Source organism: Bacillus sp. SRB_8, assembly GCF_003264205.1.
In the GTDB taxonomy this organism is placed as follows: Bacteria; Bacillota; Bacilli; order Bacillales; family Bacillaceae_G; genus Bacillus_A; species Bacillus_A mycoides.
In genome coordinates this window covers 115,343-173,013 of record NZ_NADT01000006.1, presented here as the reverse complement: position 1 = coordinate 173,013, position 57,671 = coordinate 115,343, and the positions used below count along the sequence as shown (strand labels likewise).

Sequence of the window (57,671 nt, the reverse complement as noted above, 5' to 3'; positions counted from 1 at the left end):
GCTGCTTTTGAAACATTTGAATAGTTTAGAGTTAAAAGAAACCCTATACATAAAATTATGCATACCATAAGAACAAACCAAAAACGTGTCAGTGATATAATTCGCATTGTCATCCCTCTTTCATGTCTTTGTCTTCACTATTCATCATACAAAAAGAGGATTAAGCTAGAGTAAATTTGAAGTAAAGAAACGTAAAGAAGGAGCACTTATCCTCCAAAATAAGTGCTCCTTTTTATTAAAAGAAAGATTTAACATACAATCAAAATAATACAAATTACTATAAATCAAACATTCTTGGTCGTTCAAAAATAAAATGAAAACTAAAATTAGTAAATTCGGAAGACTGATAGTGTAGCTGTTGTGTCACCAGTGTTAGGGATGGAAATAGTATTTACTGTAGGTTGTACAGAGATTGTTGTACCAACTGTTAAAGTAACAATTGTGGAGAAAGAAACCGCACTACCGATAACGTTAGTTGAAAAATTACGAGTAGGTGGTTGACCGTTGAATGAAATACCGAATCCAAATGGTGAAGAACCCGGGAAGGTTGTAGATGCTGAGAAACTAATATCGTATACTCCTGTTTCTAAAATAGTTAAAGTATCTGAAGTGTCATTAAAAATGAGATTATTTAGTTCGAAAACTTGATTAAATTGGATATTCGTTCCAGGTGATATAGTTTGTGGATTAGAATTTCCTATTGCTGCTATAGTTACAGGGAGTGGTGTGCCCGACGGTCCAGTAGCGCCAGTAGCACCAGCCGGACCTTGAGTACCTTGAGCACCCTTGAGCGCCAGTAGCACCAGCCGGACGAGCACCTTGAGCGCCAGTAGCACCAGCCGGACCTTGAGCACCTTGAGCACCAGTAGCACCAGCCGGACCTTGAGCGCCTTGAGCACCTTGAGCACCTTGAGCGCCAGTAGCACCAGCCGGTCCTTGAATACCTTGTGGTCCTTGAAGTCCAGTAGCACCTTGAGCACCAGCAGGTCCCTGAGTCCCTTGAATACCTTGAGGTCCTTGAGGTCCAGTAGCACCCCGAGCGCCAGCCGGTCCTTGAGGTCCAGTAGGTCCAGTAGGTCCTATTGTTCCTCCACCAAGGCAACCTGATCCATATTGAACTAGGATAGCTTGAATTTCTGTAATGAGCTTAACTAGTTTATCGATAGTACAGCAATCGATTTTGAATAACTTAGTAATATACAATAAATAATTAAGCAAACTATGTAGTTCAACGTACAATGCTCCGCATGAGAAAGGTGAGGACTTTAGGATAGTTAATAAGTTAGCAATAATAGAACTACCAATTTTTTCTTGTGCAGGTGATAAATCTAAGCAACTGAGGAATTTTTGAAGATTATTGAGGAGAGCAATTAGTTTATCGATGTTATCTTGAGCAGGGTTTTGAAATACAGCTTGAATACTTTGACCAAGAGCTTGAAGAAGTCTAGCATACTCTTTTAGTTCTGCCTTAGAGATATTAATATAACTGCAAGCTCTTACTTCGCAACAATCATTACCATAAAACACTTTCCCTTTATTTTTGTTGGACATTTGTTCATTCCTTTCTTTTATAGAATAAATAGTCGTTACTATATAATAAAATGAAAACTAAACTGAATTCGTGAGGGACAAACTACTATTTCTAAAAAAATAAGAAGTTTACCTATCTTGTGAAAACAAAGAACAATTAAGAGATAGAGAAAGATTTATATGAGTTAAAAAAGAATAGGTTAGAATAAAAAAACTGCACGCAAATTGTTAGATTATATCTAACAATTTGCGTGCAGTTCGTGGAACAGCCCAACCTTTTTAATGATTAATTCGTTCATAGTTCGCTTTAGGTAAAATTGGAATAGAAATAGTGAAAGTTGTACCGTTTTGATTACTAGACATTTTTAATGTACCGTTATGATTTTGAATAATTTTCTTCGTTACTGACAAGCCCAGTCCTGTTCCTGAATCTTTTGTTGAGAAGAATGGATCAAAGATATATTCTTGAATAGCTGGAGGAACCCCAGTTCCGTTATCTGTGAAAGTAATCCGAACAAAGTTATCTAGGCGATAACTAGAGATTTGAATGGAAAGAGGTCTTTCGCCTCGAGCATCGATAGCATTTTGAAATAAATTTAAAAAAACTTGCACAAGTTCATGACGATCGATATTGACAAGTACACCATCTAATTCCGTAGAAAATTCATAGTCAATAGAAATGTTGTGTAAAAAAACTTCACTAGCAAGTAGTTGTTGAATATATTCGCGTAAAAACGTATTGATGGGAAAAGGTTCTCTAGTAAATTCACGTGTTTTTGAAATGGCTAAAAATTTTGTGATAATACTATTTGCACGATCTAGTTCAGGAATGAGTAGACTTTTAAACAATTCTTTATTGGATGGAGAAACGTTATCTTGTAGAAATTGCAAGTATCCACGTACCGTTGTAAGGGGATTTCGTACTTCATGAGCAATCCCAGCTGCGATTCGTCCTGCTAATGAAAATTTTTCTGCATCACGTTCTGTGTTTAAATAATGGAAGACACTAATAACTCTAAAAATCTCTCCGTTATAATCCCGAATAATTCGATTGTTTAAAATACCATAGTTTTTGTCTAACACTTCTTCATTATATATTTCTGTTCCTGTTCTTAATGTTTCAATCGCTTTAATTTGTTCTTCTGGCAAGTTTAGTAATTGTTGAATTGGCTTTCCAATTATATCATTTCGTACTACATCAAAATCATCTGCTGCAGCTTGATTACATAAAGTTATATTTCCTTTACTATCAACAAAGGTGACATGATGTGAAAAAGCATCAAAAATATGAACAAAGTATGTTTCAAGTTGTTCAAATAAAAATAATGAATCGCAAGTAAGTTGAAAATCAGCCTTTTTATTCTCTTTTTGTATGTTTTGAATGGAATGAGTCGTTCTCGTTTTCTTTATTTGTAAACCAATATGTGGATTCTTGTATGTGAAATGATGTGGTAATTGATTCACAAGCTCTTCATATAACCGCACTTTATTTTCTAGTTCTTCTATTCGTTTTTCATGAGATACAATATCATCGTTTGGAAGCATAAATAAATAACCCCTCAATTTAAAAATTCTTCCATTTAGTATATCATATTTTTATACGGATACTCTTAAAGAAGGGGCTACTTAATGAAATTGATTAGCTGAAATGTCCGGGAAGTGAGTAGAATGGATAGAAGGTGAAGTTAAAAAGGGAGGGATATATTTGCTTTTCATTGGAGTGACAGGGTGGGGAGATCATGATTCTTTATATATAAATCCCTATGAAAATAGAAATAAATTGCGAACTTATAGTGAACATTTTCCCATTGTGGAAGTAGATAGTTCATTTTATGCGATACAACCTGCGCGGAATTATACAAAATGGGCGATGGAAACGCCGAAAGATTTTTCTTTTATAGTAAAAGCCTATCAAGGAATGACAGGACATATGAAAGGGGAAATCCCTTTTTCTACGTTCGATGAGATGTTTGATGTGTATAAACAATCCATTCTTCCTTTAATAGAAGCAAATAAATTAAAAATGATTTTATTTCAATATCCACCATGGTTTGATTGTAAAGTGAAAAATGTAGATTTACTTCGATACACGAAAGAAAAAATGGAAGATTTACCATGTGCAATAGAATTTCGAAATCAAACATGGTTTTATCCAGAAATGAGAGATAAGACGTTACAGTTTTTAGAAAAAGAAAACTGGATTCATACAATTTGCGATGAGCCTCAGGCTGGAATAGGATCAGTACCGCTTATATTAGAGGCAACAAACTCGGACATGGCGTTAATACGTTTTCATGGCCGAAATGTTCATGGTTGGCTGGATAAAGGAGAAAATTGGAGAGCGGTTCGCTGTTTGTATCGTTATAATAGTAAAGAATTGGCGGAATGGGTAGAACGATTAGAGCGATTGAAAAAGAAGACGAAGGATATATTTGTATTGTTTAATAATAATTCGGGCGGAGATGCAGCGGATAATGCGAAACAGCTTATGAAAATGATGAACATTACATATGGTGAGCCGAAGCCTGAGCAATTAAATTTGTTTGAATGATGATAAACAAGAAAGGCACTGTACAAACAGGGGGAATGTACAGTGCCTTTCTATATGAAAAAGAGGGGTAACAATGTTACTGAGCGTTTGGTTGATTCATCAATTGTTGGCTTCGTAATAAATGATAATGGTTATCATTATCATTGTCAATGGTTTTTCGGAAAATAAGTAAAAAACTTTTTATCCCGCTATTTGCGGCAGTAAAACTCCTACCTCAAAATTCGGCTGGAGCAAAGAAGTTAGGTGGGAGCCCTGCTGCCCGTAAACGCCCGATTGGTGAAGGCTAATAATCAGTGGGGGATGAACAAAACCCCCACTGATTAAAGTTTCACTTTATATTTTAAATAGTAATAAAAAAAGAACAGCAATTACTGCTGTTCTTTTCCATTGATGATTTGTTGTAAATCAAAAGGAGTTATCGCTTGGATAAATTCCTTTGAGATAAGTGTTTGAACGAGAGTGCTTTCAGAAATTGTAGCACCTGTTTTCTTTTCATAAGATTTCTTTAATAAATCAAGTTTTTCAGCCGTTTCTTTCGGTAATTCAATTGTTAATGTGTTCATAATTTCTCCCCCTTACTATTAGAGTACCACTACAGTATAGGAGAGACAAGACAAGAAAAGAGAATATGAAACATAAAAAAGGTTACCAAATTTACAAATGGTAACCTTTTTATGTATAAGAGTTATTAAGCAATACCGATATACTTTAAAGTTTTGGATGGAGTACTGTGATCAAAGAAGTGTTGTAAAAATGCAATATCAACACCTGATTTGTATGCACAATAGCCCCAAGTTTTTCGAAGTGTATGTGAGCTAATCCCTTCTAATCCAACTTCTTTTGCAGCTTTGTTTAAAATGTACCATGCATGTTGTCTCGTAATAGACTTTGTTCCTTTTTGAGACTTTAATAATGGTTCATTACGTTTCCAAGTTTTACGTTCTTTCATGTAGTCTTCGATTGCGTGCTGTAAGTCTTCATTTACAGCAAACCATTTATGTTTCTTTACTTTTTCATTGTAAAATAAAATGGAATGGCGAACATTTTCGTCTTCATCGATTACATCACTAACTTTTAATTGTAAGATTTCACTTACTTTTAAGCCAGAATTTACAGCTAATACGAATAATAAGCCATCACGTTTCGAAGATTGTAAAAGTATATTTTTGATAGTTTCTAATTGTTTTTCATTTTGAATAGGTTGTCCTGCTTGTTTCATTTCACGCACTCTCCTCTTTTATATGTGTAAAGGAAAGGATTAACTTGTTTCTTACTATAAAGGGAGAGTGTGAATTTCATGTGAACTCCTAGTGAAATTAAGACAAATTATTTGACTTCTTTTACTTTTTGTAAATTAAAATAAAATACAACGCTATTAGTGGTATTATACACGCCGTATTCAGCGTGATGGAGATCTAAAATGTTTTTCACAATGGATAACCCAAGGCCAGTACCTCCAGTATGACGGCTACGAGAAGCGTCTAAACGGTAGAAGCGATCCCAAATTTTTTCAAGGCTTTCTTCTGGAATAGGATTACCTGTGTTTTCAATTTTGATTTTCACTGTATCTTCCGTTTCTATAACAGAGACGTGTATTTTTTCACCATCTGGAGTATATCGAATTGCATTGCTAAGTAAGTTTACAACGACTTGCTCAATACGGCTACGATTTGCTTTAACAAATAGAGAAGAGTCAGCATGGATGTCCACTTGTAAATGTTTTTCCTCCATGCTAAATAATAATTTTGTATAGACTTGTTGAATTAATTCACCGATCGAGAATGTCGACATTTCTAGTTTGTACGTACCTGATTCTAGTTTTGCTAATTCTAACATTTCAACAATGAGCCTGTTCATATTATCTGTCTCTTCCAAAATAACATTTGTATAATATGTCGTATCTTTACTTACGCCATCTTGAATACCTTCAGCGAAGCTACGAATAACACTAAGTGGTGTTTTTAATTCATGAGATACACCAGAAATGAATTCTTTTCTCGTTTTTTCCAATTGACGTTCGCGTTCAATATCTTGTTGTAATTTTGTATTGGCAACATTTAATCGGTCGATTCGATCTTTTAAATTTACAGAGAGTGTATTAATACCACTTGATAACCCGCCAATTTCATCGTCTGCCGTAACAGGTAACTTCTCGCTAAAATCAAAGTTGGCCATTTTTTTTGTAACACGATTTATCTTAATTAATGGTTTAACAATGATTTTTGAGTAGTAGAAGGATAACAAAATAATAACGAGAAACACGATAATTAAGGCATAGACATAATAATCTTTTAAAACGAGCATCGCTTCATTAACAGGTTGTAAAGATGCTATCACAAAAGCGTAATCCTTAATTTTTCCGTTTTCCATAATAGGCTTTACAAAGACACTGTTTTTTATATTTTCCCCACTATCTAAAATATACGTGTTTAATTGATTTGAATTAGAAGTACCTTGTCTAATAGTGCTTGCAAAATATTCAACAGCTTGTAATGTTTCAAAATCATTTGCAAGGCGAACCTCAGATTTGGAAGGGATATGTAATTTAGATATCACACCGGTAAAACTGATCTGAGACGTAGTTTTATATCGATTTGTGAGTCTATTTTTAGAGGGGTTACCACTAATTGATTGAAAATCCGAATTGCCATTTTCATTTCGCCATCGATTATAATTAGTCGTCAGTTCTAGTGGCGTTATTATATTATCTTGTAAAAATCCCTCTACGTGAATCATGCCCTCTTTTTTTAAGCCTAAATTTTCGAATTTATTATATTCTTCAGGTGTTAAAAGATTATTAAGTGGGATGGAATAGGTTTTATTGTTATTAGGGTTAATTACCTCAATGTAGTAATTGTTTTCACTTTTAATAATGCCGTTAGAATCTAAAAATTGCATTTCAGCATTCGTTTTATCGTGAAATTCTTGTTTTAGCTTTCTGATTTCCTCAAAACTTTTGTCGCTTTTTTCATAATTATCTACGAATTTTTCAAAAGCCGTTTGAACGGTTTTTATTTTTTTATTAATATAAAACTTCTCTAAAAATAGAGATTGTCCAAGGAAAAAAAGGAGAAATATGATTGTAAATAAAGTTGATGTTAATAAAAATAGTTTAAAGACGATGCTTCTGTTCTTCACTGTTTCACCTCGTATGAAAAATACTGTAATATAAATGATTTCTTAATTATAACAAAGGTTACAAAAAAGTAGAGGGGATAAATCTGTCTCTCTCTAAAGTAGTTTTTTATAGAAAGTCACATAAAGAGACGGTACAGTGACTATAGAAGTATTTTAGCATAAAAAAGAACTCGCCAGACGTATGACGAGTTCTTTAGTGTACTATTGCTGAATTGCTGCATCTAAAGCGATTTCAATCATTTCGTTAAATGTAGTTTGACGCTCTTCAGATGTTGTTTCTTCACCAGTGAAGATATGGTCGCTTACTGTTAATACAGATAATGCATTTACACCATATTTAGCTGCTAATGTGTAAAGAGCAGTCGTCTCCATCTCTACTGCTAATACACCGTAATCTGCAAGTTTTTTAACCATGTCCATGCTCTCACGATAAAATACATCTGCTGTTAATACGTTACCAACACGAACGTGTAATCCTTTTTCTGTTCCAGCATCGTAGGCTTTCTTTAAAAGATCAAAGTTTGCAGCAGGAGCAAAATCAAAACCCGGGAATGTTAAGCGATTCATATTAGAATCTGTACAAGCCGTCATCGCAATAATAACGTCACGTACCTTAACATCTTTTTGAATTGCACCACATGTCCCAACACGAATTAAATTTTTCACTCCGTAGCTTTGAATTAATTCGTTTACATAAATAGAAATAGAAGGAACACCCATGCCTGTACCTTGAACAGATACACGCTTTCCTTTGTAAGTTCCAGTGAAACCTAACATGCCACGCACGTTATTATAACAAGTAACATCCTCTAAAAATGTTTCAGCAATATATTTTGCACGTAATGGATCACCAGGTAATAGAATAGATTCAGCAATTTCGCCTTGTTTTGCTTCAATATGTACACTCATGAAAAATCCTCCTTATTAATGTATTGATAGAAATCAATATCATTTGCATTATACACTACGACTCCTTTCAATTAAAATCTTTTTTATTTGTAATATGTGCAAAAGAGGAGGATTTCATAAATCATAATCTAGAATATATATTTAAGAGGTTTTGCATGGATAAAGAAAATAAAAATGGTAGGTGATATTTTGAAAAATCTTGTCATTGGGCTTATTGCACTAATCCTTATTGTGGCAGGAGGATTTTACATAAAAAAATATCAAGAAACTGTAGAAACGACCGGAGATGTTCAAGAAGTGAAATGGGATTTGAAGAATAAAGAAGGAAATGAAAAAGTCGATATTTCGTTTCAATTGCTAAATAAAATGAATAATGAAGTTCGTGGTGTGAACGATCAAATTCGAGCAGTGATAGTGGATGGGAATTTGAAAAACATACAACAAACGAAGCCTATATTTGCTGGAAATGGATCGTATAAGCTATCTTCAGATGTAGCAAAAGGTGAAGAGTACACGATATTTTTGTATGAAGATGAAAACAAGTCCATGGAATCATTTTCTAAGCAAGATTTTGGTGAAGAAAAAAAGGAGAAAAACAAGGACAAGAATAAAAAGAAACTACCTGTCGATACTGTACTTACAAAAAATATAGGAGAGCATCAAGTGTCTCTTTTATTTGGTGCATTACATCCGAATGAGGCAACGACATTAACATTTCAGTTTCAAGCGAAAAAGGGAGAAAAGCTGAAATTAAATTCAGGGAGAAGCGAAGTCAACGCGCTATATATCGTTGATGAAACGAGGGGACATTTTTTATATGCCATTCCTGTTGATACGGATGAGCAATTACAATATCGTATTACATTTCCAGAAGAAGGAACATATAAAATATGGGGGGATTTCTATATAAATGGTAAGAAGTATGAAAAGGAGTTTAGTATACAAGTGCAAAAACGAAAAAACAGCTAAGTACTTAGCTGTTTTTTCGTTTTCCTATTAATTTTGTTACAGAGAGCATTGTAATTGGTAAAGAATGATTCTTTCGAAATGCTAAATATTTTCCACTCCATGCAGGTTTGTATTTTTCTTTAAAATGTCGTAAACCGCTGAAGCTATATGTGTAACGAACGTTATTAAATATTGCAGCAGCAACTCGTTCAGACCAGAACGATTGCGTTGATAAACCGACATTTGAGAGTGGTGCCATACCAATATTAAAGGAATGGTATTCATTTTCTTTTGCCCAGTGGAATAAGTGGATAAAAATTGCATCCATAATTCCGCTAGGGGCATCTGGATAATAACGCATTAAATCAACAGATAATATGCCACTTTGATATACTGGCATAAAGGTTGTGAATGCAATGATTTTTCCTTCTGCATCAGATAATGTAGCGATAGGGGCACGACTAATATACTCACGATCGAAGTACCCAAGTGAAAATCCTTTCTCTTTTTTTCCGCCGAGCCAAGCATCAGACACTTTCTTTAATTCCTCGTATAATTCGTCTGAGAATGGTGGCTCATGAATAGAGAATGTATAACCTTCTCGTTCAAAACGGTTGAAAGTGGCTCGCATACCAGCACGTTTCTTTCCTGTTATTGTAAACGTATTTAAATCAACGACAGCCTCTTCACCAAGTTTAAAGAAGTTGTAGCCAAAATCGTGGTATAAGCTCATCCATTTGCTTTCAATTTGATAGAATACGCAAATATACCCAAATCGATCAGCTTCAGTCAAAAATTCTTGCAATACAGTGCGGTAGGAGGATGGATCACCAATTGGATCACCTAGTACAACAAGACGTTTTCCAGTAATTGAAAAGAGAAGAAGTGCTTTTCCGTCACTACTGAAGAAGAACTGTTTATCCCCTAAAAAACCTAAATGACTAAGTACATTCCCGCCATGTTCATCTAAGAAGTTTTCTAACCTTTTATCATTAGCTGGTTGCCCGGGAAATTCACTACGGTAACGATTGGCAATTAGTGAGCCGATAAGTAAAAAAGTAGGAACGAAAAAGGCTGCTGCTAATGCACTTCGTTTAACTTGTGTAATATTTCGAACGACAAAATCAGGTTGGAACGCTTCTTTTGCACCCGCAAATAAAATACCTAAGTTTTTATATAAATATAACGTAAGTAATAAGAAGATAAATACTTTTACGATATCAGAAAGTGAGACTTCCATTTTCTCGCGTATAAATCTTTTACGAAGCATATACAACACAGCAAGTACGATTAATAAAATAAAGGTTTCTTCAATGTCAATTCCTTTTAGGGTATTAAAGATTGCTGCTCCAATTAAAGAAACAATCGTCATATAGTAAGAACGCTTTGTTCCATAATATATGCCTCGCGAAAGAATCAGGAGGAGAATACCGAATGTTAATGATAAGCTAAAAGAAAATTGAATAAGGTGCTTTGGAGCTAAAATATGTAAGGCGTGAGCTCGATTTATACTAGTCGGTAAAATTGTTGATAGAATAACCATTAAGCCAGCGAATACTGTTAAAGCGGCGGATGCCCATGAACCTAATTTCCCTAAAAAATCACGTTGTAAAGTCCAAATTACACCAGTTGTTTCTAACGCAGGTGCAATAAATGGTTTATCTTCAATTTTTTTTATGGCAGCTCCTGTCATTTCAAAGGCTGCAAAAATGAGACCTAGGCAGAATGGTAAGATGTAATAGACAAGTCGGTATAATAACATAGCAGGTAGTAATACGCCTGTATCAACGCCGTATTGTCCTAGTCCAGTTAAGAAAACAAGGTCAAATGAACCAAGGCCACCAGGAACAAGACTTACGACACCAGCTAAAGCAGCAATTACGTAAACACCTAAAAACTTTTGAAATTCGATATCAATTCCAAACAATATTAAAATGACGTACATAACGATACCGGCAGATACCCACTCGACTAATGAAACTAATGAATATAAAACAGTTGGATTTTTCTCTTCTTCTTCCTCTTGTTCGTCTAGCTGTTTTGTTTTTCTATTTTTAATTTTAGAAAACCCAATATATATAGGAACGAAAAGAGCAAAGAAGATAAGAACAGGCCATAACCACGGTTTTTCGTGCAGAATAAAACTAGTGTCTAATATTCCAATAAGGCCGAGGAATGACAGAATGGCTAATCCGTTAATAAAAGCGGTTGTCATCCAAGCAATACTTTTAATAAGTTTTCCATTATCTTTTATATGCGGACGATATAGCATTGTACGTACACCGGCACCAACAAGACCACCAAAACCGATAAATCCATTTAAAGTGTTGGCAATCCATGAGATGCGGAAGATCTTTTGTACAGGTATATCTGCTTTTAAGTAACGAAGCATAACAAAGTCATAAAAGAACATTGTTGAAACTGCAAATGCACCGAGTGTAATCGCTAAAAATACCCCACCAGTTGGAATGTTTTTAATTGTTTCAATTGCTTCTAAAAAAGAAATGCCTGCTAATTCTTTTTTAGCTTGAAAGAAAACAATTGTTAAGACAACAAATGGGAAGATTATTTTCCCGATTTGTAAGAAACGTTTCCATGAAAACGACATAAATACAACTCTCCTTGTGTAAGAAAACTGAGACAATAATATTATTATGACAAACTTCAAGAAAAATAAAAAGGTAAATTCCTGTATAGGGAAGCTATTTTTTATATAGGTTATATTTAAAAGAATATTTCGTTTATTAGAAAATTGAGTTAAGATGAGGTGAAAGAAGGAAGAGAGGGGAAGTAGATGATTATAATAGGTTATGCAGGATATGAGTTAGAAAAAGAAAAACCGAATACATCAGAAGATTTTTTTAATAGATCTGAAGTAACATATATATTAAATAATCAAGAGAAAACCTTTTCTGTCTTATATGTTCGATATTTTGAAGAAATTTTACAAGAAATTATCCCTTTTGAAGGAAATCCAGTTTATAAAGTAGAAGAACAAGACGTATATTTACGAGATATTGTAGCGATCGCTTGTTTAGTGAAAGATAAAGAGCTACGCGCGCAGAAGCGCTTGTATCTCAATGAAGTAACAGACTTTCAACGATACTTTGATGAGGGAACAGTGGTGAAAGTACAAGAAATATTAGCTGAATTACATAAAAATAAAAGAGTAGAAATAGCGTAAAACGGCAAAGGAGAGAGAAGCCATGTCTAATTTGATGGTTGAAAATCAAACAGAACAAGTTTCTATATTTTTAGAAGATGTAATTTCCTTGATAACTAATTATGTGAATTATCATACGTTACCTTCTTTATTGGAGGAGACACCAACAGGAAACGAGCAATACTATAAAGGGATATTAGCATCAATAAGAAGACTTCTTGTTTTTTGTGAAGAAGGACTTGATGCATGTTTTGTTTTGTTGAATAGCCAACCATTTCGAAAGACCGCAGCTGAAACAGTTTTATATAAGATTTACCATCAAGTAATTGCAGAGTTTTTTTCGCCAAAGAATGATCATTGGTATGAAAATAGTCGTTCTGCTTATACAGGGAAAAATTCTATTGTTTTTCAGCAAATCCCCCCTGGATCTATAGAACGAATGATGAAGGATTTAGAAGGGAAATTTCAATTGATGCGTGAAGAACTAGAATATTATGAGACAGATTACCAAACAAAAATGTTGCACAAATATTAATTAAGGAAAAGAAGCTAAGGATACTTAGCTTCTTTTCCTTTTGTCCAGTTATATAAGGGATTTTAATTGAATATAGTTAAAGTGGATAGCATCAAGGAGGTGTGACATGAGTCAGCAAGGTGTATTTACAGATTACTTTCATGAAGTAGAAAGCTGGTGTGAAAGTGTTCTTCAAGTATTAGATAGCCGTGCAATGGAAGTGTATGATGTCCATATGCTTGCTTATAAAATTCAAACGTTATTAGAGCGTATGAAAGAGCATGAATACGACACAGATGCCGAGTTTATGTATGAAATAAGTGATGATGTAGAACATATTCAACACCATTTACAGGAAGTATTTATGCAAGAAGGAGAGGAATATGAACTATGTGAAAGAGGGGATAGCGAACGAGCTGTTCCGATTGGGGGGCATACCCTTCCACCATTACCTTATCCATATAATGCGCTAGAACCGTACATTTCACGAGAAATTATGATGTTACATCATGATAAACACCATCGTAGTTACGTGGAAGGATTAAATAAAGCAGAGAAGATGATGGAAGAAGCGAGAAAAACAAATCAATTTGATTTAATTAAGCATTGGGAAAGAGAAGCGGCTTTTCATGGATCAGGTCATTACTTACACACGATATTTTGGAATAACATGAAAAAAGATGGTGGTGGAAGTCCGAGAGGGGCTTTTTCACAACAAATTGAGCAAGATTTCGGAAGTTTTTTACGTTTTCAAAAGCATTTCACGGAAGCAGCTTCTAAAGTGGAAGGTTCAGGATGGGCAATTCTTGTATGGGTACCCCGTTCAGGAAGGTTAGAAATTTTGCAAAGCACGCTTCATCAATTGTTTACACAGTGGGATACGATACCACTCCTTGTACTGGATGTATGGGAACATGCGTATTATTTACAATATCAAAATCGAAAAGATGAATATATTAAAAATTGGTGGAATGTTGTAAATTGGCCAGATGTAGAAAAGAGATTTGAAAGTGCGAAGCAAATTGAATGGACACCGTATTAGACGCATATCTCATGCGTCTTTTTTAGTGGAGGTGGAAGGAAGATTTCGTTCATATTTTAAAAGGCCAAGCATACACTTGTACAAAAAGTGCCAAAAGGACGTGGGGGGGAAATATGAGACGAATTTGTATAATAATTACGCTAATTATAATGTACGCAAGCGTTATGCCAATTCCTGCATATGCAAAAATGAACGGTGGTGTCAGTGCTCGTAACGCAGTCTTAATGGAACAACAATCCGGTCGTGTGCTATATGGGAAATTAGAACATGAGCCACAAAAAATTGCTAGTATAACAAAAATTATGACAGCATTGTTAGCTGCTGAATCAGGAAAAATGAAAGAATTAGTATCGGTTAGTAATGAAGCGGTACGAGTAGAAGGATCGGCAATTTATTTAAAACCTGGACAAAAAGTTAAGTTAGAAGATTTAGTTTACGGATTAATGCTTAGATCTGGTAATGATGCAGCACAAGTAATTGCTGAAAATGTGGGAGGGAGTATAGAAGGATTTGTATATTTAATGAATGAAAAGGCGAAAGAAATCGGAATGAAAGATACGCATTTCTCAAACCCGCATGGCTTGGATGGGGATGGATCGCATTATTCGTCGGCTTATGACATGGCATTATTAACGAAATATGCAATGGGGAACGAGACCTTTAAGAAAATTTTTGGAACAAAAACGTATAAATCAGATTCTTGGGATTATCCGTGGAAAAATAAACATAAGCTTGTGACATCTTATTATGAATTTGCAACAGGGGGAAAGACAGGTTTTACGAAGAAAGCAGGACGGACGCTTGTCACAACAGCTTCAAAAGATGGACTAGATTTAATTGTCGTAACTTTGAGTGCTTCTAGTGACTGGGATGATCATATGAATTTGTTTGATAAAGGCTTTGAACGCTATAAGCAAGCGAAAGTTTTAGGACAAGGCGCACTCGCTGAAATAAATGAAAAGAAATATGCCAATCATGTTTATACGAAAAATAGTTTTTCTGTACCTTTAACTGAAGAGGAAAGAAAGAGCGTTTTATTGAAAGTTGAGCTCGATAAAAGTGCAAAACTTACGGATGGAGTAAAGATTGGGAAGACAGAAATTTATGTAGGGAACGAGAAAGTTGGAGAACGAAATTTGTTTTACAGTAAACGAAAGTTAGTAGCTACAACAGGAATGTATTGGAATAACGTAAAAGAAATCTTCTCTTACATGATAGGTGTTGGGATAGATGGTTAATCTCGTATGGGCAGCGATGGCAGTTATAGGGATTGTGTATGCCATGATAAATGGAACGATGGAAGAAGTGACCAAAGCAGTGTTTGAAGGGTCAAAAGATGCTGTAACGATTTGTATTGGACTTATTAGTGTTTTAGTATTTTGGCTCGGTTTAATGAAAATTGCTGAGGAAGCTGGATTGTTAAAGAAGTTAGTATCACTTTTTATGCCGATAGTAAAAAGATTATTTCCAGAAATACCGAAGGATCACCCGTCAATGGGATTCATTTTATCAAATATGATGGCGAACTTTTTTGGGTTAGGTAATGCAGCAACACCTTTAGGTATTAAAGCAATGGAACAACTGAAAGAGTTAAATGGTGGAAAGGATTCAGCAAGTCGTTCTATGGTGACGTTTCTAGCATTAAATACTTCAGCGATTACATTAATTCCGACTACTGTCATTTCGATTCGAATGACTTATGAATCAGCAAACCCTACTGAAATCGTTGGCGTAACATTTATAGCACAAGTGTTATCGATGATTGGCGCGATTTGGATTGACCGCTATTTTTACCGGAGAAGGAGTAGAAAGGGGCGGAAAAAATGAGTATTGTAAATACAATTTCATTATGGGTAATTCCTTGTGTAATTGGTTTTATCCTTTTGTATGGCACGATAAAGAAAGTTCCAACGTACGAATCGTTCGTTGAGGGCGGAAAAGAAGGGATTCAAATTGCGGTTTCCATTTTGCCGTTTATGGTTGGAATGCTTGTATCTATTTCTATTTTCCGGGCATCAGGTGCTTTAGATGCGATGATATCGGTAATGAAGCCGATGTTAGACTTTATTCATGTACCAGCCGAAATCGTTCCACTTGCACTTATACGTCCGATTTCGGGATCTGCTGGTTTAAGTATTACGACCGACTTAATCGCTACATATGGGCCAGACTCGTTTATTGGTAGGTTAGCTTCAACGATGCAAGGTAGCACAGATACGACTTTTTATATATTAACAGTATACTTTGGGGCTGTCGGTATTAGAAAAATGGGAGATGCATTAAAGGTAGGACTTTTTGCAGATTTAATCGGAATTATTTGTTCAATTGTGTTTGTTTCCCTATTGTTTCGGTAATGCTATTCATTTTTTGCGCTATTTAGCTTATAATACGTATACGACCACTATTAACGTGTAGTTTAATAGTGGTTTTTTTATGCGGTGTTTTTGACAAAATGATGAACTTTTATCGTGGACAACATGAAAAAGTGTAAACAATAATAAAGGGTGAAAACGTGATATGCCTTTAGACGTTTATCATCATTGCTATGTTGTTAAAGATAGGCGAAGTAAATGGCATAAAGCTTAGGCGGTTGCCAAGTCTTTCTAATGTAAGGTAAGATAAATTTGAGGTGAAAAAAAGAAATGGAACGATTACAAAAAGTGATTGCGCAAGCAGGTATTGCATCGAGAAGAAAGGCTGAGGAATTAATTCAGCAAGGGAAAGTGAAAGTTAATGGGAAAATAGTGAAGGAGTTAGGAACAAAAGTAACTCCTCAAGATAAAGTGGAAGTAAATAACATCCCTCTTGAAAAAGAAGAACCTGTTTATTTTTTACTATATAAACCAACTGGTGTAATTTCAAGTGTATCAGATGATAAAGGAAGAAATGTTGTAACAGACTTTTTCCCTGAAATTAGACAACGTTTATTCCCAATCGGACGCTTAGATTATGATACGTCTGGCGTATTATTGATGACAAATGATGGTGAATTTGCAAATGTATTAATGCATCCGAGATATAAAGTTGAAAAAACGTATGTTGCGAAAATTAAAGGGCCATTAACAGGTGAGAAAATTCGCATGTTAGAACGAGGTGTTGCATTAGAAGATGGGAAAACAGCACCAGCACAAGCGAAAATTATTTCTTGGGACAAGCGTAAAGAGATGGCAATTGTACAATTAACGATTCATGAAGGACGTAACCGTCAAGTACGCCGCATGTTTGAAGCGTTAGATTGTAAAGTAATGAAATTAAAACGTGAACGGTATGCCTTTTTAGAAGTGGGTAGCTTGCGTCCTGGCGATGCAAGAGAATTGACACCACATGAGGTGAAACAATTACGTGCATTGGCTTCTACAAAGCCTCGCTAATCTATATTGTGAAACTTTCACCAGTGGAATGCTCCGCTGGTGATTTATTAAAAAATACATATATTTATCACTCGTCGAAGAGAGGGGAGACAACATGAAAAAAAATCGCTTATTATTTCGTGTTATCATTTTGCTCATTTTAAGCGGTGCGGTAGGGTTTACGCTATATCAAGGATTTTTTACTGATAAAGAGAAAATGCAAATTGGAAAAGAAGCACCTAACTTTGTTGTAACTGATTTAGAAGGAAAGAATATTGAATTAAAAGATTTAAAGGGAAAAGGTGTATTTTTAAATTTTTGGGGAACTTGGTGTAAACCTTGTGAAAAAGAAATGCCTTATATGAATGAGTTATATCCGAAATATAAAGAAAAAGGCGTTGAAATTATTGCCTTAGATGCAGATGAAACGGATATCGCAGTGAAGAACTTTGTGAAACAATATGATTTGAAATTCCCAGTTGCAATTGATAAAGGGCAAAAGATCATAGGTACATATGGAGTGGGACCATTACCAACAACCTTTTTAATTGATAAAGAAGGCAAAGTAGTAGAGCAAATTATAGGTGAGCAAACGAAGGAACAATTGGAAGAGTACTTAAAGAAAATCACTCCATAATTAAGAAAGCCTTTACATAAGAGGTGCTTACGTATAGCACCTTCGCTTTAAAAATTCTGAGTATTGCGGTAACTCTAGGATGGAATATACAATAGTACATATAGATAAAAGGGCGGTGAGAGCTTTGAAAGAAATTAAGTGTGAATGTGGACATGTTAATCCGATAGGAACCATTTTTTGTGAAGCATGTGGGAAACCATTTGAAAGTAATGAAAATATAAAATTATTGGATATGAGATATGAGGGGAGTGCTCGGAGATCTCTCACACATACAAAAACGATAGTCGATAAAATTTGGAGTTTTTTCTCTTCTGTAAAAGTAGGTGTATGGTTAATCGTAATAACTTTAGCTTCATCGGCAATAGGAACTATCTTTCCCCAAGAAATGTACATAACTCCAGGAATCGAACCAGCTGAATATTATAAGACCGAGTATGGATTTTTAGGACAATTATACTATCAATTAGGATTTAATAATTTATATGGATCATGGTGGTACATGATTTTAATTGCTTCCATTGGTATTTCACTTGTTATATGTAGTTTAGACCGTGTCATTCCTCTTTATAAAGCTTTAAAAAAACAAGGGGTGAAAAGACACCCAAGTTTTTTGAAAAGACAGAGAGTGCACGGGACTGGTACGCCGCATGAAGGTGACTTAGAACGAGTTCAAATTAATTTAAAGAAACGTAATTATAATGTAAAAGTGGAAGACGGGAACGTTTTAGCGGAAAAGGGACGTTTTTCACGTTGGGGTCCATATGTAAACCATATTGGTCTTATTATCTTTCTATTCGGTGCAATGCTACGTTTTTTACCGAGTATGTATGTAGATGAAGCACTTTGGTTACGTGACGGTGAAACGAAAGAAATACCAGGAACAGATGGTCAATACTATTTGAAAAACGAAAAGTTTATCAAGGAAGTTTATGATAAGAGTAAGGATAAAGAAGTTTTTGATGAAGCAATTGATCGTGTTGGTGATAAAATGATTGCGAAAAACTTCCAAACAAATGCTGTATTATATAAAGCGGTAGGAGAAAATATAGCGGGTCAAAAACCAAAATTAGAAAAGGTAAAAGAAGCTGAAATTCGAGTGAATGAGCCACTGAAATTTGATCAATTTGCTGTTTATCAAGTGGATTACAAAGAAAGTGAATTTAAAAGCATGTCTTTCCATTTGCAAAACAAAGAAAATAATCAAAAGTTGGGACCGATTAAAGTAGATTTAGCGAATCCTACAGAAAAATATGATTTAGGAAATGGGTATTCTTTAGAACTATTAAGCTATTTTCCAGATTTTTATTTTGATGAGAATGGAAGGCCGAATACGAAAACAAAATTACCGAATAATCCTGCATTCGTCTTTAAAATGTTTACCCCGGAAACACCAGATGGTGAAGTTAGTTTCGTCGGTATTCAGCAAAACATAGAGCCTGACGGGAATAATAAATATAAAATGTCATTTGCAGGTGTGGAAATGCAAAATGCAACAGCTCTTACAGTAAGAAAAGATTTGACGCTTTGGATTCTCGGTATTGGAGGATTTATATTTATGGTTGGTGTGATTCAAGGTATGTATTGGAACCATCGCCGTATTTGGATACAACGTGTTAATGATGAATGGTGGGTTGCAGGCCATACGAATAAAAATTGGTTCGGCTTAAAGAAAGATATTGAAAGAGTACTAGAAGGAACAGCGATTCCACAACCACACGATAAAATGAATGAAAAAAATTAGTTAAGGTGGGGAAACGATATGGTACAAATAAGTAGTAATTTTCTGTTCGCGGCGTTTATCTTATATTTAATTGCAACTTTATTTTTTGGAGGAGCAATTAAAGAAAAAGGTAACAAGTGGGCAAATATAGGTATAACTATAACAATTTTAGGATTTATTGCACAAATAGTATATTTTGTTACAAGATGGATCGCATCAGGACATGCACCGGTTAGTAACTTTTTTGAATTTGGTACATTTTTTGGCATGATGCTTGTGGGAGCTTTTATCATTATGTACTTTGTATATCGTGTAAGTATTATTGGTTTATTTGCTTTACCGGTAGCTCTTTTATTAATCGCTTATGCAAGTATGTTCCCGAGAGAAATTTCGCCGCTTATCCCATCTTTAAAGAGTAATTGGCTACATATTCATGTAACGACAGCGGCAGCGGGACAAGCAATATTAGCAATTAGTTTTATTACAGGCGTAATGTATTTACTGAAAAATGTAGATCAATCAACAAGAAGTAAGCGTACATTTTGGTTAGAGACAGTAGTTTTCACACTTGTTTGTACAGTTGGGTTTATTGGAATAACAACGGTATTTTCTAGTATGAAATACGAAGCGAAGTTTCAATGGATTGATAAAAATGAACAACAAGTTGAAATGAAGTATAATCTCCCTGCTTTAGTTGGACCGCATGAAGGGAAGTTAATGACAGAAAATAAATTAGAGCCAACAGTTGAAGTTCCAGCGATTGTAAATGCGAAAAAATTAAATACTGTTATTTGGTCAGTGTTAGTCGGAACGCTACTTTATATTGTATTAAGACTTGTTTTACGTAAGCGAGTGTCAGCGGCACTTCAGCCGTTAGTAAAGAATACGAATAGTGATTTATTAGATGAAATCGGATATCGTTCTATTGCGATAGGATTCCCGGTGTTTACATTAGGAGCATTAATCTTTGCAATGATCTGGGCTCAAATCGCTTGGACGCGCTTTTGGGGTTGGGATCCAAAAGAAGTTTGGGCGCTTATTACTTGGCTCTTTTATGCTGCGGTATTACATTTACGTTTATCTAAAGGATGGCATGGAGAAAAATCCGCCTGGCTTGCAGTGATTGGTTTTGCAATCATTATGTTTAACTTTATTGTAGTAAACTTAATTATCGCGGGTTTACATTCATATGCATAGAGAAATAAAATAGGAGAGTGTATGTCACTTTCCTATTTTATTTTTGTCAAATTTTCTTCTTTTTTGAGAAAAACATGACAAAGTAGCGGTTGATTCTGTAAAATGATGTCGAGGACCAAATATACTGTTCAAAAAAAATACATAGTTTTGGAAAAAAAATGAACAAACTTTATTATTCTTGTGAAGCATAATATGGGAAGTGGAACGTTAAAAAATGCTTAATTAGACGAGGATAGGTGCAACATTATATTGTAGAAGGGTAGGTGTAAACCGTTGTGGTAAAAGTACGCAGCGGGTAGAAATGGAAAATGAATCAAGAATTTTAATTGTAGACGATGAGGATCGTATTCGTCGTTTATTAAAGATGTATTTAGAAAGAGAGCAATACACAATTGAAGAAGCGGATAATGGTGATACAGCTTTAGAAATGGCGTTACAAAATGATTATGATTTAATCCTACTGGATATTATGATGCCTGGTAAAGATGGTATCGAAGTGTGTAAAGGGATTCGTGAGAAGAAAGCGACGCCAATTATTATGCTGACAGCAAAAGGTGAAGAAGTAAATAGGGTACAAGGGTTTGAAGTTGGAACTGATGATTATATTGTAAAGCCGTTTAGCCCGCGTGAAGTAGTACTTCGTGTGAAAGCGGTATTACGCCGCGCTGTACCAACGACATTCTTTACACAAGATACAACGACGAAAGATGTTACTGTTTTCCCTCATTTAACAATTGATAATGATGCGCACCGCGTTACAGCGGATGGTAATGAAGTAAACTTAACACCGAAAGAATATGAATTACTATTATTCTTAGCGAAATCCCCGGATAAAGTTTTTGACCGTGAGCAATTGTTAAAAGAAGTATGGCAATATGAGTTCTTCGGAGATTTACGTACAGTTGATACGCATGTAAAGCGTTTACGTGAAAAGTTAAGTAAACAATCACCAGATGCAGCGAAAATGATTGTTACCGTTTGGGGCGTAGGTTACAAGTTTGAGGTTGTGAACGACTGATGCTTTGGAGAAGTGTAGTAGGGAAGTTATGGATGACCATATTACTTCTCGTTTCGTTTGTTCTTGGATTTGTTGCTATTTTACTTTCACAGTTTTTTAGAACGTATTATGTTGATATGAGTGAAGCTAGGCTTCAGAAAGTTGCAACAAGTGTCACGGAATTAATTGAAGAAGGTGCCGATGTAAAAACGATTGAGGATATTGCTTACAAATTTTCTGATCCACTTTCAAGGATTATCATTGTAGAAGACGGTAAGGAAATTTCTTCTTCGCCGAAACAAGAAGGATTAGTTACTCTTACAATAGATGATTTGAAAAATGATAAAGAATTAGCAGCTGTTTTTACAGATAAAAAGGATATTAAGAATAATATTAGAAAAGCTTCTAATAGTAGGAAGAATAAAAATACTGAAAATGATATTATGATCGTCGGGAAACCAGTACAGTCAAAAAATCAAAGTGCAGTGTTTGTATATGAATCATTGCAAGTTCCAATACAAGGTATGGAGAGAACGACTGATTTTATTTTCTTATCAGCCGGGATTGCGATTATTTTAACGACTTTCTTTGCATTTTTCTTATCTACTCGAATTACGGCACCACTTCGTAAAATGCGTGAGGTTGCATTTGAGGTAGCGCGCGGGAAATTTGATACGAAAGCCCCTATGGTGTCGCAGGACGAAATTGGTGAGCTTGCAACTGCTTTAAATCAAATGGGAAAACAGTTGAAGTTTAATATGAATGCCCTGCAGCAAGAAAAAGAGCAGTTAGCTAGCATTTTGAGTAGTATGGCAGATGGTGTTGTTACGTTAAATCAAGAAGGTGAAGTCGTTGTTATCAACCCACCGGCAGAACACTTCTTACAAGTTTGGCAAGAAGAAAAAGAAGTAGAGTTAATTAAAAAACTGCCTTCTGAACTTGTTGAACTATTCCATCTCGTTGTAGAAAGTGAGCAACAACAAGTTGTTGAAATTAATTTGCAAAAAGGTAACTACGTAGTTCTTATGACACCGCTTTACAATCAAACAAAAATTCGTGGAGCTGTAGCAGTATTGCGAGATATGACGGAGGAGCGTCGTCTTGAGAAAATGCGTCAAGACTTTATTGCGAATGTATCACATGAACTTCGTACACCGATGGTAATGCTTCAAGGATATAGTGAAGCAATTTTAGATGATATTGTGCAAACGAAAGAAGAAATTAATGAGTTTGTTCAAATTATTTATGATGAATCTGTTCGTTTAGGTAAACTTGTAAATGAGTTATTAGATTTAGCCCGTATGGAAAGTGGACATGTAGAGTTACATATAGGGGAAGTAGATATTCATCCATTTGTCGAAAAAATTGGCCGTAAATTCCAGGGGATTGCAAAGGATAAAGAAGTCCAATTAACAGTGGATTTCCAAAGTCCAATTGAACAATATCCGTTTGATGCAGACCGTATGGAACAGGTACTGACGAATTTAATTGATAATGCAATCCGTCATACAAATGCAGGGGGACATGTTACACTTGTAATTAATACGAAAAATAGTGGCCTTACTTTCGAAGTGCAAGATTCAGGTGCTGGTATTCCAGAAGAAGATATTCCGTTCTTGTTCGATCGATTCTATAAAGCTGATAAAGCAAGAACGCGAGGGAAAAAAGTTGGAACAGGACTCGGGCTTGCGATTGCTAAAAATATTGTTCAAGGTCATGACGGGAAAATTTCTGTATCAAGTGTCGTTGGAGAAGGAACTACATTCTCTGTATATTTACCAAATCGTATAATTTAGATATATATGTTTTTAAAAAGTTGATCATGAATAAAAGCTTTACTGTTTTTTTATTTTTTTGTAAGTGCAATTAAATAAAGAATGGTAGAGTTTTTTTTCTTTAATAATCAGAATGAAAATAAAAAGAGAGGTGTCATAATGAAATGAAACTTTATACAAAAACAGGTGATAAAGGGGAAACGAGTGTCATAGGTGGCCGAGTGGATAAAGATCATATACGTGTAGAAGCTTATGGAACAATTGATGAGGCGAATTCTCATATCGGATATGCCATGTCTAAATTACAAGAGGAATGTTTTCGTAACATTTATAACGAACTTGAAAATATTCAACATGAACTATTTGATTGTGGAGGGGATTTAGCAATAGTAGAGAAGAAAATCCCTTATAAAGTAACGATAGAGATGGTCGAGTATTTAGAGAGACGAATTGATTCGTATACAGAAGAAGCGCCGCCTTTAGAGCGTTTTATTTTACCAGGCGGTAGCGAGATATCGGCTGCACTACACATTGCACGTACAGTTATAAGAAGAGCAGAACGTTGTATAGTGTCATTGCAAAAAGAAGGAGAAACCAATGAAATTGTTCTAAAGTATATAAATAGGTTATCTGATTATTTATTTGCGCTTGCTAGAGTAATAAATGCGCGTTTACAAGTGAAAGATGTGGAGTATAACCGCAGTGCACTTGTTTTTCGTAATAAAGAAGAGAAGGAAGTGGAGTAATACACTTTCTTTTTTTTTGTATACTTTTTTCTGTAATATCCCACAATAGAGAAGGTATGACGGTTATTAGAAAACGGAGGATGTATATGAAAGCGTTAAAATGTGGCGTGGTGATATTGAGTGTATTATTTTTATCTCAATTACATGTTTACGCTGAAGGGAATCAGTGGATATGGCCTGTTGATGGGCAGATAAGTGATTATTTTGGGACAAGACATGGGAAACACTATGGTATTGATATAGCTGCGCCTATTGGAACGCCTGTTGCAGCTATTCAAAATGGTAAGGTGACAAAGTCTTATTTTTCAAGTAGTTATGGAAATGTTGTATTTATTAAACATGGAGAATATGAGGCTGTTTATGCGCATTTAAATAAGAGATATGTAGTTCAAGGTGATAACATTTCAAAAGGAGAGCTAATTGGAGAGGTAGGGAATACAGGAGAATCGCGAGGAGCGCATTTACATTTAGAAGTGCATCAAGGGAGATGGACGATGGAGAAAAGGAATGCGATGAATCCGTTGCTTGTTTTAAATGAACAAAAAAATCAAGTTGTGTCATCATCACTATATATTGTACAAAAAGGTGATACTTTAGTTGGTATTTCCCGGAAATTTAGTATGACAGTTGAGGAAATTAAAGTGAGGAATGGATTGCGACAAGAGAAAATCTATCCGAACCAACAACTATACGTCAAGTAAAGGCAACGTCCCAAAAGCATAACTTTTGAATAAATTTATTTTCTTCTTATTTAAGATTGCGATAGTAAATGAAATTATATCGAACATAGCTATTATTATATCGACATTTCGACAAGAAATATCGACTAACAATAAAATACGACAGTAAGAGCAACCTATTCCTAACGAAAAACCGTCCCAAAAGATCTTTTGGGACGGCTTCTTTTACCAAAAAATAAAGACACATATAAATCCAGTAATAGCTAAGTAGCTATATAAGTAAAAGACTTTTGTTCTTGTTTTTTCTTTTGTCCGAAATAGTACGATAGTTGGTTCGATTAGACCAATTGTAAGACAAAGTAAACCAAGAAGCATAAAGCCAATTGAAAGAGAATACAGGGCGATTTGTGGTGCTTGAAATGGAATCATCCATTTTAATAAAAATGCAATAAGTGCAGTGTAACAAATGCAACCGATGTATTTATTCAATGGTGTATCAGAACGGAAACCAGGAAGTTTCTTGGAAAACGGACGGGAAACAACTTCCGTTTGTAAAGATGTATGTTCTTCAATTATTTTTTGAGCTTCTTTTCCTTTTTGGAAAAGGGATAAAATCCAGTTTCGCTCACCTTGGAAAATAAATTGAGAAGTTGTTAAATAGTGATCAACTTTTACCTTATTCCAACTCTTCCATGGATGACGCTCACACAATTTTAATTTACTTTCTGTTTTTTTATCATACTGATAAATACTTATGCCATCTTGGTCAAAAGTAGCGTAGTATGTCTCTCTTGAGAATGTGCCTAGATCAATTGGACAGTAGAAAAGTAATTCTTTTTTCAAATAAAAGTATTCTTTTCTTAAGTTCTTTTTCATTGCTTCTCGAATAGAGTGTCTTTTATCTTTCTTCATGACATTTCCTCCATAACTCAGAAAATGTTCTTATCTTAACAATTCAACATCTTATCACTTTTGACGACATATGACTAGGGGGATTCATAAGAGAAATACCGAATTATAAAAAATATGGGTTGTATTGTAAAATATAGTAATCGTTTCTTTAATTATATAAAATCAATAACTTATTTTTAGTAAGTTACACTTTTTTTGTTCACAATAAGATCATGTTGTTGTATAATGAAGTGGAAAATAGAATATCGGTCTATCTTCGGGGCAGGGTGAAAATCCCGACCGGCGGTGATGAACATTTAATAATTTCGTTCTAAGCCCGCGAGCCGTTAAGGCAGGATTTGGTGTGATTCCAAAGCCGACAGTACAGTCTGGATGGGAGAAGATGGAGGTTCAAGCGTTCAAAAAAGATAAGTATTTGAACGTCTGTTTGATGTGCCTTAAAATTCTCCCTTTGTGTAAATCACAAAGGGTTTTTTCGTTCTATGAAAAAATAGGCATAGCAGAACCTTTCCACTTTCCATGAGAAGATCGATGGAAAAGGAGAGAGAAAGATGAAACAAAAAAACAGTGTAGTGCAGATGGTGAGTGTAGCGATGCTAAGTAGTATTGCGTATTTACTAATGATGTTGGATTTTCCATTCCCAGGGCTTCCGCCATTTTTAAAAATTGATTTTAGTGATGTGCCAGCTTTAATTGCGGCGATAATTTTTAGTCCAATTGCAGGTGTAATTGTAGAAGCGATAAAAAATATTTTGCATTACGGAATTCAAGGAAGTTTAACGGGAGTACCAGTAGGAGAAGTAGCAAACTTTATAGCGGGATGTTTATTTATTGGTCCAGCAGCATTCTTATTCCGAAAGTATCGCACAGTAAAAAGTTTAACGACAGGATTAATGCTAGGTACAATTACTATGACAGTTATTATGAGTGTGTTAAACTACTTTATTATTTTACCAGCGTACACTTGGTTTTTAAATTCACCAGCTATGTCTAGTGATATTATGCGACAAACTATTGTAACGGCGATATTACCGTTTAATGTAATTAAAGGAATTGTTGTAACAATTGTATTTGTAGCATTATTTTCACGCTTGAAAGTATGGGTATTTGCAAAAATGAAAAATGCTTAAAAATATTAAACCATTGGCAGCGTAACTGCTAATGGTTTTTTTGTTAGTGAGAATGAAAAAGAGTGCAAAAAATCCCCCTCATAAGTATGAGGGGGATTTTTTGAAGTTAATAAAAGACTATTCGAATTTTAAAGAGTCGCCATCAAATGATTCGTCAGCAACTTTAATTGAGTCAGTTGGACAACCTTCGAATGCATCCATCATATCTTCAATTAATACATCTGGAATTTCAACGATACCTTGGTTATCGTCTAATGTTACAAATGCAATGCCTTCATCATCATAGTCATAAATGTCTGGTGCAGCAGCACCACAAGCACCGCATGCAATACAAGTATCTTTGTCAACGATTGTATATTTTGCCATATTTTTTCCCTCCTGATAATATGTATGTGAAAAGTTCGCCAAAAAATTATAATCTTATTGTAAAACGGTTTTAAAAACTTTTCAACATAAAATTATAATGATAATGCTTATCAATTAGAGTGTCAACTTATTTTTGAATTATTTCATAAGATTTTCAAAATACTTAAATGTTATTTCGTTTGATACAATAGAATATATACAAGCATGTAGTGTGAATATGATAAGTTAAATGAATAGCAGTTAATGTGCAATCGTATTGAAAAAGGAATGAAGTTAGACTGAGAGGTGGAAGCGGTAATGCAGCTACAATATACTTTATTATATTGTTTAAAACAATTGAATGGTGAAAGAACCGTTTCTTCGATTTATTATTTATTAAAAGGAAAGAGATCGTCGCAAACATTACAAGATGGGAATATGTTTCAAATTTCTTTTTTGTTTGGGATTTATAAGTCATTAAATAGAGCTGATTATGATCAAGAAGTTGCAAAGTTGTTACAAACGGATTTAGTTCAAGGTATACATGATAATACATATGTGTTAACGACTGCTGGTAACGTGCAATTAAACAAATGGGAAGGTGACTTTGCCTTTCCGACATATTTAAATGGTTTACACTATGGTGAAATAGGTGAAACGTTTTGGAAGAGATTATCATTGATCGTTCAAACCATTTCGAATTTACAACAGGCGAATACGAAATTTATTCCAATTCAACAGGATACAGAAATAATGATGTGGGTGAAACGTTTTCTCACTGGAATACCGTATATGAGAAGTGAATTGGCTAAAAGATTATGGAAGGAAATGCATACTCTTTTACAAAAAAATAATCCAGTAGAGGCAACAATCGTAATATATCGGTTAACTGGGTATAAACGTATTGGGTGTACTTTACAACAATTAGCGGAAATTACGAAACAAGATATATTTCGAGTGTATTTTTTATTTTGGGGTACAATTCATTTCCTTATTCAAGAAGTTCGCAATAAAGAAAATGAGTTTCCATTATTAGCTGAAATTATATCTTATCCAAATGAGAAAGCTGATTTATTTAGTTTATCAACGAAAAAAACATATAATCTTTGGAGACAAGGACGCTCTTTAGAAGAAATAGCAACAATTCGGAATTTGAAGGTTGCCACGATAGAAGACCATTTTGTAGAAATTGCTTTACGAGAAAAAGAATTTTCTATTGAAATGTTTATGGAAAAAGAAAAAATGGAAAAAGTAACAAAAGTAATTGAAGCATTACAAACACGTAAATTGCGTGTGTTGAAGCAAGCGGTTGGAGAGGAAATCTCTTATTTTGAAGTACGTCTTGTATTGGCACGGATGGAGGGTATAAATGAAGCTTGAGGAATATTTATATAAGTGGTTTGGATATTCTGAATTTCGTCCGGGGCAAAAAGGAGTTATTACGGACTTATTGGAAGGAAAAGATGTTGTAGCAATGCTTCCGACTGGAAGGGGAAAGTCAATGTGTTATCAACTTCCGGGGCTTCTGCAAGAGGGTACGGTGCTTGTTGTATCACCATTATTATCTTTAATGGAAGACCAAGTTACGCAATTAAAGTATGTCGTGAAAAATCGAGTTATTGCATTGAATAGTTTTCGGACGTTAATTGAAAAAAGAGAAGCAATGAAAAAGCTATCTTTTTATAAATTTGTTTTCGTATCGCCAGAGATGTTGCAGTCGGAACTTCTAATAAGAGAATTGAAAAAAATTCATATTTCATTATTTGTCGTAGATGAAGCGCATTGTATTTCACAATGGGGCTATGATTTTCGGCCAGATTATAAAAAATTAGATAAAGTAATTGAGAGTATCGGATCTCCGACAGTACTAGCATTAACAGCAACTGCGACAAAGGATGTATTGCGAGATATAGCGGAAAGTTTAAATCTAAAAAATATTGCTGAGCATGTGTACTCAATTGATCGTCCAAATATTGCGATGGAAGTGCAATTTGTGGAAACAATAGAAGAAAAAAAAGAGGCGCTTTTTGAGCATGTAATGTATTTGCAAGGGCCTGGTATTGTTTATTGTTCAAGTAGGGCCTGGACAGAGCGTTTAACCGAGTATTTAAGAGGAAAAGGAATTACAGGTGTAGCTTTTTATCATGGTGGTATGGAACATGAAGAGCGTATGTTAATTCAACAACAGTTTATGAATGACCAGTTGCAAATTGTAATATGTACAAGTGCTTTTGGGATGGGGGTAAATAAGGCGAATACAAGATATATTATTCATTTTCAATATCCGACAAATGTAGCTTCCTATTTACAAGAAATTGGAAGAGCGGGAAGAGATGGAGAATTGAGTATAGCCATTTTATTATGTAGTCCATTGGATCACGATTTGCCAATTTCAATCATTGAAGATGAATTACCAAGTAAATCGCAAATACAATTTTTATTTTCGTTACTACAAGAAAGAATGTTTCAAACGAAAGTATTACCATTAGAAGATGTAGAAGAAATTTGTTATAATGCAGCAAGATTTAATGAACAGTATTGGCGCTTTACACGTTATCATCTCGAACATCTTGGAATCATACAACAGCGAAATCTCATGCTAGAGAGCTTGTCAGATGAAATAATGCACAGATTAATAGCGGAAGTGGAAGTGAGAATGCGTAATAAATATAGTGAGCTAGAAAATATGAAGTCATGGATACAAGTTCAAGGATGTAGACGTGAATATTTATTACAACAATTCGGTTATAGAAAAGAAAAAGAGATAGAAAACTGTTGTGATTACTGTGGTATTACAAAAACGGATTATAAAAAAAGACGAGCGCAACAGTTAGTTTTCGACTATAATTGGGAAACAGAGTTACAAAAGCTTTTCGGCCTAGGAAAGATGGAGGAATGATGAACATTCAAAGGCATAATGTTGAAGATATGAGTCCGAGAGAAATAAGACTGAATCTCTACATAACACAACTAATCATTATTGGTATCGGTTGTTTACTAGCATATATATTATTTCAAGATAAAAGAGAAGTTTATAGTTTATGGAAATGGGAACCGGTTTCTATACTTTTAATAGGTAGCTTGTTAGCGATTTGTATTGTGTTATTAGATTATGTTGCAATGCGAGTGTTTCCAGAATCTTGGTTTGATGATGGTGGCATTAACGATAGAATGTTTCAAGGGATTTCTGTCATGCATTTACTCGTTATCACGTTTATTATTGGCTTTGCGGAAGAGTTTTTATTTAGAGGTGTAGTGCAGACTCATTTCGGAATTGTAATAGCGAGTTTAATTTTTGCTGTGTTACATATTCGGTATATAACGAAGCCTTTTTTGTTTTGTTTCGTCTGCTTTATTAGTTTTGTTTTTGGTTATGTATTCGAGTGGACAGGAAATTTGTTTATAACAATCTTTGCACACTTTCTTGTTGATTTTATAATGGGGCTCCAATTAAGAAAATAAATGGAAGGTGGTGGTGAACAACATGAGAAAACGAATTCCTGATTTTGAAGAGGAGTTAGAAGTTGAGCAAGTGGAAGAAGATGAAAGTTTACCGCCGCGTAGTGAAATTCATAGAAATAAAGAGAACAAACCAAAGTTTAAAATGAATCACATTTTCGTCCGAGTGTTAACATTTTTGTTCATATTGTTACCTATTAGTATCCTATGGTATACGGATAAGTATATACAGGTAAAAAGTGATAGTAATAATGCTGAGAAAAGTGCGTTTGAAGTAATTTTCTTTGATTCCGCTAAGACTGAATCAAAGAAGCAGCCTGAGAAAGTAGCAACTCATGTTGTGAAAGATGGAGAAACTTTAGAAAGTATAGCGAAGCAATATTTCTCAGATGAAGATGGGATAGAAATAATAAAAAAGTATAATGATTTACAAGAAGACGAAGTGAAGGTAGGACAAGAATTGAAAATTCCTATAAAAGATAAGTCCACGAAGTATGAGAGCTAGCTAAATGAGTGATATATAGCTCCACATAAAATTAAGGACTATACTTTACGAGGAGGGAGAGTAAAAAATATATGTCATGGATTATATTATTATGTACTCTCATAAGCATTTGTTTTGTATGTCTTCTTGGAATGTATAAAGAAGCGATGCGTAATACAGTGTTGGAACATACTTTAGTATTCGAAGAATTTCCGGAAAGTTTTCAAAAAGTTAAAGTTTTTTTTATTTCGGATATTCATAGAAGGATCATTTCTAGCTCGCTAATTGAACGAGTGAAAGGAAAAGCAGATATCGTAATTATTGGCGGTGATTTAGCTGAAAAAGGAGTACCTTTATCGCAAATCGCTTTAAATATTCAAAAGTTAAGAGAAATAGCCCCTGTATATTTTGTATGGGGAAATAATGACTATGAAATTGAGTATCACGAATTAGATGCTTTATTAATAGAAAATAATGTGAAGGTATTAGATAATACAAGAGTTGTATTTGAGTCTGAATTAGGAGAGAAAATTTGCTTACTCGGTATCGATGATGTTGGATTAGAACGAGATCGTTTAGATTTAGCGTTGTCTGATTGTAAAGAAGAAGGTTTTCGCATTTTAATTAGTCACAACCCAGATATAATAAAGAAAATGTCTGGTAATGAACAAATTTCGCTCGTATTAAGTGGACATACACATGGAGGCCAGATTCGGTTGTTTCCATCTGAAAAGTATTTAAAGGGTGGCGTATATAAGCATTCTAATACGACTCTCTTTGTTAGTAATGGGTATGGAACAACATTGTTCCCTCTTCGTTTTCGGGCACCTTCCCAAACACATATCATTACGTTATGCGGAGGGAAATAATGCCGAATTCAAATGGAAAATATAATATAAAAGCTGTCTCAAATATACTCGGAATTCAACCGAGTACACTTCGCGCATGGGAAAGACGCTATCATATTATTGCCCCAAAGAGAAATCGTGCGGGGCATCGTTTATATACAGAAGAGCATATTCATATTTTGAAATGGTTAATGAACAAAGTTTCTGAGGGGATGATGATTGGACAAGCAGTTCAGTTATTAGAAGGGAATCGGTTGCAGAACAACGTTCAAAAAGAAAAAATTACTGATACAGAAGTTGTTTTAGTGGACGATATACTACAAGCTTTGTTAGAATTTGATGAAATTACAATTTCTGCATTATTAAACGAGGTTTTTAGTATATATTCAACGGAAAAGGTTGTTGCAAGCATCATTCTTCAAGTGGCAAACAAGTTGTTAACTTTAAAAAGTAATAATGAGATTACAATGTCGCAATTCAAATATGTTGTATCATTCTTACAAACACGTTTAGGGATGATCTATCATAATGCGTCGGTGTATTCTTCCGTTAACAAAGTTTTCGTTTTAGAAAATAATATATTAAAAGGATTTATTTTCGCGACGTATTTACGACTAAAAGGATATCAAACAATGTATATGGGGACAAGTTTAGATGAAGAAGGTATTTTACTAGCTATTGAACAATTACAACCTAAATATTTGTTTATATCTTTTGATGATGAACGAGAACTTGAAGAGGCAGTAGAATTTATTGACTTGTTGCAAGAAAAAAATGAAAACATCTCTGGTGGTTTTATAGGAAGAAAAGGCATTGGAGATCAATTAAATCTTCAAAATATCCTAATTGGTAACACGAAAGAAGAATGGGATGGATGGTTAAAGATGCCGGAATAGTCGTTCGAAAAGAACCATCTATTTTCTATTTCATATAATAAAAATTAGATGCAATGGTTACGTAGGGAGGGTATGAGATGAGACTGGAACGTTTAAATTATAATAAGATTAAAATTTTCCTAACATTTGATGATTTATCTGAACGAGGATTAACGAAAGAAGATTTGTGGAGAAATGCACCGAAAGTACAGCAACTATTCCGTGATATGATGCAAGAAGCAAATACAGAATTAGGGTTTGAAGCGGATGGACCGATTGCTGTTGAAGTATTTTCTCTACAAGCTCAAGGTATGGTTGTAATTGTAACAAAAGAAAATCACGAAGTGGACACAGAAGATGAGTTCCGTGACGAGTTTATTGAAATGCAAGTGACTCTTGATGAAAGTGAACATATACTTTACGAGTTTGCTACATTAGATGATGTAATCAATTTGTCAAATCGCTTATATAACCTTGGTGTAACTGATGGGAAGTTGTATACGTGGGATGATCGTTTTTATCTTTGGATAGAAGAAGAAGAGCAATTTCAATTATTGAAGGCGGATTTTATAGCTATTTTAGCGGAGTACGGTAATCCGTCAACAGCAACAATTTACCGCGTAATGGAATATGGTAAAGAATTAATGGATTCTCAAGCGATTGAACAAATATACAATTACTTTGTGAAAAAACAAAACCTCAGCTAATGTAACGTAGCTTGAGGTTTTATTTTTATTCAGCTGAAAATCTAAAATCTATAAAACGAAGTGTAGGTAACAAGACTAGCCGATCTGTATGTTAAAATGTAATCAGTATTTCTTGATGAAATAATGGTTTTATCGAATGTATTTTGATGAAAATAAAAAATATTTAAATATTTAAGTATTTTACTTTTCTAAAAGCAATAAAAGGACTATAATAATAGTGAAAACGCTTGCAATACAAAATAGTTTGTATATATTTGTTAGCGTTTTCTATTGCATTCCAAATTTAACGGTGTATACTAGGCAATGAAGGTTTACTAAACAAGTGAAATTACAGGGGGTTTACTTACTATGGTAGCCGAAAAGGGAACTCAAACGAAAACACAACAACAAGGGGAACAACATTTTGAATTGTTAAATTCAACACAAATTGTAATTAATGAAGCATTAGAAAAATTGGGTTATCCAAACGAAGTATATGAATTATTGAAAGAACCAATTCGTATGATGACAGTGAAAATTCCAGTTCGTATGGATGACGGGACTGTTAAAATATTTACAGGATATCGTGCACAACATAATGATGCTGTTGGTCCAACGAAAGGTGGAATTCGCTTCCATCCAAACGTAACAGAAAATGAAGTGAAAGCACTTTCTATTTGGATGAGTTTAAAATGTGGTATTGTTGATTTACCATATGGTGGAGGTAAAGGTGGAATCATTTGTGACCCACGTGAGATGTCTTTCCGTGAATTAGAAAGATTAAGCCGCGGTTATGTACGAGCAATTAGCCAAATTGTTGGTCCGACAAAAGATATTCCGGCTCCAGATGTATTTACAAACTCACAAATTATGGCATGGATGATGGATGAGTATAGCCGTATCGATGAATTTAATTCACCAGGATTTATTACAGGTAAACCACTTGTATTAGGTGGATCACACGGACGTGAAACAGCGACTGCAAAAGGTGTAACAATTTGTATTCGTGAAGCTGCGAAAAAACGTGACATTGATATTAAAGGTGCACGCGTTGTTGTTCAAGGATTTGGTAATGCGGGTAGCTTCTTAGCTAAATTTATGCATGATGCAGGCGCGAAAGTAATTGCAATTTCAGATGCTTACGGTGCATTACATGATCCGAATGGATTAGATATTGACTACTTACTAGATCGTCGCGATAGCTTTGGTACTGTAACAAAACTATTTAATAATACAATTTCAAATACAGAACTGTTAGAACTTGATTGCGACATTTTAGTTCCTGCTGCAATTGAGAACCAAATTACAGAAGAAAATGCTGATAAGATTAAAGCGAAAATTGTGGTTGAAGCTGCAAATGGTCCAACTACATTAGAAGCAACAAAAATCTTAACAGATCGTGGTATCTTACTTGTTCCAGACGTATTAGCAAGTGCTGGTGGCGTTACGGTATCTTACTTTGAGTGGGTACAAAATAACCAAGGTTACTACTGGACTGAAGAAGAAGTAGAACAACGTTTAGAAAAAGTAATGGTAAAATCATTCGATTCAATTTATGAAACATCACAAGTTCGTAAAGTGAACATGCGCTTAGCTGCATACATGATTGGTGTTCGTAAAATGGCTGAGGCTAGTCGCTTCAGAGGTTGGGTATAATATATAATGTTTTGAGAAAACGTGATTTCCTTTCGAGGGAATCGCGTTTTTTTGTTGAAGTATTAAATGAGGTGTTGTATATGGGGAATGAAATAATGGAACGAGTAGACCAATTAGAAGAAAAGGTTAAGGTGTTAGAGGGTGAACTTGCAAGAGCTAAGAGAGCCCGAAAAACAAGTGTCGTTCGGGTGTTCGGCGAAGGATTATTATTTTTAATATTTGGTGCAGTTGTAGTTGGACTAATTATCGCGTTTATATTCACAATTATTACTTGGTTTGGTGAAAAATAGAATAAAAAATAAAAAAGAACGCTTGTTCTACACGAACAAACGTGCTATACTTTCCTTAGATAAGCAAAACGGAAATGATTTTAAGGAGAGATAAATGATGAAAATGACAGTAGACCAAAGATTTATGATGCCAGCAGATGTTGTAGAACGAGTGGAAGTATTACGAAACAAACAAAGCAAGCGTGGCACATTATTACAATCGGTAAATAAATTTTTCGGTTTAGATACGAAAGAAGATTGTATTTGGTTTTACGGTTTTTACGGAGTGGCTGTAAGTATTGTATTATTTATGGTATTCACATCAAATATTTTCGATGTTCTCTTCGCATAAGAAATATGCCATAAGGACATTGCCACCGAATACATATATAAGGAAGTAAGGTAATTTTTTAGAGCGGGAGTTGGTAGTAATGGCGATGTTCCCTATAGAGCGTAACTATATTGGGTATGGAAATTCACGACCAGGAATTCCTCTTTCAAAAGTAAGATTTATTGTAAGTCATGACACGGGGAACCCTGGTAGCAATGCGATAGGAAATCGGGATTACTTTAATGAAATACAACCGAAAGCTTCAGCGCATACATTTATTGATGATAAAACAATATTAGAAATTGTCCCTATAAATGAAGTTGCGTACCATGTTCGATACAATGTGCCAACGGATAATGAGTTATTCGGTTATGATGCGAATAAGGCTGCAATTGGGGTTGAACTTTGCTATGGTGGCGACGTAAACTTTTGGGAGGCGTATACTCGTTTTACGTGGTATCACGCTTATTTATGTCAAAATTTCGGTTTAAATCCTAAAAAGGCTATTGTGTCACACAAAACGTTGGATCCTACTCGGAAAATCGATCCTGAGAATGTATTAGGGCAACAAGGAATTAAATTTCAGCAGTTTTTAGCAGATGTCTATCGGATGTATGTTTCGTTTAGATGACAAATATATGAAAAATGAATACAATAAAGATAGATGCCTACTGCTGTAAGTAGGTTTTTTCTTGTTTATATAAATAGAGCAGAGGTAGAAGACTAGGAGTGAACTAAGTATGCAAAAAGAAACAGTTATTATTATCGGAGGCGGTCCATGCGGATTAGCAGCGGCGATTTCGTTGCAAAAAGTAGGGTTAAATCCGTTAGTAATCGAAAAAGGAAACATTGTAAATGCAATTTATAATTATCCAACTCATCAAACATTTTTCTCCTCTAGTGAAAAATTAGAAATTGGTGAAGTTGCTTTTATTACAGAAAATCGTAAGCCATTTCGTAATCAGGCGCTTGCGTATTATCGTGAAGTAGTAAAGCGTAAATCTATACGTGTAAATGCATTTGAACGAGTGGAACAAGTTCAAAAAGATGGTGATGTTTTTAAAGTTGAAACGACGAAGCGTGACGGAAACAAAGAAATATATGTTGCGAAATACATTGTTGTCGCAACTGGATATTATGATAATCCGAATTATATGAATGTACCTGGTGAGAAACTTGAGAAAGTAGCTCATTATTTCAAAGAAGGACACCCTTATTTTGATCGAGATGTCGTTGTAATAGGTGGTAAAAATTCAAGTATAGATGCAGCGTTAGAGCTTGTTAAATCGGGTGCACGTGTAACAGTTCTATACCGTGGTGGGGAATACTCGCCAAGTATTAAGCCGTGGATTTTGCCGGAATTTGAGGCGTTAGTACGAAATGGGACAATTCAAATGCATTTCCATGCGCATGTAAAAGAAATTACTGAGCATGCGTTGACGTATACAGTAGATGGTGAGGCAAATACAATTCAAAACAATTTTGTATTTGCTATGACGGGTTACCATCCAGACCACAGCTTCTTAACAAAAATGGGAGTTCGGATTGATGAAGAAACAGGGCGCCCGATTTATATAGAGGGTAGTATGGAAACAAACGCTGAAAATATTTTTATTGCAGGTGTAATTGCTGCGGGGAATAACGCAAATGAAATATTTATCGAGAACGGTAGATTCCATGGAGATGCGATTGCGCAAACCATTGCATCAAGAGAAGAATAAAAAGAAGCTGTCGAAATCTTCGACAGCTTCTTTTTAATCGTGCATAAACATATGTTGGATTGTTTCGTGAGAGTTTGTGTTTTCTAGTGCGACTAGTAATTTAATTCGCGCCTTTTGAGCGTTTAAACCGTAGGTGAAAACAATGCCCATATCTTTTAATTGTTTTCCGCCACCTTCATAAGAGTATACGTCTTGAACGATACCGTTAAAGCAGCGTGAAACTAATACAATTGGAATGCCTTTTTCTATTAATCGCCCTAGACTAGGAAGTGTTCTTGGAGGTAAATTACCTTGTCCAAGTGCTTCAATAACAATTCCGTCTACTGGTAGTGTTTCGATTGCTGATAATAATGTATCATCCATACCTGCGTATGCTTTTAGAACGACAACGTTTTTAGAAATCTGTCGTACTGTGCATGTTTCGTGATGCACTAAAGCATGATGGAAAACAACACCACGTTTTGTTACCATGCCAATTGGTCCGTACTGTGGACTTTGGAATGTCGCGACATTACTTGTGTGCGTTTTTGTTACATTTGTAGCACAATGTATTTCGTCATTTAATACGACTAGAACGCCTTTTTCAGCAGCTTCATTACTACTAGCAACTTTTACAGCTGATAAGAAATTATATAGACCATCGGCACCTAATTCATTACTAGAACGCATTGCCCCTGTCACAACGATTGGGATAGTTGCTTGAACTGTTAAATCAAGAAAATAAGCTGTCTCTTCTAATGTATCGGTACCATGCGTGATGACTACGCCGTGAATATCGTCTTGTTTTACTCTTTCGTCAATGATGACTTGCAATTGTAGCATTTCGCTAGGAGTCATGTGAGGAGATGGAAGATGGAACACATCTTCGACAATTAAATCAACATCGCCTTCTAAATCAGGAATGAATTTTAAAAGAGGATTCTTTTTACCTGGTTGTACGACCCCAGTTTCTTTATCTTCCTCCATTGCAATTGTTCCACCTGTGTGTAAAACTAGGATTCTTTTCAATGCTTATACCCCTTTCAAGTTGAAAAATACATTTAGAACATAACATGTTTTGAGTAAATTCGACAATGAAAATGTATAAAAGTATGCTTAGAAAATGACAATAAAATAAATTACCTTAAGTGTGCTCCGGTAAGTGGTTATTAGGTTAGGTTTTGTTTATGGAAATTTATGAGAGTGGATGTGTAAGTGTAGAGAGGGAAGGAGTGAGTTTTTTTTGAAAAAAGTGGAGAAAATTATAATTCGTATATTACTGATTCAATTTATTTTTCTTTCTGTCGTCCAACTGCTTTTTATACATAAATCTTCAGTGAAATATTTATCGAAAATTGTTTATTACGAAGGTGTCGTCACGAAAAATAAGGCGGAAATCTTACAGGTGAATAAGTAGTTTTCATTTTCTTCTATGATGGATTATGCTACAATTATTGAGGATTTAATGACGTGAGGCAAATGAGAAGAAGCAGGGGGAAAATACCTGCTTTTCGTTTTGTTTTATAAGTGAAAAATGAGGTGTTACAATGGATAAACGAATTTCGATTGCTATAGATGGTCCAGCGGCTGCTGGGAAAAGTACAGTGGCAAAAGTTGTTGCAAAAAAACTTTCATATGTTTACATTGATACAGGCGCAATGTACCGTACTATTACATATGCAGCCCTTGAACAAAAAGTGGATATTGAAAATGAAGAAAAGTTAATGGAAGTTGTAAAAAATGTAAATATTGAATTTCAGCAAGGGGAAAATACACAACTTGTATTTTTAAATGGACAAGATGTTTCTGAAGTGATTCGTACGCCAGATGTGACGAATCGTGTATCTATTGTAGCAAAGCATCGTCTTGTTCGTGAAGAAATGGTACGTCGTCAACAAGGATTAGCTAAAAAAGGCGGCGTAGTAATGGATGGCCGTGATATTGGTACACATGTACTACCGGATGCTGAAGTGAAAATCTTTATGCTTGCTTCTGTAGAAGAAAGAGCGGAAAGAAGACATTTAGAAAATATGAATAAAGGTTTCGATTCTAATTTAGAGCAGTTAAGAGAAGAAATTGCTAGGCGTGATAAATTAGATTCAGAACGCGAAGTTTCTCCTTTGAAAAAAGCTGATGATGCATTGGAATTAGATACAACTTCTTTATCAATTGAAGAAGTTGTCCAAAAAATTATGGGTATTGTTTCAGGAGTATTTGCGAAATAAAGAAAGAGGACTATCCTCTTTCTTTTTTTTTTTTTTGAAATGTAAAGGATAAGTGAATTATAAGTCTCTTTTCTTGACAAATGGGCTAATTTGTAAGAAGTTAGTTACAGAGGAAAAAAACTGTCAGAATATATTCGCTATTATATTTCAAATCATACTTTCTTCAAGATGATTTTGCTGTATACTATTTATATAGATTTAATATAGTTTCTTGTGAACTGTATTGAAACAGAATATGTGATGATAAATTCTTAAACATGCAAATGAAAACATTTGTTTTCATTTCGTATATACATAAAAATGCTTTGTCAATTCTGTAGGGAGGTATTTCCATGGTAGAGAAAATGAATGAAGAAGTTATGAATTCAAAAGAATTACAAGTTGGTGACGTTGTTACAGGTTCTGTAACGAAAGTTGAAGAGAAACAAGTTCTTGTAAATGTTGGATACAAAACAGATGGCGTAATTCCGATTAGTGAATTAGCTAACGTTCATATTGAAAAAGCAAGCGATGTTGTAGAATTAGATCAAACACTTGAATTGAAAATTATTAAATTAGAAGATGATGATCTTGTTTTATCTAAGAGAGCTGTTGACGCAGAAAAAGCGTGGGTAGAATTACAAGAAAAATTTAATTCTGGTCATGTATTTGATGTTACTGTAAAAGATATCGTGAATGGTGGGTTAGTTGTGGACCTTGGTGTTCGTGGTTTTATCCCAGCTTCACTTGTAGAAGTACATTATGTAGAAGACTTTGCTGACTATAAAGGAAAAACATTAGCGGTGAAAATTGTTGAATTAGATCGTGAAAAAAATCGTGTTATTCTTTCACATAAAGCGGTAGTAGAACTAGAACTAGATTCTAAGAAAAAAGAAGCAATCTCTTCGTTAAAAGAAGGGGACATTGTTGAAGGAACAGTACAACGATTAACGGATTTTGGTGCTTTCGTTAACGTTGGTGGTGTGGACGGTTTAGTTCACATTTCACAAATTTCACACGAACGTGTAGAGCAACCTTCTGAGGTATTAGAGCAAGGTCAAAAGGTAAAGGTAAAAGTGTTATCTGTTGATGCTGATACGCAACGTATTTCTTTATCAATTAAAGCAGCTCAGCCAGGACCTTGGGAAAATGTTGCTGGCGAAATAAAAGCTGGAGATATTCGTGAGGGAGTAGTAAAACGCCTTGTTACATTCGGTGCGTTTGTTGAAATTTTACCTGGTGTTGAAGGGCTTGTACATGTATCTCAAATTGCAAATCGTCACGTGAAAAATCCAAATGAAGTATTGGAAATGGGACAAGAAGTAAAAGTGAAAGTACTTGAAGTCCATGTAGCAGAAAAACGTATTTCTTTAAGCATAAAAGAAACGCTTGAAGAAAATAATGTAACAGAAGATTATAGCCAATATGAGCCAAATGCTGATTCGGCTACTTTCCAGTTAAGTGATATTATTGGTGAACAACTGAAAAAATTAAAGAAATAAAGAGGGGTACAAGTGGTAAGGGCAAAACGTAAATTAGATCATATTGAATATGCTCTTTCTACTGGTCAGTCTCGTACGCATGGCTTTCATGATATTGATTTTGTGCATCAAAGCTTGCCAAATTCAAGTTATGACACTATAACATGTGAAACAAAAATCGGCGAACTTTCACTAAGTTCGCCGATTTTTATCAATGCGATGACTGGTGGTGGAGGAGAGCAAACATTACATATTAATGAGCAATTAGCATATGTAGCGAAACATCATAACCTTGCTATGGCTGTAGGTTCGCAAATGGCAGCTTTAAAAGATGAAAGTGAAGCGGCTTCGTATAAAGTTGTTAGGAAAGTAAATCCGAATGGGATTTTTTTCGCAAACTTAGGAAGTGAGGCAACTGTCGAACAGGCAGAGCGTGCCGTTGATATGATTGAGGCGAATGCACTGCAAATTCATTTAAATGTCATACAGGAGTTAACGATGCCAGAAGGAGACCGTGATTTTACTGGTGTACTTCAGCGGATTGAGAAAATAGTTTTAAAAAGTAAAGTACCTGTCATCGTAAAAGAAGTCGGTTTTGGAATGAGTAAGGAAACAGTACAACAGTTAGCGAATATAGGTATAACAGCAATTGATATTGGCGGACAAGGTGGTACGAATTTTGCTGCTGTTGAAAATGAAAGAAGACAGCGAATGCTTTCTTATTTTAATAACTGGGGCATACAAACAGCTACCTCGATTATTGAAGCAACCTCTACAAATAATAACCTCTCTTTTATTGCATCTGGGGGTATACAAACAGCACTTGACGTGGCGAAGGCAATCGCATTAGGGGCTAATACAACTGCGTTTGCTGGATACTTTTTACGTATTTTAATGCAAGATGGTGTTGAGAATTTAGTGGATGAAATTGATCTTTTACATACAGATTTAAAATTTATTATGACAGCTCTTGGCGTGAAGACGATAGAAGAGTTACAATCTGTACCTCTTGTTGTAAAAGGTGAAACGTACCATTGGTTAGCGCAGCGAGGGATTGACACTGCACATTATAGTAGGCGATAAAAAATCAACCATCCGGTTGATTTTTTTGCGTTTTATTTTCGTAAAATGAAGAGGGAAGGCGAGAAGTTATCATTCTATATAATTCTATAAATGGAAAAAAGAGAGAGTTTACATTATGATAAAAGTATATATAAATATCATACAGAAAAGCTAAAATTGAAAAAAAAGGGGTTATAAAAATGAAGAAATGTAGAAAATATGTTGCTGAATTATTGGAGGATTCTCACTTTTGCCATGTTTGTGGAGAGAAACATGGCAAAAGTAAGAAAGTATTCCTCTCTATATAGCTGGTTAGCGATAAAACAAGATAAGAGATTGCTATTTAAGAGTCAAAAGAAACAAGGGAAAATTTACGATAATTTTGGGGATGAGGATGTTAATAAAAAAGGAGATAATGTATCTTCAAATAGTAAAAATTCAATAGGACGCATTACATATAATAGTGAATATTTTAACATCCATGCACGAAATATAAGAGAAGATACAGCGGTTTCTGGATATAATAAAAAGGTTGAAATTTCATTAACTTCAAATGTAAGAGAAGGAGATTCTAGTTCAACAACAGCGCAATCAGCAATTAAAACGGCGAATATTGCAATCGCAGTCGGGAATAAATTGTATAGGAATCCAACGGTGAATGCAGGAAGTGGAATAGAAGCACTAATTTTGCCAAGGGAATTAGGAGAAGACAAAAATCCATCGGAAGATTCGTATGTAATTTATTATTTTAATATACCAAATGAAGCGAGTTTAAGTAATGCTGAAGTAGTATTACTTTCTGATCAAGGAAATACCATTGTGAGTAGGGAAATTAAAGGAGAAAAAGAAGATATTGTAGGTGCGAAAAAAGAGGTTGAGCGAAAGTTAAATGAGATAGGAGAGATGGATTATGTACGTGTAGAGGTAAAGAGTAAAGATCCTTCTCTACATACGTATTATGTTATTACATATTCTAAAAAACCAACAGGTGTAGTTACGAGTGATGCCTCGTTGAGTGATAGGGTTTATAATGCGAAAACAAAAGAATTATATTATGAGTAGAAATAAATAAAATAATTGTGTAAAAAGACGGTTTCGTACAATATCGAAACCGTCTTTTTGTATTGCCTATTTGAGGGCAGCTTGATTGGTGTGGGCTAATAATCCCCACTGAAGTTTCACTTTATTTAATGCTGATTCTGCTTTCGAGCTTGCTCCGGTGTATCAAGACTTGTTGCACCGGGATATTGAAGTGATTGGTCGCGATCAGATTCAACGCGGCGTGATTCTCTTAGCTTTCGTTCTTGGCGATCTTTACCCATTGTGAGTTACACCTCCTTATTAAAAGTTTTGCTGTTATGAGAAAAACTATGCACAAAGAAAAGGAGGATTAACTTTCATAAAAAGTTCCCATAATGGAAATCATAGGAGGTGAAATGATGGATGGGAGTACTTTTTATTTTGTTGCTTGGATAGGGTGGATTGTCGTGACCTTTTTTATGAAAAAGGAATCTATTCGTTGGAAGATAAGTGCTTGTATATTAATTTTTATTATTTGTTCTCCGTTAAATGTGACGATTGCTTCTTTCACAATATCGGTAAATGCCCTTTTGCTTTGTATTATTTCTTTTGTAGGTATCGCGTTATATTCTATTTGGAAAAAATTATATACCTTACTTTCGGCACTTATTATTGCAATGTTATATACAAGCTTTCATTTGTTAGAAGTATATGATCCAATTTGGATTGTGGTTGATAGGTTGTTGCTGTTAAGTGGTGCACTTGTGTATGCATCGGTTTTATTGCACGGGGATCGCATATTACGATTATGCTCCTTATATATAGGGATGTTACAAGGAGAATTATTGGTGACGCTGATTTTTCGTAAATTACATTTTCCTTATGAATACGGCAGTTTAGCTTTTTTAGATGTTGCTGCTGTTTCCACTTTATTTATGGCGATTTTACTTTGGATTACAAAGGCATCGGTATATATGGAGCAATTTAAGAGGAAAACACGTAAAAGAAAGGCGAGGGTAATACATGACTGAATATACACCAGCTATTTTATGTGGCGTAATTGCAGGTACAATAACTAGGTTGTTAATGCTTCGTACCGATACGAGGCAATATCCGACGAGGCTTCACGGGAAAATTATTCATATCGCGATGGGATTAATTGCGGCTGCCTTAGGAGCAATTGCGATTCCGTCTGTTTTGAAAAAAGATTTCTCTGCAATTACATTTCTTACGTTAGCAGCGACGCAATTTCGTGATGTGCGCAATATGGAAAGAAATACGCTTCAACAATTAGATGGATATGAGCTCGTACCACGTGGTAATACATACATTGAAGGAATTGCATTAGTATTTGAAAGTCGTAACTACTTGGCGATGTTAACGTCGTTTGTAACAACGTTTGCGTATATAGGATTCGATTCATGGATTGCCGGGGTAATTACTGGTATAGTAAGTTTTTTCATTGCGAAAAAATTAATGTCAGGTAAAAGACTTCATGACCTTGTAGAAATAGAGCACGTTCCACTTCGTTTTGAAGGAGCGGGACTTTATATTGATAATATTTACATTATGAATATTGGATTGCCAGCAAGGCAAGAAGAAATTATGAAATATGGAATGGGATTTATTTTAAAACCGAAATCGATAGATGCGATGGTTACAATCTCAAACTTAGGACAACGGCAAGCTATTTTACATGATGTTTCGGTTGCTTTAGGAATATATAGAGATTCTGGAACGCCGGCACTTGTACCGTTAGCGAAGCGTGATTTAGAGGATGGGAGAGTTGGGATTTTTGTTCTGCCGCAAGATCAAGATGCAGAAAAAGCGATAGGGGTAATCGGAAATGTACCAACATTAGAGAGTGCTGTTCATATGTCATCAGAAGCTCCGAAAGGAAGGGGAGATAAGAGATGATGTTAGAAAGTGTTATTCTCGCAGTCATTACAACAACGCCAGAGAAATTTGCAGGTGGTGCCCCTTTATTTATTTGCGAGTCGACAGAGGAACTGGAATTTGTTGCAAATAATTTAGAGGCTATTTTAGATGGTATTGCACATCGCTTACAAGATAATGTATATATTATTGTGAAACATTAGTAACGTGTGGTATAATGTGAGGTGTTTTGATACGTTGAGAAATATTCTGGAATGCAAATCCCTTCTTGCACAAAGAAGGGTTTTTTACATAATAAACAGAAGCAAGTTGAAAGGATGAAAGTATATGCCGAAACCAGTAATAGCGATAGTAGGCCGCCCGAACGTAGGGAAATCTACTATTTTCAATAGAATTGTTGGAGAAAGAGTTTCAATCGTAGAAGATATACCAGGTATAACGCGAGACCGTATTTATAGTGCGGGAGAATGGTTAAATCATGAGTTTAACATTATTGATACAGGTGGAATTGATATTGGAGACGAGCCGTTCTTGACACAAATTCGTCAACAGGCGGAAGTAGCGATTGATGAAGCAGATGTTATCATTTTTATGACGAATGGTCGCGATGGTGTAACTGCAGCAGATGAAGAAGTTGCTAAAATTTTATACCGTTCTAAAAAACCAATTGTACTTGCGGTAAATAAGGTTGATAATCCAGACATGCGTAGTGATATTTATGATTTTTATGCATTAGGATTTGGCGAGCCATTCCCGATTTCAGGTACACACGGTTTAGGACTTGGTGATTTGTTAGATGAAGCTGCAAATCATTTTCCAAAGATTGAAGAAGAAGCGTATGACGATGAAACAATCCGTTTCTCTTTAATTGGACGTCCAAACGTAGGGAAATCATCACTTGTAAATGCACTTCTTGGTCAAGAACGTGTAATTGTAAGTAATATAGCGGGAACGACACGTGATGCTGTTGATACACCATATAGTAAAGATGATCAAGATTATGTAATCATCGATACAGCTGGTATGCGTAAAAAAGGGAAAGTATACGAAAGTACAGAAAAGTATAGTGTACTTCGTGCACTTAGAGCGATTGAACGTTCTGACGTTGTTTTAGTCGTTTTAGACGGAGAAGAAGGAATTATTGAGCAAGATAAAAAAATCGCTGGATATGCTCATGATTCAGGACGAGCTGTTATTATCGTTGTAAACAAATGGGATGCAGTGAAAAAAGATGAAAAAACAATGAAAGCATTTGAAGAAAACATCCGTGCTCATTTCCAATTTTTAGAGTATGCACCGATTGTATTCTTATCTGCGAAAACGAAAAAGCGTACACAAACGTTATTACCGGTTATCAATGAGGTAAATGAAAGCCATAGCATCCGTGTACAAACGAATGTATTAAATGATGTAATTATGGATGCGGTAGCGATGAATCCAACGCCGACACATAATGGTAGCCGTCTGAAAATCTTCTATGCGACACAAGTTGCGGTAAAACCACCAACATTTGTTATATTTGTAAACGATACAGAATTAATGCACTTTTCATATGAGCGCTTCTTAAAGAACCGTTTACGTGAAGCGTTCGGTTTTGTAGGAACGCCGATTCACATTATCGCTAGAGCAAGAGACTAATGGAGAGGATGTGATTTTATGACAAAAATCACAGTAATAGGAGCAGGTAGCTGGGGAACAGCGTTAGCGATGGTATTAGCTGACAATGGGCATGATGTACGTATTTGGGGAAACCGTCCTGAACTCATGAATGAAATTAATACGAAGCGTGAGAACAGTAGATATCTTCCAGGGATTACATTGCCAAGCACAATCGTAGCCTACTCTTCTTTAGAAGAAGCATTAGTAGATGTAAATACAGTACTGCTAGTAGTACCGACGAAAGCGTACCGAGACGTATTGCAAGAGATGAAAGAAATTGTTACAGAGCCAATTACTTGGATTCATGCAAGTAAAGGAATCGAACCAGGTACGTCAAAACGTATTTCGGAAGTGATTGAGGAAGAAATTCCAGAGAGCTTGATTAAGGATGTTGTTGTACTATCTGGGCCGAGTCACGCTGAAGAAGTTGGATTGCGTCAAGCGACAACTGTTACGTCTGCAGCAAAGCGTATGGAAGCGGCTGAGGGAGTACAAGATTTGTTTATGAATAGCTATTTCCGTGTATATACAAACCCAGATATCGTTGGAGTTGAACTTGGTGGTGCTTTAAAAAATATTATTGCACTAGCTGCGGGGATATCTGACGGGCTTGGATTAGGTGATAATGCGAAAGCGGCATTAATGACACGTGGTTTAACAGAGATTGCTCGTTTAGGAAGAAAAATGGGCGGAAATCCGTTAACGTTTGCTGGTCTAACTGGTATGGGAGACTTAATTGTAACTTGTACAAGTGTGCATAGCCGAAATTGGCGCGCTGGAAATATGCTTGGAAAAGGGCACTCTTTAGAAGAAGTGCTAGAAAGTATGGGTATGGTTGTAGAAGGTGTAAGAACAACGAAAGCTGCTCATGAATTGGCAGAGAAAATGGAAGTTGAAATGCCGATTACAGCTGCTTTATATGACGTGCTGTTCAATGGGAATAATGTGAAAGATGCAGTAGGCTCATTGATGGGACGTGTTCGAAAACATGAAGTTGAAGCGATACCTGATTTGTTATAAAGAAAACGGTAGAAGTACATTTCGTACTTCTACCGTTTTTTATTTTTTATGGGTCTTTTCACCAATTTTTCATCTCTGCATAGGATGAAGAGTAACTTGAGGAGAGGGTGAAAAGAATGGATAACAACATTTTTAATAACATTGAAAAAGAAGCGAAAGTGAACAAAGAAGATATTTTTAAATTAGCGTCGTCTGTTCAAAATGCGAACTTACGTGATGAGACAGTGCTTCGCCAATTGATTCATCAAGTTGCTCTAATGGCAGGACGCGAAGTGCCGAAAGAGCAAGAGGATCAAATTGTAAAAGCGATTATTAACAATAATATGCCGGCGGATTTTGGTTCGTTAAGTAAAATGTTTAAAAAATAAATTATGAGAAACAAAGAGTTTAGAGAATGCATATGATAGTTATGAAAGAATGGGAATAGAGCTGTTAAGGGCATATTTGGTCAACCGAAGCGCATCATTTCGTGCTTCGGTTTTATTATTTTAAATAAAAATCATCAATTCACGGAAAAATGATGATTTTTATTTGTTTAAAGATTTTAATTTGTTAAAATAGTATAAAAATAGATTGAAAGTAAAGGGGTGTATATATGTCGGAAGGGCTTATGAAAATGTGGTTTGCTTTAGGGGCAATTGGATTTATGTTTCTTGCAGTAAGTTTTATTTTATTGAGTAGGCATAAAATGAAGAATAAATTTTTGAAAGGGATTACAGCTTTAGTAGCGTACACCCTCATGATTGTATCGGGAATTGTTATTTTCCTTGTTGTATTTAGTGGCCCTATTGAGCAATAAAGGATGTGTAGTCGGTAAATGTTACAAAAGCAACAGTCCATACTAGCATGAAAAGGTGATTGTCAGTGAAAAAAATCCATATTATTTTAATATTTTGTTGCATGAGCATTTTAACAGGGTGTATGTATCCAAGAGAAAATATGAAACAAAGTGCTATTCCTTATGAAGACCAGTTGCAAGTTGTACAAAAAGCCATTAATACATATAAGGAGCAAACGGATGGTTTATTACCAATTAAGACGCGTGATATGAGTACGCCGATTTATCAGAAGTATCCAATTGATTTTCAAAAAATTGCTCCAAGGTACATACAAGAGGCACCAGGGAATGCGTATGAAAGTGGTGGAGTATATCAATATGTATTAATAGATGTTGAAAAAAATCCGACAGTAAAGTTAATTGATGTGAGAATGGCGGAACAAATTCAAGAAGTGGCATTGAAGCTAAGAATGTATCGTGATGAACATCAATATCCACCTTTTAAAAAAGTGATCACAGATGGTGTTTATGAATTAGACTTCAAAAAACTAGGATATAAAGATGTACCACAAGTGACAAGTCCGTACTCAGGAAAAGGTCTCCCTCTTGTAATTAATGAAAAAGGAGAATTGTTTGTTGATTATAGAATCGACTTATATGAAGCGTTGAAAAAAAATGAAGGACAATTTAAAGAAGGTGAAGATATCCGGAGTATACTATCGAAGGATTCCCCGTTTGTTCCTGCATATTCTTTGCCGTACACAGTAAAAAATGGAGAACCAATTTTTTTGAAATCATAAGTCATGAACCTTTCTTTTAGTGAATAAGTTCTAGAAGAAAGGTTTTTTATGTTATACAACTTGCGATGCAAACAAAAGGTATTTTTAAATAGTCATATGAAATTGGACAAAATTATATGATATATTGTCCGAACTTCTAGAATACCATTATATTATATCAGATATTATAGGCAACATTAGAGAAGGTATTAGTTGACTATAAACGTGGAATTATTCCCAAAAATATTGAGGGAGGGAATCACTTGGAAAAGGTAGATATTTTTAAAGATATTGCGGAACGCACAGGCGGTGATATTTATTTTGGAGTTGTAGGAGCTGTTCGAACAGGGAAATCAACATTTATTAAAAAATTTATGGAACTTGTTGTTATTCCCAATATTGAAAATGAGTCAGACCGTCAAAGAGCGCAGGATGAACTGCCTCAAAGTGCTGCTGGTCGTACAATAATGACGACGGAACCGAAGTTTGTTCCAAACCAAGCGGTTTCTATCGAAGTAGATGAAGGTCTTGAAGTGAATATTCGATTAGTAGATTGTGTTGGATATACGGTTCCAGGAGCAAAAGGCTATGAAGATGAGAATGGTCCGCGCATGATTAATACTCCTTGGTATGAAGAGCCTATTCCATTCCATGAAGCTGCAGAAATCGGAACACGTAAAGTAATTCAAGAGCATTCAACAATTGGCGTCGTTATTACAACAGATGGAACAATTGGTGAAATTCCAAGAAGAGATTATATAGAGGCAGAAGAACGCGTTGTAAATGAGTTAAAAGAAGTAGGAAAGCCTTTCATTATGATTATCAATACTGTACAGCCATACCATCCAGATACGGAGCAGTTACGTCAAAGTTTATCAGAAGAATATGATATCCCAGTAATTGCGATGAGTGTAGAGAGTTTAAGAGAAACAGATGTGTATAACGTACTGCGAGAAGCATTATTCGAGTTCCCGGTTTTAGAAGTGAATGTAAACCTTCCGAGCTGGGTAATGGTGCTAAATGAAGGGCATTGGTTACGCCAAAGTTATCAGGAAGCGGTTCAAGAGACTGTAAAGGATATAAAACGTCTTCGTGATGTGGACCGTGTCGTTTGGCAGTTTAGTCAATATGAATTTATTGATCGAGCAAGTCTAGCTGGCATCGATATGGGGCAAGGTGTGGCAGAGATTGATTTATATGCGCCAGATGAATTGTATGATCAAATTTTAAAAGAAGTAGTAGGAGTAGAGATTCGAGGGAAAGATCATTTATTAAAGCTTATGCTCGATTTATCTCATGCGAAAACAGAGTATGACCAAGTGGCGGATGCCCTGCGGATGGTAAAACAAACCGGATATGGAGTAGCAGCGCCTGCATTAGCTGATATGAGCTTAGATGAACCGGAAATTATTCGTCACGGCTCAAGGTTCGGTGTTAAATTAAAAGCGGTTGCGCCGTCTATTCATATGATTAAAGTGGATGTAGAATCAACATTTGAACCAATTATCGGTACTGAAAAACAAAGTGAAGAACTAGTTCGTTACTTGATGCAAGATTTTGAAGATGACCCGCTATCAATTTGGAATTCTGATATATTTGGGCGCTCTCTTAGCTCTATTGTTAGAGAAGGAATTCAAGCGAAGTTATCTCTAATGCCAGAAAACGCTCGTTATAAATTAAAAGAAACGCTAGAAAGAATTATTAATGAAGGATCTGGCGGATTAATTGCGATTATATTATAAGAAAAAAATCCCTCTAATTGCAGAGGGATTTTTTTCTTTTTGAGTACGTAATAGAAAAATAAACAGTCATTATCTAATATTTTGTTGTAAATTGTCAAGTTTCATCAGAATTTCACATTTTTAGAGTAACAATTTCCTTAAAAATATTGAATTATAAAGGAGAATCGTATAATATAGGCGTTGATAATGATTTATCTACATCTTTGTAGTATAGAATTTGTAAAAATTGCCTACAAATGAAAGTAAGACTCATTTTATGATCATTATACAGTCTTATCTTTGGGAGGAGGTGAATGGCATGAACAAGACAGATTTAATCAATGCTGTTGCAGAAGCAAGTTCCCTTTCTAAAAAGGACGCAACAAAAGCAGTGGACGCTGTTTTTGATTCTATCTTAGAAGCTTTAAAACAAGGTGATAAAGTACAACTAATCGGATTCGGTAACTTCGAAGTTCGTGAGCGTGCGGCTCGTAAAGGTCGTAACCCACAAACAGGTGAGGAGATTGAAATCGCTGCAAGTAAAGTACCTGCATTCAAACCTGGTAAAGCGTTAAAAGATGCGGTTAAATAATCCTTACATATTAACAGGGAAGAAGAGTTTCCTTTTTGGAAACTCTTCTTTTTGCTTTTAAAAACATAAATATGCTAGAATGTGTTCGTATCACTTTTAGGTTTTTCGGGAGGGCTAGCGGATGGCAAAAGTTAATTTAGAACAAATTGAACATGCAGTACGTCTTATTTTAGAGGCAATCGGAGATGACCCAAATCGCGAGGGAGTACTTGATACACCGAAACGTGTTGCGAAAATGTACGCAGAAGTATTCTCAGGAATGCATGAGGATCCGAAAGAGCATTTACACAAAGTATTCGGAGAAGACCACGAAGAGCTTGTGCTAGTAAAAGATATACCATTCTATTCGATGTGTGAGCATCATCTTGTTCCGTTTTATGGAGTTGCTCACGTTGCATATATTCCGCAAGGTGGAAAAGTAACGGGACTAAGTAAATTAGCTCGTACTGTAGACACAATTGCGCGTCGTCCGCAACTACAAGAACGTATTACATCAACAGTAGCTAACTCTATTATGGAAGTACTAGAGCCGCATGGTGTAATGGTAGTAGTAGAAGCAGAGCATATGTGTATGACGATGCGTGGTGTGAAAAAGCCTGGTGCGAAAACAGTAACGACTGCAGTGCGCGGCGTGTTAGAAAATGATGCAGCAGCACGTAGTGAAATTTTATCGTTTATTAAGACGAATTAAAGAAGAGCGGGAAACTGCTTTTCTTTTTTTTATATACAAAAAAATGATATAGTTTTAATGTTAAAGAGCAAGAATATAAAGGTTGAAAATTACTTCTGCCTTTTGTGTAAATGAATGTTTGTAGTTGTTAGAGACGAAGATAACTTGTATGAATAAAAGTTGAGGCTTTATTCGGTGGCAGTTTGGCAGAAGTAGCCAAGTTTTGATTATAGAAAATAGAATGTATGTGTTATAATAAATTTTATGAATTAGAAAACAAGGGTGATTTTTTGTGTGTGACATCTACGGAGGGTATGCGGGTATTAAAGAGAAATTGATGGAGAAATTACGCCATCCTTATTTTATAAACTATATTGAAGAACCATTTATTGATGAAGAAAAAATAGCGCTGTTATACGGTGCATTAAAAAGTGCAAATATACATAAAGAACAAATTGATCATTATGTCGTAACGATTATGCTTGTACAAATTGCTCTTGATACACATGAAAAAGTATCAAATAAAGCAAACGAAGAGACGAGTGGATTCCATAAGCGTCGTCAATTGACAGTTCTTGCAGGGGATTATTATAGTGGTCTATACTATTACTTATTGTCAATGAATTGTGATATTATCTTAATTCGTGCACTTGCTGAAGGAATTAAGGAGATTAATGAACATAAAATTATGCTGTATCAAAAAGCACATGTGACGATTCAAGACATAATGGAAAGTGTAGTAATAATTGAATCTGCGCTTTTGCAAAAAACATGTGATCATTTTCAGTTATCTAATTGGAAACCATATATAACTTATGTGTTAGGAAAAAATCGTCTTCAAAAAGAGTGTCAATTGTATGCTGATAAACAAAATTCACCTGTTTTTCAAGCAGTCCAAAAAATCTCATTGGATGATGATAAAAATTTGGAAACAGTTATTAATGAATGGCTTATGGAAATGAGAAAGCAAGAAGAAAATTTTTTAGAGAATCATACAGAAGTTAATGAGATAATTTCTATGTTAAGAGATAAATCAAGGACATAAGCAACTTTACATTGGAAGAAGGTACGAGCATGCAACAATCAAAAGAAGAAAGAGTACATGACGTATTTGAGAAAATTTCTGATAAATACGATGTGATGAATTCTGTAATTAGTTTTCAAAGGCATAAGGCATGGCGCAAAGAAACGATGCGAATTATGGATGTGAAACCCGGGAGTAAGGCACTTGACGTATGCTGCGGGACGGCAGATTGGACAATTGCACTAGCGGGAGCTGTAGGTGAAGATGGGAAGGTTTACGGTTTAGACTTTAGCGAAAATATGCTAGCTGTCGGTAAACAAAAGGTAGAAGCTTTAGAATTAAAGCAAGTAGAACTTATGCATGGAAATGCAATGGAACTTCCTTATGAAGATAATACGTTTGATTATGTAACGATTGGTTTTGGGTTACGTAACGTTCCGGATTACATGCAAGTATTAAAAGAAATGACGCGTGTAGTAAAGCCTGGTGGAAAAGTAATTTGCCTGGAAACATCTCAACCAACGATGATAGGTTTTCGTCAAGGATATGTCTTATACTTTAAATATATCATGCCGTTATTTGGAAAGATGTTTGCGAAAAGTTATAAAGAATATTCATGGCTTCAGGAATCTGCTAGTACATTCCCAGGGATGAAAGAGTTAGCACGTATGTTTGAAGAAGCTGGGCTTAAGAATGTGCAAGTGAAACCATTTACTTTTGGTGTAGCAGCTATGCATTTAGGTATTAAACCAGAATCAAAATAGAAAATAGAAAAAAGACGTTTTAGGTTAAGGTGAACAATATGAAGTTACAACTTATGTACTCTTTTTTACGATCGGATATTAATGTTATAGAAAAAGAATTGAAGAAGACAGTTGCTTCTGAGCAGCCGTTAGTAGAAGAAGCGGCATTACAGCTTATTGAAGCAGGTGGGAAGCGGATTCGCCCTGTTTTTGTTTTGCTTGCAGGGAAATTTGGGGATTATAAGTTAGATGCAATTAAGCATGTTGCGGTTGCATTAGAACTAATTCATATGGCTTCGCTTGTTCACGATGATGTTATTGATGCTGCGTTTTTACGACGCGGTAGCGCAACAGTGAATGCGAAATGGGGAGATCGTATTGCAATGTATACAGGAGACTACTTGTTTGCGAAGTCTCTTGAATGTATAACAAATATAGAAATTCCAGATGCACATCAAGCGTTGTCTCATACAATTTTAGAAGTTTGTAAAGGTGAAATCGAACAAATTAAAGATAAGTATAACTATGATCAAAATTTAAGAACGTATTTAAGAAGGATAAAACGAAAAACAGCATTGTTAATCGCCGCAAGTTGTCAGTTGGGAGCGATTGCTGCTGGTGCTAATCGTGATACTGTAAATCGTCTATTTTGGTACGGATATTTTGTTGGTATGTCTTATCAAATTATTGATGATATTTTAGATTTCGTATCGACAGAAGAGAAGCTTGGAAAGCCTGCTGGTGGTGATTTATTACAAGGTAACATTACATTACCTGTTTTGTATGCCATGGAAGATCCAGTTCTTCGTCAAAAAATTACATCTGTGCATGAAAATACAACAGCAAGTGAAATGAAAGAAATTATTGATGATATTAAAGCGAGCGAAGCTATTGATAAAGCATTTTCGTTTAGTGAACGTTATTTACATAAAGCATTAGAAATAATAAAACCACTCCCTCGTGGACAGGCGAAGTATGCGTTGCAAAATGTCGCAAAGTATATTGGAAAACGAAAATTTTAGTGTTTTGTCTAAAAAATAAAATAATCTCTCTATTTCAAAACTATTGCGCAATTGTGATAAGGGTGTTAATATGTGTGTGGGGATATACAATTACATACATAATTCAGAAGTGGAGAGATTTTTTATGGAAAAAACATTTCTAATGGTAAAACCAGACGGTGTACAACGTGCCTTCATTGGGGAAATTGTAGCTCGTTTTGAGAAAAAGGGCTTTCAATTAGTTGGTGCAAAATTAATGCAAGTTACTCCGGAAATTGCTGAACAACACTACGGTGAGCATAAAGAAAGACCTTTCTTTGGTGAATTAGTAGACTTTATTACATCTGGTCCTGTATTCGCAATGGTATGGCAAGGTGAAGGTGTAGTAGATACAGCACGCAATATGATGGGTAAAACACGACCACATGAAGCTGCTCCTGGAACAATTCGTGGAGATTTCGGTGTAACTGTTGCGAAAAACATTATCCACGGTTCGGATTCTTTAGAAAGTGCAGAACGCGAGATTGCTATTTTCTTTAAGGAAGAAGAATTAGTAGACTACTCAAAATTAATGAATCAATGGATTTACTAATTATTTTGAAATAATTTGTAAACGCTTTAATAACTGTGATAATAGTAAAAAGTGTGAGAAGAATAGGGGTATTCTTCTTGCACTTTTTTTATTTCGATCAGTTACGAAGTTAGGGCTGTTATGATATATTGGTATGTAAAGTAAAAGGTCTACTATTATGAAAATAATCGAACAATTACAAGTAGGGAAAGCAAACATTCGATTTACTATATAATTTCTTTGTATTTTAAAGAGTGATGGAAGATAATATAGCTGCTTTATGTAGCGGGATAAATACATATGCGAAAAGAGGAATAACGTATGCGATATATTACAGCTGGTGAATCCCACGGTCCGCAACTTACGACAATTTTAGAAGGTGTTCCGGCAGGGGTATCTTTAGTAGCGAATGATATAAATGAAGAATTAGCTAGAAGACAAAAAGGATATGGACGCGGTAGACGCATGCAAATTGAGAAAGACCAAGTGCAAATTGTAAGTGGTGTTAGGCATGGGAAGACGATGGGGTCACCGATTGCACTTGTTGTTGAAAATCGTGATTTTACACATTGGACAAAGGTTATGGGTGCAGAGCCGTTAACTGAGCAGGAAGAGAAAGAAATGAAAAGGCAAGTTACGAAACCTAGACCTGGACACGCAGATTTAAATGGTGCGATTAAATATGGTCATAGAGATATGAGGAATGTATTAGAGCGTTCTTCAGCACGTGAAACGACAGTTCGTGTTGCAGCTGGTGCAGTTGCAAAAAAAATATTAGCGGAATTAGGTATACAAGTAGCGGGACATGTTATCGAGATTGGTGGTGTACAGGCAGCAAATATTAAATATAACTCTATTGTGGAATTACAAAGTACTACAGAAGCATCTCCTGTACGTTGTTTAGATGAAGAGGCCGGTAAAAAGATGATGCAAGCAATTGATGATGCGAAGGCAAATGGTGATTCTATCGGTGGTATTGTTGAAGTAGTTGTAGAAGGAATGCCAATTGGAGTAGGTAGCTATGTACATTATGATAGAAAATTAGATGCAAAATTAGCAGCGGCAATTATGAGTATTAACGCTTTTAAAGGTGTTGAAATTGGAATTGGTTTTGAAGCAGCACATAGACCTGGAAGTGAAGTGCATGATGAAATCCTTTGGGATGAAGTGCAAGGGTACAGAAGACAAACGAACAATGCAGGTGGATTAGAAGGTGGCATGACAACTGGTATGCCGGTTGTTGTGCGCGGTGTTATGAAACCGATACCGACATTATATAAACCGCTTCAAAGTGTTGATATTGATACGAAAGAACCTTTTACAGCGAGTATTGAACGTTCAGATAGTTGTGCAGTGCCAGCAGCTAGCGTTGTGTCTGAAGCTGTTGTGGCTTGGGAGCTCGCAACAGCTTTAATTGAACAATTTGGATTAGATCGTATCGATCTTATACGTGAAAATATTGAGAAACATAATGAATATGCGAGGGGATTTTAATGGAGAACATACATATTCAAACGAAATCAAAAGAATATGATGTACATGTTGGAAGGGAGGCGTTGTCACACTTAACAACGCTTATTCAAAAAATGAATCCTGCAGTATCTAACATAATGATCATTTCTGATGAAGCTGTTGCATCACTGCATTTACAGACAGTTGTTGATGCATTGCAAGTAGAGCAAAAAGTATTTTCGTTTGTTGTACCGAGTGGCGAAAAAGAGAAGTCTTTTGAAAATTTCTATGAGGCTCACACTTCGGCTCTTGAAAATAAATTAGATAGAAATTCTTTAATCATCGCACTTGGAGGCGGAATGATTGGAGATTTGGCTGGATTTGTTGCCGCGTCGTTTATGCGTGG

At 35.2% G+C, this 57,671-nt stretch carries 63 protein-coding genes, 1 pseudogene and 1 riboswitch (2 of these 65 running past the window's edge); of the genes and pseudogenes, 52 read left to right on the top strand and 12 right to left on the bottom strand.

Annotated elements, in window-relative coordinates; translation table 11 throughout:
- The 3 genes and pseudogenes from B5P40_RS05990 to B5P40_RS05980 form a co-directional block, all read right to left on the bottom strand.
- Positions 1-107, bottom strand: partial view of a hypothetical protein gene (locus B5P40_RS05990; protein ID WP_113708966.1) — the 5' end (the start) only. Its footprint begins 322 nt before the window's first position; 107 of the gene's 429 nt are visible here — the first part of the coding sequence; it begins with the start codon at positions 105-107; its stop codon lies off the left edge, out of view.
- 219 nt (positions 108-326) lie between these two features.
- Positions 327-1,551, bottom strand: a pseudogene (locus tag B5P40_RS34000) (Gly-Xaa-Xaa repeat protein).
- Between the two features lie 258 nt (positions 1,552-1,809).
- A complete protein-coding gene (locus B5P40_RS05980) occupies positions 1,810-3,075 on the bottom strand; it encodes an ATP-binding protein (protein ID WP_002193217.1) in 1,266 nt (421 codons plus the stop codon).
- 160 nt (positions 3,076-3,235) lie between these two features.
- On the opposite strand from B5P40_RS05980, the gene B5P40_RS05975 reads away from it, so the two are divergent.
- Together B5P40_RS05975 and B5P40_RS33320 are read left to right on the top strand one after the other, a co-directional pair.
- On the top strand, positions 3,236-4,081 hold the full coding sequence (locus B5P40_RS05975; protein WP_002086674.1) for a DUF72 domain-containing protein: 846 nt from the start codon (positions 3,236-3,238) through the stop codon (positions 4,079-4,081).
- Between the two features lie 42 nt (positions 4,082-4,123).
- The gene (locus B5P40_RS33320) at positions 4,124-4,249 is read left to right on the top strand and encodes a hypothetical protein (RefSeq protein ID WP_001117482.1); all 126 of its coding nucleotides are present in this window, start codon (positions 4,124-4,126) and stop codon (positions 4,247-4,249) included.
- Between the two features lie 200 nt (positions 4,250-4,449).
- On the opposite strand, the gene B5P40_RS05970 is transcribed toward B5P40_RS33320, so the two are convergent.
- The 4 genes from B5P40_RS05970 to deoD form a co-directional block, all read right to left on the bottom strand.
- On the bottom strand, positions 4,450-4,644 hold the full coding sequence (locus tag B5P40_RS05970) for a DUF3924 family protein (RefSeq protein ID WP_002011737.1): 195 nt from the start codon (positions 4,642-4,644) through the stop codon (positions 4,450-4,452).
- Between the two features lie 125 nt (positions 4,645-4,769).
- Positions 4,770-5,300, bottom strand: coding sequence for a tyrosine-type recombinase/integrase (locus tag B5P40_RS05965; RefSeq protein ID WP_000806230.1), 531 nt, complete (start codon positions 5,298-5,300; stop codon positions 4,770-4,772).
- 107 nt (positions 5,301-5,407) lie between these two features.
- The gene (locus B5P40_RS05960; protein ID WP_002030723.1) at positions 5,408-7,219 is read right to left on the bottom strand and encodes a sensor histidine kinase; all 1,812 of its coding nucleotides are present in this window, start codon (positions 7,217-7,219) and stop codon (positions 5,408-5,410) included.
- Between the two features lie 201 nt (positions 7,220-7,420).
- Positions 7,421-8,128: a purine-nucleoside phosphorylase gene (gene deoD, locus B5P40_RS05955; protein ID WP_000110704.1), complete on the bottom strand. Its 708-nt coding sequence runs from the start codon at positions 8,126-8,128 to the stop codon at positions 7,421-7,423.
- Between the two features lie 174 nt (positions 8,129-8,302).
- Here deoD and B5P40_RS05950 point away from each other — a divergent pair, with 174 nt between their 5' ends.
- Positions 8,303-9,097: a hypothetical protein gene (locus tag B5P40_RS05950; RefSeq protein ID WP_002193215.1), complete on the top strand. Its 795-nt coding sequence runs from the start codon at positions 8,303-8,305 to the stop codon at positions 9,095-9,097.
- A gap of 4 nt (positions 9,098-9,101) precedes the next feature.
- Here B5P40_RS05950 and mprF read toward each other — a convergent pair whose 3' ends face one another.
- Positions 9,102-11,684 carry a bifunctional lysylphosphatidylglycerol flippase/synthetase MprF gene (mprF, locus tag B5P40_RS05945; RefSeq protein ID WP_002193214.1) on the bottom strand — a complete coding sequence of 861 codons (2,583 nt, stop codon included), beginning with the start codon at positions 11,682-11,684 and terminating at the stop codon, positions 9,102-9,104.
- A gap of 186 nt (positions 11,685-11,870) precedes the next feature.
- Here mprF and B5P40_RS05940 point away from each other — a divergent pair, with 186 nt between their 5' ends.
- The 14 genes from B5P40_RS05940 (at position 11,871) to B5P40_RS05875 (ending at position 24,918) form a co-directional block, all read left to right on the top strand.
- Positions 11,871-12,260 carry a hypothetical protein gene (locus B5P40_RS05940; RefSeq protein WP_078184182.1) on the top strand — a complete coding sequence of 130 codons (390 nt, stop codon included), beginning with the start codon at positions 11,871-11,873 and terminating at the stop codon, positions 12,258-12,260.
- 22 nt (positions 12,261-12,282) lie between these two features.
- Positions 12,283-12,774 carry a YpuI family protein gene (locus B5P40_RS05935; protein WP_002086668.1) on the top strand — a complete coding sequence of 164 codons (492 nt, stop codon included), beginning with the start codon at positions 12,283-12,285 and terminating at the stop codon, positions 12,772-12,774.
- Positions 12,775-12,880: 106 nt separating this feature from the next.
- On the top strand, positions 12,881-13,795 hold the full coding sequence (locus B5P40_RS05930; protein ID WP_002030730.1) for a superoxide dismutase: 915 nt from the start codon (positions 12,881-12,883) through the stop codon (positions 13,793-13,795).
- Between the two features lie 113 nt (positions 13,796-13,908).
- Positions 13,909-15,033 (top strand): D-alanyl-D-alanine carboxypeptidase family protein, encoded by a 1,125-nt coding sequence (locus tag B5P40_RS05925; RefSeq protein WP_002086664.1) that lies wholly within the window; start codon positions 13,909-13,911, stop codon positions 15,031-15,033.
- Positions 15,026-15,622, top strand: coding sequence for a spore maturation protein SpmA (gene spmA, locus B5P40_RS05920; RefSeq protein WP_002086662.1), 597 nt, complete (start codon positions 15,026-15,028; stop codon positions 15,620-15,622). Before B5P40_RS05925 ends, spmA begins: the two co-directional genes overlap by 8 nt.
- Positions 15,619-16,149 carry a spore maturation protein SpmB gene (gene spmB, locus B5P40_RS05915; protein ID WP_002086660.1) on the top strand — a complete coding sequence of 177 codons (531 nt, stop codon included), beginning with the start codon at positions 15,619-15,621 and terminating at the stop codon, positions 16,147-16,149. Before spmA ends, spmB begins: the two co-directional genes overlap by 4 nt.
- Before the next feature lie 288 nt (positions 16,150-16,437).
- On the top strand, positions 16,438-17,166 hold the full coding sequence (gene rluB / locus B5P40_RS05910) for a 23S rRNA pseudouridine(2605) synthase RluB (RefSeq protein WP_002030733.1): 729 nt from the start codon (positions 16,438-16,440) through the stop codon (positions 17,164-17,166).
- A gap of 94 nt (positions 17,167-17,260) precedes the next feature.
- Entirely contained in the window at positions 17,261-17,782 is a 522-nt protein-coding gene (gene resA, locus B5P40_RS05905) for a thiol-disulfide oxidoreductase ResA (protein WP_002064495.1), read from the top strand.
- A gap of 79 nt (positions 17,783-17,861) precedes the next feature.
- Positions 17,862-19,523 carry a cytochrome c biogenesis protein ResB gene (gene resB / locus B5P40_RS05900; RefSeq protein ID WP_113708965.1) on the top strand — a complete coding sequence of 554 codons (1,662 nt, stop codon included), beginning with the start codon at positions 17,862-17,864 and terminating at the stop codon, positions 19,521-19,523.
- 18 nt (positions 19,524-19,541) lie between these two features.
- Positions 19,542-20,699 (top strand): cytochrome c biogenesis protein ResC, encoded by a 1,158-nt coding sequence (gene resC, locus B5P40_RS05895; protein WP_002030737.1) that lies wholly within the window; start codon positions 19,542-19,544, stop codon positions 20,697-20,699.
- A 301-nt stretch (positions 20,700-21,000) separates the two neighbouring features.
- On the top strand, positions 21,001-21,717 hold the full coding sequence (resD, locus tag B5P40_RS05890) for a DNA-binding response regulator ResD (RefSeq protein WP_002011758.1): 717 nt from the start codon (positions 21,001-21,003) through the stop codon (positions 21,715-21,717).
- Positions 21,717-23,492: a sensor histidine kinase ResE gene (resE, locus tag B5P40_RS05885; RefSeq protein WP_085963310.1), complete on the top strand. Its 1,776-nt coding sequence runs from the start codon at positions 21,717-21,719 to the stop codon at positions 23,490-23,492. The genes resD and resE overlap by 1 nt, the downstream gene beginning before the upstream one ends.
- 143 nt (positions 23,493-23,635) lie before the next feature.
- Positions 23,636-24,217, top strand: a complete 582-nt coding sequence (locus B5P40_RS05880; RefSeq protein WP_002086651.1) for a cob(I)yrinic acid a,c-diamide adenosyltransferase — start codon at positions 23,636-23,638, stop codon at positions 24,215-24,217.
- Between the two features lie 86 nt (positions 24,218-24,303).
- Positions 24,304-24,918, top strand: coding sequence for a peptidoglycan DD-metalloendopeptidase family protein (locus tag B5P40_RS05875; RefSeq protein WP_002193209.1), 615 nt, complete (start codon positions 24,304-24,306; stop codon positions 24,916-24,918).
- A gap of 204 nt (positions 24,919-25,122) precedes the next feature.
- Here B5P40_RS05875 and B5P40_RS05870 read toward each other — a convergent pair whose 3' ends face one another.
- Positions 25,123-25,809 carry a hypothetical protein gene (locus B5P40_RS05870; RefSeq protein ID WP_002030740.1) on the bottom strand — a complete coding sequence of 229 codons (687 nt, stop codon included), beginning with the start codon at positions 25,807-25,809 and terminating at the stop codon, positions 25,123-25,125.
- Between the two features lie 248 nt (positions 25,810-26,057).
- A riboswitch (FMN riboswitch) is annotated at positions 26,058-26,197 on the top strand.
- A 163-nt stretch (positions 26,198-26,360) separates the two neighbouring features.
- Here B5P40_RS05870 and B5P40_RS05865 point away from each other — a divergent pair.
- Positions 26,361-26,939, top strand: coding sequence for an ECF transporter S component (locus B5P40_RS05865; protein ID WP_002011769.1), 579 nt, complete (start codon positions 26,361-26,363; stop codon positions 26,937-26,939).
- Between the two features lie 117 nt (positions 26,940-27,056).
- Here B5P40_RS05865 and B5P40_RS05860 read toward each other — a convergent pair whose 3' ends face one another.
- Positions 27,057-27,305, bottom strand: coding sequence for a ferredoxin (locus tag B5P40_RS05860; protein WP_001151994.1), 249 nt, complete (start codon positions 27,303-27,305; stop codon positions 27,057-27,059).
- Between the two features lie 297 nt (positions 27,306-27,602).
- On the opposite strand from B5P40_RS05860, the gene B5P40_RS05850 reads away from it, so the two are divergent.
- The 12 genes from B5P40_RS05850 (at position 27,603) to B5P40_RS05795 (ending at position 37,613) form a co-directional block, all read left to right on the top strand.
- Positions 27,603-28,664, top strand: coding sequence for a YpbB family protein (locus tag B5P40_RS05850; protein ID WP_002086645.1), 1,062 nt, complete (start codon positions 27,603-27,605; stop codon positions 28,662-28,664).
- Positions 28,654-30,183 (top strand): RecQ family ATP-dependent DNA helicase, encoded by a 1,530-nt coding sequence (locus B5P40_RS05845; protein ID WP_002086642.1) that lies wholly within the window; start codon positions 28,654-28,656, stop codon positions 30,181-30,183. The genes B5P40_RS05850 and B5P40_RS05845 overlap by 11 nt, the downstream gene beginning before the upstream one ends.
- Positions 30,183-30,746, top strand: a complete 564-nt coding sequence (locus B5P40_RS05840) for a CPBP family intramembrane glutamic endopeptidase (RefSeq protein WP_002064506.1) — start codon at positions 30,183-30,185, stop codon at positions 30,744-30,746. Before B5P40_RS05845 ends, B5P40_RS05840 begins: the two co-directional genes overlap by 1 nt.
- Before the next feature lie 22 nt (positions 30,747-30,768).
- The gene (locus tag B5P40_RS05835; protein WP_002126396.1) at positions 30,769-31,248 is read left to right on the top strand and encodes a LysM peptidoglycan-binding domain-containing protein; all 480 of its coding nucleotides are present in this window, start codon (positions 30,769-30,771) and stop codon (positions 31,246-31,248) included.
- A 71-nt stretch (positions 31,249-31,319) separates the two neighbouring features.
- The gene (locus B5P40_RS05830) at positions 31,320-32,096 is read left to right on the top strand and encodes a metallophosphoesterase (protein ID WP_113708964.1); all 777 of its coding nucleotides are present in this window, start codon (positions 31,320-31,322) and stop codon (positions 32,094-32,096) included.
- The gene (locus tag B5P40_RS05825) at positions 32,096-32,971 is read left to right on the top strand and encodes a MerR family transcriptional regulator (protein ID WP_002011784.1); all 876 of its coding nucleotides are present in this window, start codon (positions 32,096-32,098) and stop codon (positions 32,969-32,971) included. The genes B5P40_RS05830 and B5P40_RS05825 overlap by 1 nt, the downstream gene beginning before the upstream one ends.
- A 77-nt stretch (positions 32,972-33,048) precedes the next feature.
- The gene (locus B5P40_RS05820; RefSeq protein ID WP_002011786.1) at positions 33,049-33,657 is read left to right on the top strand and encodes a genetic competence negative regulator; all 609 of its coding nucleotides are present in this window, start codon (positions 33,049-33,051) and stop codon (positions 33,655-33,657) included.
- A 348-nt stretch (positions 33,658-34,005) separates the two neighbouring features.
- Positions 34,006-35,292 (top strand): NAD-specific glutamate dehydrogenase, encoded by a 1,287-nt coding sequence (gene gudB, locus B5P40_RS05815; RefSeq protein ID WP_000225168.1) that lies wholly within the window; start codon positions 34,006-34,008, stop codon positions 35,290-35,292.
- A gap of 80 nt (positions 35,293-35,372) precedes the next feature.
- Positions 35,373-35,582 (top strand): hypothetical protein, encoded by a 210-nt coding sequence (locus tag B5P40_RS05810; protein ID WP_113708963.1) that lies wholly within the window; start codon positions 35,373-35,375, stop codon positions 35,580-35,582.
- Positions 35,583-35,676: 94 nt separating this feature from the next.
- Positions 35,677-35,913: a DUF3961 domain-containing protein gene (locus B5P40_RS05805; protein ID WP_002011789.1), complete on the top strand. Its 237-nt coding sequence runs from the start codon at positions 35,677-35,679 to the stop codon at positions 35,911-35,913.
- Positions 35,914-35,992: 79 nt separating this feature from the next.
- Positions 35,993-36,523, top strand: a complete 531-nt coding sequence (locus B5P40_RS05800) for a peptidoglycan recognition protein family protein (protein ID WP_002011791.1) — start codon at positions 35,993-35,995, stop codon at positions 36,521-36,523.
- A gap of 109 nt (positions 36,524-36,632) precedes the next feature.
- Positions 36,633-37,613, top strand: coding sequence for a YpdA family putative bacillithiol disulfide reductase (locus B5P40_RS05795; protein WP_078175648.1), 981 nt, complete (start codon positions 36,633-36,635; stop codon positions 37,611-37,613).
- Positions 37,614-37,646: 33 nt separating this feature from the next.
- Here B5P40_RS05795 and ansA read toward each other — a convergent pair whose 3' ends face one another.
- Complete coding sequence (gene ansA, locus B5P40_RS05790; RefSeq protein ID WP_002030754.1) at positions 37,647-38,621, bottom strand: asparaginase; 975 nt, start codon at positions 38,619-38,621, stop codon at positions 37,647-37,649.
- 214 nt (positions 38,622-38,835) lie between these two features.
- Between ansA and B5P40_RS32650 the strand changes: the two genes are divergently transcribed.
- The 5 genes from B5P40_RS32650 to B5P40_RS05765 all read left to right on the top strand — a co-directional run bounded on the left by B5P40_RS32650 (position 38,836) and on the right by B5P40_RS05765 (position 43,401).
- A complete protein-coding gene (locus B5P40_RS32650) occupies positions 38,836-39,009 on the top strand; it encodes a DUF5359 family protein (protein ID WP_002135263.1) in 174 nt (57 codons plus the stop codon).
- 130 nt (positions 39,010-39,139) lie between these two features.
- Positions 39,140-39,817: a (d)CMP kinase gene (cmk, locus tag B5P40_RS05785; RefSeq protein WP_002011798.1), complete on the top strand. Its 678-nt coding sequence runs from the start codon at positions 39,140-39,142 to the stop codon at positions 39,815-39,817.
- Positions 39,818-40,149: 332 nt separating this feature from the next.
- Positions 40,150-41,298, top strand: coding sequence for a 30S ribosomal protein S1 (gene rpsA / locus B5P40_RS05780; RefSeq protein ID WP_002030757.1), 1,149 nt, complete (start codon positions 40,150-40,152; stop codon positions 41,296-41,298).
- A 12-nt stretch (positions 41,299-41,310) separates the two neighbouring features.
- On the top strand, positions 41,311-42,360 hold the full coding sequence (locus tag B5P40_RS05775; protein WP_002011801.1) for a type 2 isopentenyl-diphosphate Delta-isomerase: 1,050 nt from the start codon (positions 41,311-41,313) through the stop codon (positions 42,358-42,360).
- 252 nt (positions 42,361-42,612) lie between these two features.
- Positions 42,613-43,401, top strand: coding sequence for a hypothetical protein (locus B5P40_RS05765; protein WP_002193202.1), 789 nt, complete (start codon positions 42,613-42,615; stop codon positions 43,399-43,401).
- 125 nt (positions 43,402-43,526) lie between these two features.
- On the opposite strand, the gene B5P40_RS05760 is transcribed toward B5P40_RS05765, so the two are convergent.
- Complete coding sequence (locus tag B5P40_RS05760; RefSeq protein ID WP_000513901.1) at positions 43,527-43,661, bottom strand: YpzI family protein; 135 nt, start codon at positions 43,659-43,661, stop codon at positions 43,527-43,529.
- A 117-nt stretch (positions 43,662-43,778) separates the two neighbouring features.
- Here B5P40_RS05760 and B5P40_RS05755 point away from each other — a divergent pair, with 117 nt between their 5' ends.
- From B5P40_RS05755 to aroB, 17 genes are all read left to right on the top strand, one after another.
- On the top strand, positions 43,779-44,390 hold the full coding sequence (locus B5P40_RS05755) for a YphA family membrane protein (protein ID WP_002086626.1): 612 nt from the start codon (positions 43,779-43,781) through the stop codon (positions 44,388-44,390).
- A complete protein-coding gene (locus tag B5P40_RS05750; protein ID WP_002086625.1) occupies positions 44,383-45,276 on the top strand; it encodes a YIEGIA family protein in 894 nt (297 codons plus the stop codon). The genes B5P40_RS05755 and B5P40_RS05750 overlap by 8 nt, the downstream gene beginning before the upstream one ends.
- Positions 45,273-45,458: a capping complex subunit for YIEGIA gene (locus B5P40_RS05745; RefSeq protein ID WP_002086624.1), complete on the top strand. Its 186-nt coding sequence runs from the start codon at positions 45,273-45,275 to the stop codon at positions 45,456-45,458. The genes B5P40_RS05750 and B5P40_RS05745 overlap by 4 nt, the downstream gene beginning before the upstream one ends.
- Before the next feature lie 124 nt (positions 45,459-45,582).
- Positions 45,583-46,893, top strand: a complete 1,311-nt coding sequence (gene der / locus B5P40_RS05740) for a ribosome biogenesis GTPase Der (protein ID WP_002011811.1) — start codon at positions 45,583-45,585, stop codon at positions 46,891-46,893.
- Between the two features lie 18 nt (positions 46,894-46,911).
- Positions 46,912-47,934 (top strand): NAD(P)H-dependent glycerol-3-phosphate dehydrogenase, encoded by a 1,023-nt coding sequence (locus tag B5P40_RS05735; RefSeq protein WP_002011813.1) that lies wholly within the window; start codon positions 46,912-46,914, stop codon positions 47,932-47,934.
- Between the two features lie 116 nt (positions 47,935-48,050).
- A complete protein-coding gene (locus tag B5P40_RS05730) occupies positions 48,051-48,302 on the top strand; it encodes a stage VI sporulation protein F (RefSeq protein WP_000369753.1) in 252 nt (83 codons plus the stop codon).
- A gap of 227 nt (positions 48,303-48,529) precedes the next feature.
- Positions 48,530-48,733 carry a DUF2768 domain-containing protein gene (locus B5P40_RS05725; protein WP_002011815.1) on the top strand — a complete coding sequence of 68 codons (204 nt, stop codon included), beginning with the start codon at positions 48,530-48,532 and terminating at the stop codon, positions 48,731-48,733.
- A 65-nt stretch (positions 48,734-48,798) separates the two neighbouring features.
- On the top strand, positions 48,799-49,512 hold the full coding sequence (locus tag B5P40_RS05720) for a hypothetical protein (RefSeq protein WP_002126422.1): 714 nt from the start codon (positions 48,799-48,801) through the stop codon (positions 49,510-49,512).
- Between the two features lie 242 nt (positions 49,513-49,754).
- A complete protein-coding gene (gene spoIVA / locus B5P40_RS05715) occupies positions 49,755-51,233 on the top strand; it encodes a stage IV sporulation protein A (RefSeq protein ID WP_000416521.1) in 1,479 nt (492 codons plus the stop codon).
- A gap of 298 nt (positions 51,234-51,531) precedes the next feature.
- On the top strand, positions 51,532-51,804 hold the full coding sequence (locus B5P40_RS05710; RefSeq protein ID WP_001043860.1) for an HU family DNA-binding protein: 273 nt from the start codon (positions 51,532-51,534) through the stop codon (positions 51,802-51,804).
- Between the two features lie 121 nt (positions 51,805-51,925).
- On the top strand, positions 51,926-52,495 hold the full coding sequence (gene folE / locus B5P40_RS05705) for a GTP cyclohydrolase I FolE (RefSeq protein WP_002011819.1): 570 nt from the start codon (positions 51,926-51,928) through the stop codon (positions 52,493-52,495).
- Between the two features lie 271 nt (positions 52,496-52,766).
- Positions 52,767-53,519 (top strand): heptaprenyl diphosphate synthase component 1, encoded by a 753-nt coding sequence (locus B5P40_RS05700; RefSeq protein ID WP_002030763.1) that lies wholly within the window; start codon positions 52,767-52,769, stop codon positions 53,517-53,519.
- 29 nt (positions 53,520-53,548) lie between these two features.
- The gene (menG, locus tag B5P40_RS05695; RefSeq protein WP_002086620.1) at positions 53,549-54,262 is read left to right on the top strand and encodes a 2-heptaprenyl-1,4-naphthoquinone methyltransferase; all 714 of its coding nucleotides are present in this window, start codon (positions 53,549-53,551) and stop codon (positions 54,260-54,262) included.
- A gap of 38 nt (positions 54,263-54,300) precedes the next feature.
- Positions 54,301-55,263: a heptaprenyl diphosphate synthase component II gene (gene hepT / locus B5P40_RS05690; protein WP_002011823.1), complete on the top strand. Its 963-nt coding sequence runs from the start codon at positions 54,301-54,303 to the stop codon at positions 55,261-55,263.
- A gap of 124 nt (positions 55,264-55,387) precedes the next feature.
- Positions 55,388-55,834 (top strand): nucleoside-diphosphate kinase, encoded by a 447-nt coding sequence (gene ndk, locus B5P40_RS05685; RefSeq protein ID WP_000415879.1) that lies wholly within the window; start codon positions 55,388-55,390, stop codon positions 55,832-55,834.
- Between the two features lie 300 nt (positions 55,835-56,134).
- Positions 56,135-57,307, top strand: coding sequence for a chorismate synthase (gene aroC / locus B5P40_RS05680; protein WP_078175651.1), 1,173 nt, complete (start codon positions 56,135-56,137; stop codon positions 57,305-57,307).
- A protein-coding gene (gene aroB / locus B5P40_RS05675; RefSeq protein WP_113708962.1) for a 3-dehydroquinate synthase crosses the window boundary here: on the top strand, positions 57,307-57,671 show its beginning. 721 nt of this gene lie beyond the right edge of the window; only the first 365 of its 1,086 coding nucleotides appear in the window; the start codon lies at positions 57,307-57,309; the stop codon falls past the right edge of the window. Before aroC ends, aroB begins: the two co-directional genes overlap by 1 nt.

Coding starts and splice junctions, on each gene's coding strand:
- B5P40_RS05980 (WP_002193217.1), bottom strand. CDS start 3,075: ATGCTTCCAAACGATGATATTGTATCTCATGAAAAACGAATAGAAGAA.
- B5P40_RS05970 (WP_002011737.1), bottom strand. CDS start 4,644: ATGAACACATTAACAATTGAATTACCGAAAGAAACGGCTGAAAAACTT.
- B5P40_RS05965 (WP_000806230.1), bottom strand. CDS start 5,300: ATGAAACAAGCAGGACAACCTATTCAAAATGAAAAACAATTAGAAACT.
- deoD (WP_000110704.1), bottom strand. CDS start 8,128: ATGAGTGTACATATTGAAGCAAAACAAGGCGAAATTGCTGAATCTATT.
- B5P40_RS05950 (WP_002193215.1), top strand. CDS start 8,303: ATGGTAGGTGATATTTTGAAAAATCTTGTCATTGGGCTTATTGCACTA.
- mprF (WP_002193214.1), bottom strand. CDS start 11,684: ATGTCGTTTTCATGGAAACGTTTCTTACAAATCGGGAAAATAATCTTC.
- B5P40_RS05940 (WP_078184182.1), top strand. CDS start 11,871: ATGATTATAATAGGTTATGCAGGATATGAGTTAGAAAAAGAAAAACCG.
- B5P40_RS05935 (WP_002086668.1), top strand. CDS start 12,283: ATGTCTAATTTGATGGTTGAAAATCAAACAGAACAAGTTTCTATATTT.
- B5P40_RS05930 (WP_002030730.1), top strand. CDS start 12,881: ATGAGTCAGCAAGGTGTATTTACAGATTACTTTCATGAAGTAGAAAGC.
- B5P40_RS05925 (WP_002086664.1), top strand. CDS start 13,909: ATGAGACGAATTTGTATAATAATTACGCTAATTATAATGTACGCAAGC.
- spmA (WP_002086662.1), top strand. CDS start 15,026: ATGGTTAATCTCGTATGGGCAGCGATGGCAGTTATAGGGATTGTGTAT.
- spmB (WP_002086660.1), top strand. CDS start 15,619: ATGAGTATTGTAAATACAATTTCATTATGGGTAATTCCTTGTGTAATT.
- rluB (WP_002030733.1), top strand. CDS start 16,438: ATGGAACGATTACAAAAAGTGATTGCGCAAGCAGGTATTGCATCGAGA.
- resA (WP_002064495.1), top strand. CDS start 17,261: ATGAAAAAAAATCGCTTATTATTTCGTGTTATCATTTTGCTCATTTTA.
- resB (WP_113708965.1), top strand. CDS start 17,862: ATGGAATATACAATAGTACATATAGATAAAAGGGCGGTGAGAGCTTTG.
- resC (WP_002030737.1), top strand. CDS start 19,542: ATGGTACAAATAAGTAGTAATTTTCTGTTCGCGGCGTTTATCTTATAT.
- resD (WP_002011758.1), top strand. CDS start 21,001: ATGGAAAATGAATCAAGAATTTTAATTGTAGACGATGAGGATCGTATT.
- resE (WP_085963310.1), top strand. CDS start 21,717: ATGCTTTGGAGAAGTGTAGTAGGGAAGTTATGGATGACCATATTACTT.
- B5P40_RS05880 (WP_002086651.1), top strand. CDS start 23,636: ATGAAACTTTATACAAAAACAGGTGATAAAGGGGAAACGAGTGTCATA.
- B5P40_RS05875 (WP_002193209.1), top strand. CDS start 24,304: ATGAAAGCGTTAAAATGTGGCGTGGTGATATTGAGTGTATTATTTTTA.
- B5P40_RS05870 (WP_002030740.1), bottom strand. CDS start 25,809: ATGAAGAAAGATAAAAGACACTCTATTCGAGAAGCAATGAAAAAGAAC.
- B5P40_RS05865 (WP_002011769.1), top strand. CDS start 26,361: ATGAAACAAAAAAACAGTGTAGTGCAGATGGTGAGTGTAGCGATGCTA.
- B5P40_RS05860 (WP_001151994.1), bottom strand. CDS start 27,305: ATGGCAAAATATACAATCGTTGACAAAGATACTTGTATTGCATGCGGT.
- B5P40_RS05850 (WP_002086645.1), top strand. CDS start 27,603: ATGCAGCTACAATATACTTTATTATATTGTTTAAAACAATTGAATGGT.
- B5P40_RS05845 (WP_002086642.1), top strand. CDS start 28,654: ATGAAGCTTGAGGAATATTTATATAAGTGGTTTGGATATTCTGAATTT.
- B5P40_RS05840 (WP_002064506.1), top strand. CDS start 30,183: ATGAACATTCAAAGGCATAATGTTGAAGATATGAGTCCGAGAGAAATA.
- B5P40_RS05835 (WP_002126396.1), top strand. CDS start 30,769: ATGAGAAAACGAATTCCTGATTTTGAAGAGGAGTTAGAAGTTGAGCAA.
- B5P40_RS05830 (WP_113708964.1), top strand. CDS start 31,320: ATGTCATGGATTATATTATTATGTACTCTCATAAGCATTTGTTTTGTA.
- B5P40_RS05825 (WP_002011784.1), top strand. CDS start 32,096: ATGCCGAATTCAAATGGAAAATATAATATAAAAGCTGTCTCAAATATA.
- B5P40_RS05820 (WP_002011786.1), top strand. CDS start 33,049: ATGAGACTGGAACGTTTAAATTATAATAAGATTAAAATTTTCCTAACA.
- gudB (WP_000225168.1), top strand. CDS start 34,006: ATGGTAGCCGAAAAGGGAACTCAAACGAAAACACAACAACAAGGGGAA.
- B5P40_RS05810 (WP_113708963.1), top strand. CDS start 35,373: ATGGGGAATGAAATAATGGAACGAGTAGACCAATTAGAAGAAAAGGTT.
- B5P40_RS05805 (WP_002011789.1), top strand. CDS start 35,677: ATGATGAAAATGACAGTAGACCAAAGATTTATGATGCCAGCAGATGTT.
- B5P40_RS05800 (WP_002011791.1), top strand. CDS start 35,993: ATGGCGATGTTCCCTATAGAGCGTAACTATATTGGGTATGGAAATTCA.
- B5P40_RS05795 (WP_078175648.1), top strand. CDS start 36,633: ATGCAAAAAGAAACAGTTATTATTATCGGAGGCGGTCCATGCGGATTA.
- cmk (WP_002011798.1), top strand. CDS start 39,140: ATGGATAAACGAATTTCGATTGCTATAGATGGTCCAGCGGCTGCTGGG.
- rpsA (WP_002030757.1), top strand. CDS start 40,150: ATGGTAGAGAAAATGAATGAAGAAGTTATGAATTCAAAAGAATTACAA.
- B5P40_RS05765 (WP_002193202.1), top strand. CDS start 42,613: ATGGCAAAAGTAAGAAAGTATTCCTCTCTATATAGCTGGTTAGCGATA.
- B5P40_RS05760 (WP_000513901.1), bottom strand. CDS start 43,661: ATGGGTAAAGATCGCCAAGAACGAAAGCTAAGAGAATCACGCCGCGTT.
- B5P40_RS05755 (WP_002086626.1), top strand. CDS start 43,779: ATGGATGGGAGTACTTTTTATTTTGTTGCTTGGATAGGGTGGATTGTC.
- B5P40_RS05750 (WP_002086625.1), top strand. CDS start 44,383: ATGACTGAATATACACCAGCTATTTTATGTGGCGTAATTGCAGGTACA.
- B5P40_RS05745 (WP_002086624.1), top strand. CDS start 45,273: ATGATGTTAGAAAGTGTTATTCTCGCAGTCATTACAACAACGCCAGAG.
- der (WP_002011811.1), top strand. CDS start 45,583: ATGCCGAAACCAGTAATAGCGATAGTAGGCCGCCCGAACGTAGGGAAA.
- B5P40_RS05735 (WP_002011813.1), top strand. CDS start 46,912: ATGACAAAAATCACAGTAATAGGAGCAGGTAGCTGGGGAACAGCGTTA.
- B5P40_RS05730 (WP_000369753.1), top strand. CDS start 48,051: ATGGATAACAACATTTTTAATAACATTGAAAAAGAAGCGAAAGTGAAC.
- B5P40_RS05725 (WP_002011815.1), top strand. CDS start 48,530: ATGTCGGAAGGGCTTATGAAAATGTGGTTTGCTTTAGGGGCAATTGGA.
- B5P40_RS05710 (WP_001043860.1), top strand. CDS start 51,532: ATGAACAAGACAGATTTAATCAATGCTGTTGCAGAAGCAAGTTCCCTT.
- folE (WP_002011819.1), top strand. CDS start 51,926: ATGGCAAAAGTTAATTTAGAACAAATTGAACATGCAGTACGTCTTATT.
- menG (WP_002086620.1), top strand. CDS start 53,549: ATGCAACAATCAAAAGAAGAAAGAGTACATGACGTATTTGAGAAAATT.
- hepT (WP_002011823.1), top strand. CDS start 54,301: ATGAAGTTACAACTTATGTACTCTTTTTTACGATCGGATATTAATGTT.
- ndk (WP_000415879.1), top strand. CDS start 55,388: ATGGAAAAAACATTTCTAATGGTAAAACCAGACGGTGTACAACGTGCC.
- aroC (WP_078175651.1), top strand. CDS start 56,135: ATGCGATATATTACAGCTGGTGAATCCCACGGTCCGCAACTTACGACA.